Source organism: Tahibacter aquaticus, assembly GCF_004363655.1.
GTDB lineage: Bacteria > Pseudomonadota > Gammaproteobacteria > Xanthomonadales > Rhodanobacteraceae > Tahibacter > Tahibacter aquaticus.
This window is the reverse complement of sequence record NZ_SNZH01000010.1, coordinates 225,912-270,765: the sequence shown is the minus strand read 5'-3', so window position 1 is coordinate 270,765 and position 44,854 is coordinate 225,912. Positions and strand designations below refer to the sequence as shown.

The following is a 44,854-nucleotide window of genomic DNA, read 5'->3' as shown; positions in this document are numbered from 1 at the left end:
CGCCACGGCCAGCAGCCTCACGCCCGATCCGAACCCCGCCAACAACACCGGCACGGATACCACGCCCGTCCTGGTGCCACCGCGTCCGCCGCAGCCGGCACCGGCCTTGACCCCTGCCATGCTGCTGCTGCTCACAGGCCTGATGGCGGGCCTGGCCTTCCTTGAAAACCGCCGCCGACCCCTGCGCCGGCGCTGACGCCCACCCCGGGACAAGGTCCAGGCGCAGGGATGCGCCTGGGTCTTCTCCGCCGGGACAAAGGGACCCGATGTGGTCAAACGCGGTCGCCTGGAAGCCCGCTGTCCGGCTGACGGTGCTATCCCGCAAGCCGTACAACCCGACCGGAAATGGTGGCGGCTGCACTCTGGCGCTTGCAGGTAGCTGGCGGCGTGTGCGGTCCGTCGATGCTTCGGCATGATGGCAGCCGGTCTGGGGACTCATCGCTCTGCGGCCTTTCGCCAACGACGTTGCATTGCCGCCAGCCTCGGCGTGTCAGCTGCCTCTGAGCGGCAACGGGTAGTTTTCGATTTCTATATTTTTGCTCGCTGTGGCGGTTGCTGTGGCGGCTAGTAGCACGTAACGGACAAATCGGTAGAGGGATGGCGAAGGACTGGTCGAGCAGGACGCCGCTGCGGAGCGCGGCCAATAGCCCACGCTAGTGGCCAAGTGAGCAGCAAGTGCTGCGCGGCCAGGACGAGCCAGCTGCTATCGATTTGTCCGTTACAGGCGGCTAGGGCTCTATCGCCACCAGCGGCCGTTCGCCTGCGAGCTGTGCTGCGCGCTGCTCGGCCAGATGCAAGGCCTTGGTCTGGCCCAGGGCCGAGTTGATCTGCACGAACACCGAGGCGGCGCGCAGGTCGCGGTCGGCCCAGGGTGCGATGCGTGCGCTGAGCGCGCGCGCCTGGTCCAGCTGGCCGTTGCGCACCAGCATGTCGGCATAGGGGCGGATCACATCGACCAGGTCGTCGGGAATGGCGCCGGCCGCGTCGACCTGGCGTAGCGCCTGTTCGAACAGCGGCTGGGCGCTGTCCAGGCGCTGTTCGGCGACCTCCTGTTCGGCCCGGGCCAGGCTGGCATAGGTCTGCGACCAGGGCTCGGCACGCTGCTGCACCCAGGCAAACAGGGCCTGGGTCTCGCGCGCGGCCGATACCAGGTCGCCCTGGGCGCGCAGGGCACGCAGACGCAATGTCCAGGTCTGCAGATAGCGGCAACGGTCGCTGGCATCCAGTGCTGGCGTCAGTGCCGCCTGCGCCAGCCGTGCGGCGCGCGCATGCTCGCCGCGGGCCGCTGCAATCTGTGCCTGTACGCCGGCGGTTTTGGCGCGCACGGCCAGATCCAGTTCGGCGTCGGCCTGGGCCAGGATGCCGTCGACCAGTTGCTGCGCCGCATCCAGACGGCCGGTTTCGAACAAGGCCTGGGCGCGCACCAGGCTGAGTTTCCAGCGCAGGCGCCGATTCTGGCTATGGGCCTCGGGCGGCCAATAGCGTTCGGTGGTCGCCAGCGCCGCTTCATGGTCCAGCAGCAGCTGTTGCACCTCGGCGATGCTGGCCAGGGTGAAGACGTATTCCTCCTGCGCGCCGACCCGCTGGAAGCGTGCGGCTGTGTCGATCAACGGAGCGAGTGCCGTAGCCGGACGCAGGCGCAGCACCTCGATCAGGGCCAGGTTCAGATCGACCTGGCCTACGCCCAGGGCGTTGCCGGCAGATTCCATCTCGCTGCGCGCCAAGCCCAGGTCGGACACGGCCTGTTCGTAGCGGCCGCGCAAGGTGGCGACCAGGCCGCGGCCGAGCAGAGCCAGGCCCAGCGCATCCGGTGCCTTGCCCTGCTGCAGCAGGCGGATGGCCTCGTCGTAGTGCACGGCGGCATCGTCGGGGCGCTCGCGCCGGATGTAGCTGGCCGCCAGCGTGACCAGGGCGCGGCCGCGCAATTCTGCATCGCGGCTGGCGGGTACCGTGTCCAGCAGCGCGAGCAGGCGCTGCTCTACGGCGAGGTAGTCGCCGGCGCGCAGTTCGATCTGGGCCAGGCGCAGCACGATTTCCGGGCGTTCGCGCAGCGGTGCTTCGGCGCGCCGGATCAGCTCCAGCGCGGTCTGCAACTGGTCGGCCAGCATGGCTGCGCGGGTGCGCTGCAGTAGCTCGGTCAATGCTTGCGGCGCCTCGTCGCGACGGTCCGGTGGCAGGTGGCCCAGGCGCAGCAGCAAGGTGTCGGCGGCTTCGCGCGCCGCGACGATGGCGTCGTCGTGATGGGTTTCCACCAGCAGTTGGCGCTGCTGGTCCTGTGCACGCAGGCGGACCAGCCACTGGCCCTGGCTGCGCTCGACCTCGGGCTGAATGCGCAAGGTGTCGGCGCCGACGAGACCGCTGGCTTCGAGCAGCGGGCCGGCTTCGGTTTCGCTGCGATCGCGCAGCAGCGCGACGACGGACTCGCTGGCCGCGGTGGCCAGCTCGCCGCGGCGCAGGCGGCTGGCGACCAGGTCCATCAGTCCCAGTCGCAGCCACGCCCACTCCTCGTCGGCGCGCACAAGCGCGGGCAGGACCAGGGCAGGTGCGGCAGGCGCAGCCGTCGGCTGCTGCGTCGTGGCCTGCTGCTTTGTTGCATTGTTCCTTGGTTGAAAATGCAGCATCGCCAGCAGGCCGAGCAGCGCCAGCACGGCTACGGCGCTGGCCCAGTGCTGACGCAGGCGCCGAGGCATGGCATGGGTCTGGAGCAGGGAAGCGGACTCGGGTAGTGCTGTTGCCGCTGCCAGATCTGTTTCGTCCGCTGCGCTGCCTGCCTGCAGCGGTGCCGGTTCTGCCGCTGCATCCGCTGCCGCCGCGCTGTCGCCATCGGGAGCCTGTTCCAGCACCGCTGCCGCGGCTGCGTTCACCGGACCCACCCAGCGATAGCCAAAGCGCGGCACGGTGCGTATCCACTGCTGCGTATCGCCGCTGTCGCCCAGCGCGCGGCGCAGGCGTACCAGGGTTTGACCCAGCAGGCTGTCGGCCACATCGCTGCGGCCCCAGATCGCTGCCATCAGTTCGTCGCGGCCGACGGCGCGTTCGCGATGCAGGATCAGATAGACAAGTCCGTCGAACGCGCTGCTGGGCAGCTCGATCAGCTCGCTGCCGCGGCGCAATTCGCGCGTCGCGGGATTGAGTTCGAATTCGCCTAAGCCTATGGACGTAGATGACATGCGCAGAAAAGACCGGACAAAGACGCGCAGACGCGTGCAACGGCCGCATCGTCGCACTGTTGCGCCACGGCGTCGCGCATGCACTGTGCAGAACGTGACGGATATGGCGAGAGGCGGCGCCGGTGCAGTGTTCGACTGCCCGGCAGAGCAGGCTGACCATGCTGCGGTATTCGCCGTCCTGCGCTCGCCGGTGCGAACGTCGGTTCTGCTGTGCTCAGAAGCTGAGGCGCAGCGCCGCCAGTACGAAACAGGCGCTGGACAAGGCCAGCCCGATCAGCGGAATGCGGAACCAGTAGCGCACGGCCAATGCCAGCCAGGCCAGTGCATTCACCGCGGCCAGCCAGGCGAACAGCGGTGCACTGTGCAGGAAATCCATATGCCAGCCGGCCAGCAACAGCACGAAGGCGGCGAATACCATGGCGCCCAGGCTGTGGCTGGCATTGAAGCCAATCCAGGCACGCCACATCGTCGTGGCGCGGGTCAGGCGCGGATGGGTCGCCTGCATCGCTACGCGTGTTGCGGGATCGCGCGGCGAAAACTTCTCGCCGACAAAGGTGTAAAGCAGATGGATGCCGCCCAGCACGCCGAATATCAGCGCCCCGGCAATCAACAGCACCTGTTCGAGCATCGCCCTCGCTCCTCAGCGCTTGGGCATCCGCAGCATGCGGGTGCCGCTGGCCAGGTCGTGCCAACCGCGGCGGTCGCGCTCGAACAGGCACCAGAAGAATCCCAGACCGCCGACCGCCAGCGACAGCAGCGCGACGAAAAACCGCAGCAGGCAGGCACTCCAACCGGGCGGGCGCTGTGTGTTATCGACCACCTGCAGGCGCCAGGCGCGCATGCCTATGGTCTGCCCGCCAAAACGCCAGGACACGACGTAGTAGGCCACCAGCACGAACAGCAGTAGCAGCCGGTACCACCAGGAGTGATAGTCGAGCTGGCCCAGGGTCAGCGCCATCGCGCCGGCGCCGGTGGCCAGCAGCAGGGCCAGCACGGGAAACAGGTCGTAGAGCATGGCGGCGATGCGCCAGCCCAGGTGGGCTGGCTGGGGCGTTGCTGGGTTCATGCGCAATAGGTGCAGACCGGGAATCGGCGCAAGCATGACGCGTGGCCGCGTCCAAGTCGATGCACTGGCGGCGGCGATCGGCCGCTGCCGCGACGCGACCGGCTACGCTGGCCCGGCTTCTGGGCTAACCTGCGGCGATTCCGCCGAACGCTCGTCATGACCGATATCGAATCACCGCCGCTGCACGAGATCGACCGCAAGGCGATCGAGCAATTCATCGAACAGATCTGGTCCGAATACGGCCTGGCCGAGAACACCCTGTCCAGCTATCGCAGCGACCTGTCCGGTTTCGCGCGCTGGCTGGGCGGGCAGGGTGCGAGCCTTGCGCTGGCAACGCGCGAGCTGCTGTATCGCTATCTGGCGCAGCGGTCGGCGGCACGCTATACCGCGCGCTCGAATGCGCGGCTTTTATCCACTTTGCGGCGTTATTACAAATTGATGCGGCGCATCGGCCGGGTCGAGCAAGACCCAACCCTGCTGTTGGAAGCCCCCAGGCTGCCTCGCTCGCTGCCCAAGGCGCTGAGCGAGGCCGAAGTGGAAAATCTGATTCGCGCACCGGATGTCGCCACGTCCCTGGGCCTGCGCGATCGCGCCATGCTCGAACTGCTGTATGCCACCGGCCTGCGCGTGAGCGAACTGGTCGGCTTGCGCGCCGACCAGATCAACCTGCGCCAGGGCGTGCTACGCGTTACCGGCAAGGGCGGCAAGGACCGGCTGGTGCCGATCGGCGAGGAGGCGCAGCACTGGCTGGAAAAATTCGTCGCCGAGGCGCGGCCGCTGCTGTTGCGTGGCCGGGTCGCCGAGGCGGTCTTCGTTACCGCGCGCGGGCAGGGCATGACACGGCAGATGTTCTGGTTCATGGTGAAGAAGCACGGGCTTGCCGCCGGCATCGCAGGGCAGCGCATTTCGCCGCATGTGCTGCGCCACTCGTTTGCGACGCACCTGCTCAATCACGGCGCCGATCTACGCGCGCTGCAGCTGTTGCTGGGCCATAGCTCGCTGTCGACCACGCAGATCTACACCTACGTGGCCAAGGAAGGCCTCAAGCGGCTGCACGCGCAGCACCATCCGCGCGGATGATGCGCGGGCGACGCGCACTCGCACTGGCTGGCGCAATGCACCGGCTAACGCAGGCGCATCAGCGCCCTTTTTTCGGCGGCCAGGTCGCACCGCGCGATTTGTCCGCCGGCGAGGGCCTGGGCAAAGGGTCCATGTCGGCGGCAAGAAGGCGTATGTCGACGTTGACGAAGGACCCGTCACCGTCCGCATCCAGCTGGGAAGCGCCGCCGATCTTAACCTTGTCGATGTCCAGGAACAGTTCTTCGCCCTGGCGCGGCGGCCGCTGCCGGCTGCAGATGGAAAGCTCGATGCGCAGGCGTGCCTTCGAATTGACCGGGAAGTCTTCCTGTGGCCGCAATTTGCGCAAAGTTGCTAGTTCCACTTTGGCGGTCGCGGTTTCGTTCTCGATTTCCAGACAACGGCCTATGGCAATGTCGTAGCCCAATGTCATCTCCTATGGCAGCCGAACCAGCGAATTCACCGCGCCGACGAGATGGCTGCTGAGCAGCGCCCGGAGCCTGGCCTCGACGGCGACGATGTTGTCCAGATTGGAAGGTGCCGACAGCGAATAAATGAATCCGTCGGCATTGTGTCGCGGCGAGCGGCTGACCTGTACGCGCGTACTGTTGCTGGCCATAGACCAGATTTGCCGCAGCAGTTCGGGGCCTACGCTGGTGCCGGGGGAAAGTACAAACTGAAAATGTTTAATTATTGCCATGTGGCAGCAGGCCCGGCCAGGTGAGAGCGGTTCCGTCTCGGAGACCGTGTTTTCATTCAGCGGCTGTCGCCGCCGCCGGCTTTGTCTTGCGCCGGAGCGACGGCATGCCGGATCTGACGATGCGTATGCGCAGGAAGGTTGTACATGGCGACTCCTGAAACCTGTCGTGGCGCCGAAGCGCCTTCGGTCTCGTGTCGCCTTGTCGGGCACACGATAGCCGCTGGTGCCAGCGCCCGGAAACGCCGGCCAAACCCTGCGGGGCTCATTACTACGCGCTCAACGCGCAAACGCGGTCACAGCATACTCCAACGAAGCGGTATTGCTAGCAAATCAACGGCGTGGCGGCAAAAACGCTGCTATCGGCGCAAATTCCGCCGTAAGCCGCGAACTAGTGGCCTGTAACGGACAAATCGACAGCAGCTGGCCCGGCCTGGCCGCGCAGCACGTGCTGCTCACTTGGCCACTAGCGCGGGCTATTGGCCGTGCTCCGCAGTGGCGTCCTGCACGTCCAACCCTTCGCCATCCCTCTGCCGATTCATCCGTTACAGGCCACTAGCCATTGCGCAGGCGGCGCGGGAAAAACCGGTAAAGCAGTGCTGCGTTGCTGCTCCATCCACTTTGCGCCGGTATCGGCGCCACTGCCGGATCAGGCCAACAGCAGGGAATGCTTTGAATTTCCCCTGTCTCGAGCGTCGAGAAAAATGCAAAAATTTTCGCATTTGCCGAATTTGCAATTCCTGGCCGCTGCGCGGCAGCAGCCTGCCCGGCTGGTCCGTGGGCACACGGCGATGTGCCGTTCTGGCCATCTGGTCGCCGGTTCACCCAACCGCTCACTATGGTCGGATCGATGTTATGCCGGTGTTATACCGTTACCCAGGTAGGCCCTCGACAGGTCGTGCCGCCGCTGCTCCGGCTGGCATCGCGCCGACAAAACGCACGCCAGCAGACAGCATGGCAAGCCCTTGCAGGGGGAAAGCTGTTTCAGGTGCGGGCGGATCGCGCCCGGCGGTTGCCAGCACCAGTTAGCGCCGGGCCGATGCGCGCAGGCGCTTGATCCAGTTGACCAGCAACTGCGAGTCATAGGGTTTGCGCAGATGCGGGCCGTCATCGCACAGCTCGGTCGCCACTTCGGCGGCTTTCTGCAGTGTTCCTGCCAGGACGACATGTATGTCCGGCCAGCGGCTGCGCACTGCTTTGGCGAGGGCGAAGCCGTCCCGCGCGCCCGGTGTGTCGAGCGCGCAGAACACAATGTCGACCAGCGGCTGGCGCCGTTCGAGCAGGGTCCAGGCTTCGTCGGTCGTTGCCGCCTCGATGACGAGGTAGCCGCATTCCCGGAGGTAAGCTGCAATTGGCGTACGTGCCAGTATTTCCGCGTCGACCAACAGAATGGACGGCGTGTCGTCTGCGTTGTCAGCGGGATTCATGCTTGGCCAGAACCGTATCGAGGTGGGACAGCAGCTGCTCCGGGCGATACGGCTTGCGAAAGCACACCACGCCGTCGCCGAGATCCTGCGGGCGTAAATCCAGCCCGGTAACCAATACCACCGGCAGATGCGGCGTTGTGTTGCGCAGATGCCGCAGCAATCCCAGGCCGTTCATCGAACCGGCCATCTCCACATCGGTGATCACGCAATCGACCGGCAGGGACGCGCTCAGCAGGGTCAGGGCCTGGTCCGCATCTGCCGCCTCGTAGACGATGAAGCCGAGCACGCGCAACAGTCCCGCCAGGGAGACGCGCGCTGCTATCGTGTCGTCGACGACCAGGATGTGCCTGGGCTCATCGGCGGCGCTGGTACTGGCGAGTTCTTGCATGCAACAGGCTCCCTCCGCTGCCGGTGCCGAAGGCGTGGCTGCATCGGGCCCGACCATTGCAGGGGAAGTGTGTAGCCGAAGTCAACGGCGCCCGGCGGCGACGGTGTGTGCGGCCGCTTGCCGATCGCCAGGGGCAGCCGTGGCCGCGATGGCCCTGGCGATCGCGGTCAATCCGTCTCGGTCGCGATGACTACCTCGATCAGACGCTCTGCAGCGAATGCGTGCTGCAGGCGATCGAACAGTTCAGTGCGTGTCAGGCTGGTGCTGATGCACAGCTCGCGCCGCAACCGACAGGCAACAGGCGCGTCGGAAGCGTCGTCTACCGCTGTCACGGCAGCTGCGGGGTCGGGCGACCATAGCTGGCCGCGTCCCGGCCACACGCCGCGTATGACGACCGAGCGTACCTGCTCGAAGGCCCAGTCGTCGCCTGACAGTCGTGCGTGAATGGCAAGACTGTCGCCGCTGTCCAGCGGTATACCTTGCAATGCAACGCGATAGTCGCGGTGCATTGCAGATACGGTCGTCTCGGCGTTGCCGATTCGGCCATGCCATCGCAGCACGTCTTGCTCCCTTGCTTGCCGTAACGGCGCATCGGCTACGTTTTCGCCTAGTCCATGCGTTCGCGCATGTGAAGATAGTTGGGGCGCTGGGCCGTGGCAGATGAAGAAGTTTTTACGTTGCAGTGCAGTTGCAGCCATCGCGCCGTTGCGTACAACTGATACCCAGGAATGCTTCATGTATACATTGCCGAAACGCAGCGCCGCCGTGGCAGTGCTCCAGCGTCGCGGTGCACGGTCCTGACGTCGGTTCGACAGCGGCGGACTGTACAGGTGGCGATTTCTGTACAGGCATACCTGTGACGCAGTGATCCAAGCGGCACTTCCCCCCGGGTGATTCCATGGTGTGCGTAGCGGCCTGCCGGTGTCCGTCCCCGCGATGTGGGTTTCGATGCAACGCCGGCCCCTGGCCTTGCCCGCACGTTTTCTCGTGCGCTCATGCCGGCCCCATGCCGTCTGGGGCGCGGCGATGCCGCTGCGGCAAAGAACCGCAGGCCGCTGATTGCCTGGTGCGGAGCCCGGCGCTACGCGTGGCGACGGACGGCGTGTGATCTGGAGACGTGCCGCGGCAGCGGCGCAGGAAACTGTAACCGGCGGCTCCGGCTCTTCCTGTTGCTGTGTCCGCAACACACGAATGGCTGACTTCGCTCGTCATCACACAATGTCTATTGTTGCTTATGGGAAAATGCGTAAGATCGATGACGCCATGAAAACGAGTCGACCTTCATCGCCGCGCGCCGATCGGTCTTGTTGCCGTCGTGGCGAGCTGAACCTGGTGCCTGCCAGGGTGCCGTCGAAACAATGGCATGCCATCGTTCGGCGCTTGGAAACGGGCGCTGCGCGACTGCTGGTCGGCGCGCTACTGTTCTGGCAGGCGCCGGTTTCGCGCGCTGCCGATGTCGCCATTTCGCTGCGACTCGATGCAGATTGGGTAGAGCTGATCCGGGCACAGCGCAGGGCGCAGGGAATCGATGCGCCCGATGCCGCAGCGGACGCGCGCTTCGCTGCGTGGCTGCAGCGTGCGCAACAGCAGAACGGTAAAGCAGCGACACCGGCGCGGCAGAAGGTCCAGCGCGGCGCGGTTGCGGCAGATCCACCGTTCTGGCTGGTTGTCTATTAGGCGGCCTCGAAGACGCAGGAAACCGCTGTCGATTCCTGAGCCACCTTCGCGCACGATGTGCCTGCTACCCAACGATGCGGGCGATGGCGACGACAGCGCCAGCCACCTGCAGAACTTCCCCACGATAAGCACGCTGATATGGGCGTCAGTGGCGGCACGTCCGGCTACCGATGTCAGCGCTACGGTAAACGCAACGCTCGATACTGCACCGGGCATGTTTCGTATGGATGCGTATTGTTCGCCCGGCTGCGACGACGTAGGTCCGGCAGGTGGGCGTCCCCACGCCCAGTCCTTCATCGGTACCGTGCAAGTCACCTTGCCGGCCGCCGCCCGTACGCTGAAGGTCAACGTGGTGCTGCCGAGCATTGCCAATAGTCTGGTGATCGGCCTTGCGGCTACCGCTGCTGCCGGTAATACCTCGCCGATCGGCACCTGCTTCGCGCTGATCAATACCCCGTTCGACACGGTATTCGGCGACAGTTTCGACTGAACCGGTGTGCCACTGCATCGGCGGATGTCGGTGCGGTGTCTTCCGACTGACGGGTATCCTGGCCGCGCAGCCGGGCGGACGTCTTGTGTGCGCGGCTGCCAAAGACTACATAGCCTGCTGCAGCGCGTTTCGCGTCACCCAGCCCTCCGGCGAGAAAAACCCATGCCTACGCCCAAACTGTTCGAACCCTTGACCGTGGGTTCACTCACACTGGCCAATCGCATCGTGATTGCGCCGATGTGCCAGTACTCCGCCCAGGACGGCTGCATGACCGACTGGCATGCCATTCATCTGGGTCAGCTGGCCTTGTCCGGTGCGGCCCTGCTGACGATCGAAGCGACTGCCGTGCTGCCGCAAGGACGCATTTCCTACGCCGACGTCGGTCTCTGGGACGATGCGACCGAGGCAGGCATGGCGGCGACGCTGGCGCGAGTGCGCCATTGTTCGGACATGCCCATCGCCATTCAGCTGGCCCATGCGGGAAGAAAGGCTTCGACCGATCTGCCCTGGCGCGGCGGCGCACAGTTCGCACCGGGTGACGCCAATGGCTGGCAGACTGTCGCGCCTTCTGCGCTGCCGTTTTCTCCCCAGCACAGCCTGCCGCAGGCGCTGGATCGGCAGGGCATGAAGGAGGTGCGCGATGCGTTCGCCGCGGCCGCGCGGCGCGCAGCGCGGCTGGGCCTGGATGCGGTGCAGATCCATGCCGCGCATGGCTATCTTCTGCACCAGTTCCTTTCGCCGCTGGCCAATGCGCGCAGCGACGAATTCGGCGGCAGCCTGGAAAACCGCATGCGTTTCCCGCTGGAAGTATTCGATGCAGTGCGCGCGGCATTTCCGGCGCAGCGCGCGGTCACCGTGCGCGTATCCGGTACCGATTGGATCGACGGCGGCTGGAGCATCGCCGATACCGTCGTCTTCGCCCAGGCGCTGGAACAGCGCGGCTGCCAGGCGATTCATGTATCCAGCGGCGGCGTGCATCCCGCTCAGGTCATTCCGGTCGGGCCCGGCTACCAGGTTCCGCTGGCGCGCGCGGTCAAGGAGAAAGTATCCATTCCCGTCGTCGCTGTCGGCATGATCACCGAGTACGACCATGCCGAGGCGATCGTTGCCACCGGCGACGCCGATCTCGTCGCGCTGGCCAGGGGCATGCTGTACAACCCGCGCTGGCCCTGGCATGCGGCAGCACATCTGGGCGCTACAGTGAAGGCAGCCGACCAGTATCTGCGTTCGCAGCCGCGGCGCTTTCCACACCTGTTTGCGGCGAAATAGTGGCAGAGTGGAAAAGTGGCTGAAAGTGGAGTGCGCCGTCGCTTCGTGCCGGGTTGTGCGAGGCGGCGCCGGCGCATCTGCACCGATGCCAGAGCTTGATGGATTTGACGAGGAAGTAGCCCAGAACCTTCCATCCGCCCTCGTGAAATCGCCATGCTGCGATCCGCTTTACGGTTTTCCCGATGCGGCTGCATCTATGCTGCCGGCCCCCTGACAACACGATGCCGACTCATGATTCGACTCCGTTTGCTTGCCCTGTGTGTTGCCGGCGTCCTCGCCGTGTCTGTCCTGCCGGCCCAGGCCGGTGTGCTCACCGATCCCGCCAGCGGCGCAAGCTGTACCGATGGCCAGGACGTCGTTATCACACGCAGCGATTTCAGCATCGTCCTCGAAGGCAGCTGCGGTGCGGTCACCATTCGCGGTTCGAACGGCTCGCTCAATGTCGAAGAAGCGAAGAGCGTCAGCGTGACCGGCAGCGGCGTGACGCTGCTGAACCAGAAGGTCGGTACGCTGAACGTCGAGGGCTCGCGCAACACGCTGAACATGACCGAAGTCGACGAGGCCGTCGTCGCCGGCGACGGCAATATGCTGCTGGGCACGCAATACGGCCGTGTGCATTTCCGTGGCAAGAACAACACGGTCAATAGTGACAACAAGCCCACGCTCGTCGACGAAGGCAGCGGCAACCGGGTGATGTAGGCACTGCCGGCAGCGGCCCAGGCAATGGGCCGGATACAGGCACTGTTACTGGCGCCGGCATCTGCCGGCGCCAGACGCGATGGATAACCGCATTCAAGTCGACGAGCTTCGACTGCGCGCCTGCGCCCACGACGCCGGCACTGCGCAAGGTCCGGCGATGAAGCACCCGGCACGGGCGACGTGCTCTGCCGAAGCGTCCAATGCCAGGCTTGTGGGCTACTCGGGACGGTACTGCGCCAGCTTTTCGCGCAGGAACTGCGCGGATTCGAGCACGCGGCCATCCTTGAGCCGGATGCGGTATTTCTCCCCTGACATCGATGACTGCGTGCCCAGCTCATCGATGAACTGCCCGGCAGTCTGGATCCTGTCCCCTGCATTGCCCAGTTTTCTGCGCAGGTGCTCGGCTGCTTTGACTGCCGTGTGCTCGCTGCCATTGCGGATGAATGTTGCACCGTCGAGCGCCTGGATCGAGGTAATCAGGTAGTCGATCTTCTTCTGCTCGGTGTCGTGGCGGACCGCGAGCGCGCTGGTTCCGCAGACGAGAAGGAAACCGAGGAGCAATGAGGTAAGGAAGGTTTTCATGGAGGAACGCCCTGCCGGTTGACGGCGAACAGTGGCGGCATCACAGCAGTACAGTCAACGCCAGACCCTGGTTCGCGCCGCTTCCGCTTCCCGCTACGCGCAATTCGTAGCAGGGCCGCAACGCCATATCGCCAAAGCCGTCTTGCGACAGCTTTAGGGGCTTGTCTGACGCGGCGCCAGCCCCGCAACGCAGCGATCAGGTTGCGGTGACGATGTCAGCTGCTGTCGAGAGCGAATCGCGGAGAGCGACTGCAGTGCCGGTTGCGGCGGATCGAACAGCAGGATGTGTTCGACGAAGCGGGGTGGCAGTACTTTGGTCGTCATCACCTTTTGCCGTCGGCCCGCCCGCTCACCGGCGCGCTTTGCTGTACATCCACTGCGGAATGCAGGCTGCCGTCGCCGTTCCATCGCACCAGGCAGACTGTGTGAACTGGCCGCCTGCCACCAGCTTGCCGTCGGGTTGCACGGCTAGCGTGACGACAGGCGCGTTCGCATTCGGCGCAAACCCGTCGCCGGCCCGCGCATAAGCCCGCTGAACAAGGCAGACACCCAGCAACACGCGCACGAAGCGTGCATACGCCAGCATGCGATCACTCATGGTCTATGCCCCAAAGGACGCCGGGCCCGGTCGATCGCGCGGAATGGGTGAAATGCCACCCGCCTTGCTGGCTTGCCGATGTCGAGCAACCTGGACTTTCGATTCGACCTTCGGCCTGGCGCAAAGGCATGCATCAACCACTCACGAATGCGCAAGCGGGTGAAGCGCCTCGGCCTTCAGGTCTCGGACTGGCCGGGCTCCGCCTCTGGGTCTCACCGTGAGATGGCGCAAAAACGCTACCCTCCTTGCGACGGGGCGATGAAAGCCCAGCCCAGCAGCGGCACGGCAATCCCCGTTTCGGCCCGGCCCCGGGCGTGACCGAAGTGTTCGCCCCTCGGCGATCGAGTGCAGAAACAGCACGCCATGGCAGAACTGCCGCGCGTTCGTCGTTTAGTTAATACAAGAGGCGTTCTGCGCCCGACTCGGGTCAGCGAACGGGCCTGCGCGTTCCGTCGACAGCCTTGCACGTGCGCAGGCTGGCCCGCGCACGCTGTGCTTTATCGCAATAATCAATCGAAGGGCGAGACATGAATCTACTGATCAAGCGCGGGCGCCGGTTCGGCATCGCCAGCGCCATCCTCCTGGCCGCCAGTGCAAGCGCGCCAGCCTTGGCGGCCAAGCAGGCGTTCGTCACATCCATCGCCGACAGCGGGATATTGGGCAACTGGGCCGATGCGGGCGGCAACGTGGGGCTGGCCGCGGGCGATGCCATCTGCGTGGCGCGGGCAACTGCCGCGAATCTGCCCAATCCGGGCGATTACGTGGCCTGGCTGTCGGATTCGACGAACGACGCCTACTGCCGCATACACGGCTTCAACGGCACCAAGGCCAACTTGTGCGGGCAGGCCACGTTGCCGGCGGGCGCCGGGCCGTGGCAGCGCGTCGACGGCACGCCGTTCATGGCGGTGATCGAACGCGCGATCGAAGGAGACGTCTACATGCCGTTGAGCCTCGACGAGTTCGGCGCCACGGTAAACAACCAGCGCCTCTATACGGGGACCACGCCCGACGGCACCGTGACCGATCTGCATTGCGGCAACTGGCTCATCGATGACGATGTGAGAGTCGGCAGCACGTCCCAGACGTATCCGGGATGGACCCAAGTTGCCGGCAGGGCCTTCTGCAACAGCGGTCGCCTGGCCTGCATGCAGAAAGGTGCGGGACCTGCACTGTCCTTGCCGCCGAGTGGCGGGAAGCAGGCGTTCATTACCCGGGAGCTATCCACCGGCAACCTGGGGACGTCGCCGCTGGCTGGCGGGAATTCCGGCCTCGCTGCGGCCGATGCGATCTGCCGAAACTCTGCGCAGGCCGCGAATCTGTACGAGCCACAGAGCTACAAGGCGTATATCGCAGCCGGCTCGAATCCCGCGGCGCGCTTCCAGAACGACGGTCCCTGGTTCCGGCTCGACGGCGTCAGGTTCGCCGACGACTTCGCGCAGATCAGCTCGGGCTTCGTACGTGCCCCGCTGAACCTGACTGAGACCGGCCTGTACAGGAATTCATTCGTGAACTACGCATGGACCGGCGTGGACAACAACGGCAGTTTCGGTGTGAATTGCAGCGGCTGGAACGCATCGTCAGGAGCTGGCTGGACGAGTCTGCCGGAAGCCAATGGTCCACGCTGGCCCAGGTCCTATCTCGACTCGGTCGGCTGTAGCTTGCTCCAGGCGTTGTACTGCCTTTCGGATTCCGATCTGCTTTTCCGCTACGGTTTCGACTAGGTCGCCATCGAGCATCGGCCAGGGCCCGCCCTCGGAAAATCCGATGGCAGTGCTGTCGCGGCTTCGTCGTTTGAGTCATCAAGTCCATGCGCGTCCAGCGCCGGGCTGCCTGGACGAACGACGAGGAAATCGCGATGAAACCACTTCTTGGCCGATGCTGCGCCGTAGCGATCAACCTGCTGCTGGCGGGCGGCGCGAGTGCTCCGGCATGGGCGGCCACGATTACGGTCACGACAAACGCGGATAGCGGCCCGGGTTCGTTTCGCCAGGCGGTGTCTTCCGCCGTGGCCGGTGACACGATCAACTTCAATCTCGCCTGGCCGGCCATGATTGCGATTCTCCAGGCGCCGCTCTACATCACGAAGAATCCGGCCATCGACGGGCCGGGCGCCGACAAGCTGACCTTCGACGGCAACAACGCCGGCAGTCCCCTGTTCCAGACCCATTTCTCGGCCTCGCTGACGATCAGCGGCGTGACGATCCGGCGTGGGGGTTCTGGCGCCATCTATGTGCCGAGCAGCACGCAATCCTTGACGCTGAGGCACTGCGCATCGTCGACAATATCGAACGAGCCTTGCTTGTATGGGGCAATCTCACGGTCGAGGACTGCGCGTTCTCCGGCAATCTGACCACCAATCTCTCGACCACTGACTACGGTAGTGCGATCTACGTCGTCAACGGTACGTCGACCATCAGCAACTCCACCTTCGCCGGCAATGAGTCGAGCGATGGCTGCGGCGCGATCTACAACGACGGCAGCATGACGATTCGCAACAGCACGTTCTCCGACAACAGGAGCATCGGCACCAACAGCAGTCAAGGCGGCGCCATCTGCAGCCCAGGCGCGCTGGTCATCGAGAAGTCCACATTCACCGGCAATTACGCGCGCGGCTACGGGGGAACCCTCCTGGCTGGCCACGGGACACTGACCAGCAGCACTTTCCGCGAAAATTTCTCGCAGCTCGGTGGCGACAGTATCAAGGGTGGCCGCGGGTTCGTCGTCAGCCGATCCATCCTGCAGAGTTGTTCCGGCGCGGTGACCTCCAGCGGCGACAACATCGTGAGCGACGGCTCGTGCTTTCCCGCCTCGGCCGAGATTTTCGACCGCATCGGTCTCGATCCGCTACTGGAGGCGTTGGCCAACAACGGTGGGCCGACGAAGACGATGGCGTTGCGGGCCGGCAGCCCCGCGATCGACCAGGTGATCGTCAACGCTGCGAGCTGCACCGGCACCGACCAGCGTGGCTCCGCCCGACCGAGCGGCCCGCGCTGCGACATCGGCGCCTACGAGCGGACGGAAATCTCCTGCTCGACCACGGCTTCGAGTAGCCTGATCCGGCGCTGCGCACGCCGTGACTCATAAATAATTGAGTTCATCATGCGAAAGATGGACTTTGTGTTTCTATTGAAAACCTGTCGAGATGATGCCGGAATCGGGAAGCATGCCGGCGATGCAGGGAATGGCACCTGCCAGCCACGCCGGTCTGCGATCTACCGGGTTTCCGATAGATCGATTCCTCAGATCTGAGGAGCGGCCGACCAAAGCAAGGATTCCGGATATCCCGCCAAAGCGAGCATCCGCAGTTCGCCAGAGCTATTCCACAACACCGTTTCCACTCCGGCTGACAGCAGCACCACCGACACGGCCTCCTCTGTGGTTGCGAGCAGCTGCAGGGCACGGCCCCTGGCATAGGACACTGCCTCATCCTTGCAAGGGTAGTCCCGGCAATACACGGGCGCTTGCCTACCGCTGTCTCGGACGGTGACTCGCCAAAGCGGATCCAACTGACAAACCTGCACAACAAATCGACTGTTCATGACTCACCCCCCTGTGGGCTGAGCCATCATCCTCCCAGGGGCGGCCCAGCGCCAGCGCCTGGCCGGCTGAATTGACAAATCGTGCAAATACCAGATTCCTCCGCATTGGTCGGCCGCTGGAAACTGCCCGGATATCGCGTAGTTCGATACTGGCCCGTCTCGCTGCGCAGAATTGCGTAGTGAGATTGCCGACGGTCCTAGCGCAGCTCGACTGACTAAAGTTTCAAGTGGCAACGTTGCCGCTTGAACGGATGTACCGGTTGAGTGCTCACGTGAGCACTCACGGCCGGAGAAAAGGTGCAACGCTGCACCTTGATCGGGCCGGCGGGCAAATGGTCAACGTTGACCATTTGCGCGACGTTGCGGGATCGGGCGGCGGTTCAGGGGGGCAATCGCCCTGACCAGCTTGCCGAGCGCCTGACTATCCTTGGTCAGCGCGTCGGTGTCGATCGCGCGGCCCGTTACCTCGATCTGGATGCGGGACGAAACACCTGCGCCACCGCCAGAGCCCCCACCGCGGCTGCTCTGTTGCTGCTCGCGCTTCTGCTGCGCTTCTGCTGCGCTTCCTCGCGTCGACGTTGGCCGGTCATCTCTTCAATCGCGTAGCCGAGCCGGCGCAGGGCGGCGTTGATGGTGTTGTCGGACAGCGGCCTGGCGCGGGAGCGAACGCCGGGGAAGACGAAGCGCCCAATGCCGCTGACCTTGTGGGCTGCCCGCAGGATCTCTACAGCCCGGGTCGACAGCGGCACGATGTGCTCGGCCCGCATCTTCATGCGCGCGGCGGGGATGATCCACTCTGCCGCGTCCAGGTCGATCTTGGCCCATTCCGCAGCGCGCAGTTCTCCCGGCCGGGTGAAGACCCGCGGCGCGAGCTTGAGCGCGTAGAGGGTAGGGAAGTGGCCGGTGTAGCCTTCGATGGCACGCAGCAGCCCGCCAATGCTTTCGGGGTCGGTGATGGCCGCCCGCGGCGTGGATACCGCGGGCGCCAACGCGCCGCGCAGATCGGTGCCTGAATCGCCTTCTACTCGGCCGGTGGATATGGCGTAGCGGAACACCCGGCTACACAGCGAGCGGCAGCGATGCGCGGTTTCGTGCACACCCTTGGTTTCAATCAGGCGCAGCATGGCCAGGATCTGCGGCGCGGTGATGTCGCCGATTGCTTCGCGGCCGAATGCCGGCACCAAGTACGAGTCGAGCATCCAGCAGTTCTTGCTGTAGTTCGCCGGCGTAAGTCGCTTCTTCTGCAGGGCCAGCCACTCGTTGGCGATGGCTTCGAAGGTGTTGGCCGTCGCGATGGCCTGGTAGTGCTTCTCTGCGCGGCGCTGCTGGCCTGGATCTAGGCCGGCCTTCATCTGCTTGCGGAGTTCGTCGCGGCGCGCGCGGGCGGCTTTCAGCGTCACCTCGGGATGGACGCCCAGGCTGAGCAGCTTCTCCTTGCCCGCGACGCGGTACTTCAGGCGCCACCAGCGCGAGCCGTTCGGCTTGATCAGCAGGTACAGGCCACCGCCATCGAATAGCTTCAGCGGCCGGCCTTCGGGTGGTGTTTTTCGCGCCTCGGTATCGGTCAGCGGCATTTGGGGGTAACTCCCGGAGGAGTCGCCATGCTGCCCCCAAAGTTACCCCCACAATTTGCCGGTTACCCCCGGTTGGCGGTGGACGCCAGCGGACCATGAGACGGGCGGAGAGTGAGGTCTGATGCGGCTTTCGGGACGTTGCCGGGCAGTGCCGGACTTACTGATGGTGCCGGCTACAGGAGTCGAACCCGTGACCTACTGATTACAAATCAGTTGCTCTACCAACTGAGCTAAGCCGGCGCGGGCGTGATTGTAGGGGCGGGACCGGGCTGGGGCAAATGACGGCAATCGGCGTAACCGTTAGCGCCAGGCGGGGCATGGTCTGCAATGCAATGCAATGCGATGCATTACCTGCGCATGCTTCGCCTGCGCGCGGCGTGGAGCGCATAGCGGGCCGGGTCGAGGTCGAGGTTGTGCGGCGGCGCCGGACTGCGGCGGCGGGTGCAGCCAGCTGTCTACTGGCGACCGGCCGGCTCCTGGAAATTGTTGGGCAGCAGTTCCACATTCACCCGGATGGTGCGGTTGATGGATAGCTGGATGTCCGAGCGGGTATAGGTTTTGTACGCATCCGCTTCGAAGCGCAAGGTATAGCTGCCGGGCGGCATCTGCGGGATGCGGTAGTTGCCCTGGCTGTCGGTGACGACGGTCTGTTCGGCTTGCAGGGCGGGGTTGGCTGCGCTGACGACGACATCGGCGAGCGGGGCCTTGTTGACGGCATCGACGACGCTGCCGACGATCGTGCTGCTCTGGGCCACGGCGGTGCCGGAACCGGCAGCGATGAGCAGAAGCAGTGCGGCGAAAGTGGTTCTGCTTAGCATGCGTAGAATCTCCAGGGAATTGGGGGCGGCTACTGTCGCGGCAATAGTGCCAGTTCTGACGCAGGCGGCAATGCCGATCAACCTGTAGGTGTGGAATTTGCTACGGCCTGCCGGCTGAGTTTCGCCGCTGCGCCGAGGCTCGGTCGACCTTTTTGCCACGAAGGTGTTGTGGCGAAAAGCGGGAACGGTCCAGTCGCAATGGCGAGCCCGGACTTTTCGGGCTCTCTACGCGGGGAGGAAGGCCAGATGGCACAGTCGAAGACCACCAGCCGTATCGTGATTGGCCTGTTTGCCCTCGCGGGTGCGGCTGCCTTGCTCTGGTTCAATGCCGGCGTGCGCCTGTCCTGCCAGCGCCATCCGCCAGGCGAGGCGGCGGTTATTGATTGCCTGCTTGAACGCGATGCGCTGGATGTCATTCCGCTGCGTTCGCGCCCCATCGCCGATGTCATTGTGCTGGAGCGGCGGCGCGGTGTTGCCAGTGGCGGCCGCAGCGGCACTACGACGATTGCGATCTACCGTTATGCGTTCGTGACGGCTTCGGGCGCGGTGGAGCCCGGTTATTTCGCCGATCTGTTTGCCGCCGAACCCAATGCGCTGGATGCATTCTTTGCCGATGCGCAGCAGAGCGAAGCGATGCTGCAGCGTTCTGCCTTGCAGCAGTGGCCAGGCAACGCGGCGGCGGCCTTGCTCGCCCTGCTGGGTGTGTTCGTACTGGCCAGTGCGCTGAGGTCTGTGCGCCGCTGAGTCGATTGTCCGGTGGACTTGCGGCGTCGAACCGGGCCGCTGCGGCCGACGCCGTTGCTGTTGTTCGCGCCAGACTGGCTTTATGCCTTGCGTTTCGATCCGCCTTGGCTCATCTCGCCGCGCGGAGGACAAGCGGAGCGGCGGGGTATTGCATCAATTGCGACAGACAGTTGGAATTATTCGCAAAACGCGCGGGAAAGGCTCAGGCCTTCAGCTGGCGCGACAACGCGCAATGCTGGCGTACGACACGCAGGTTGGTACCGACTTCGGCCATGGCGCGCACCAGCTGGTCGGGCGATACGCCCCATTGGCTGGCCCAGTAGTTCAGCTCCCAGGTCGCCGAGGGATCGATGCGATCCGCATTGCTGTGCGGCGCGCGGCCGATAGCGGGTATCGATTTCAACAAAGCCATGGCTGGTTCTCCGGCCGCGCATTCGCGGCAGACACGATATACGGCCAACACCGTTAAGGAGCCGTAACGGTTCTTCACGGTTGTCCGATGTCGCTACACATTTTCTTGACGCACCTCATGGGGCGTGTCTTCGACAAGCGCGTGACAGTGCGCTGGCGCTCACGAAGCGGCAATCGCCAGGCGCTTGCCGCTGGCGTTGGCACGCGGCTTGCGCTGCCTGTTCGGCGCAATCGCGCATCTCAACCCCAAGGAGAGATAAATGCCCAATTCCATTAATGGCAATAACCCGGACAAGATGCCACCTGCGCGCGAGACCGATCCGGCCAGCGCCGAGAAACTGCGCCAGGCCGACAAGGAGGCCGAGCGCAAGCTGAGCCAGTCGCGCCAGCCGCAGGAGGACGAGCAGAACCGCGTGCAGTCGCGCAATCGTGTATCGGACAAGGACGCGGACAATCGGGACCGGGCCAAGAATCGATAGGCTCGTCGTCGCGCATAGGCGCATTGATTAGGCAGTGCCGGGGCGCGAGCGATCGCGCCTTTTTTGTGGAGATAGTTCCCGTTGCATCGGTTGGGGCCGGTAGTCGTATGCGCACGACGGCGACGGCGTCTCTTGCAATTCGCGGGCTGCGGCCGTTCCGGCCAGCGCCCTGCGCAACGGCGCCGCGCGTCGAAATTCCGCGACGGCGCATCCACTTGCCTCGGCGCGACCCCAGTGCCGACGCCGCAGGAGAGGAAGCGGTGGGCGTGGCACACGCCGTGCTCCTGCTTTTTCTGTCCGAACCTACAGGAAGTCCCGCCATGAGCATGCATCGCCGTCTTCTTCCGTTGACCTTGTCCATTTCGCTGGCGCTGTTCGCTGGCACGGCGCTGGCCCAATCCGGCGGGGCGGCACCGGCGAGCGGCGCGAAAGCGCCACCGGCTGCGGCGCCAGCGGCCACTGTGCCATCTGCACAGCCGGGTGCTGCGCTGGCCACGGCGCCTACTCCTGCCGTTCCCGCGCCCGATACGAATGCGCCGCCGAACGTGCCTACGCCGACACCGATGCCGACAAACACGCCGCCGTCCACGCCGTCGGCATTGAGTACGCCGAATCCGGCGCAGAGCAGCGCACCGGCAACTCCCCGCGCGAACCCGAATCCGACCGATCCGAACAGTCCGCTGAATCCCAACAATCCGGCGAATCCGAACAACCCGATCAATCCGAACAACCCCGCGAATCCGAACAGCCTGGCCAATCCGAACAATCCGGCCAGTCCCAACAGCCCGCTCAATCCGAATAACGTCAACCGTGCCTTGAATCCGAACAACCCGACGAATCCGGCCAGCCGGCCGGACGTGACGGCGCCCACGCCGCCGTCGGGTACGATCGGTAGCGGCGAACTGTTGCCGTCGCGCGCCGACAGCCTGTCGACGCTGGATCGCAATCGCGACGGTTATATCTCGGCCGATGAAATGGCCGGCAATGGCCCGGCCAATCGTGTCGTTGCCACGTGCGACACCGACGGCGATGGCAAGATCATCAGTTCCGAATACGCGGCCTGCAGGCAGCAGCGCTGACGCCACTACGCCAGCGCGCGCCGACACACTCTCGCTCGCGCGGACTGTTGCCGTAGCCGACGCCATCTCCGCCGGAACGCGGCGGTGATGGCGTGCTTGCGTGCCGGTGTCGCTGGCCTGGCAGCACAGGCAGAGATACCCTTGCCGCTTTGCGCATCCAAGGCGAATTCGCCGGAGCAGGCATGAGCGCTGGGCAGACCCTGGTCAACAATATCCGCGCTGTATTGCGTCAGCGCGGCATCACCTACAAGCAGCTGGCGCAGCTGATGGAACTGAGCGAGCCGACGATCAAGCGCGATCTGAGCCGCGGCGATTTTTCCCTGAGCCGGCTGGATCGCATCTGCGAGGTGCTGGAGCTGAGCCTGTCCGACCTGCTCGACGGCATGCCGGCGCAGGCCAGCCTGCAGGAACTCAGCGAAGCGCAGGAACGTGCCCTGGTGCAGGATCCGCAATTGCTGTTGCTGACTTACCTGCTGGTCAACGACTGGAAGCTGGCCGAGATCGAACGCACCTACAGCTTCGATGAATCGCAGATGGTCAGCTTGCTGCTGCGGCTGGACGAATTGCGTATCGTCGACTACCGCCCGCCACGGCGTATCAAGAAACTCACCGCGCGGAATTTTTCCTGGCGCAAGGACGGGCCGGTGCACGCGTTCTTTCTGGCCCGTGTCGCGGGCGAGTTTCTGCGTGCACCGTTCGACGATATTGGCGATGAATTCCGCTTTCTGAGCGGCATGCTGTCGGTTCCTTCGCGCACGCACCTGAAGGCCGTGTTGCAGCGAATTGCACAGGAATTCGACGAGCTGGCACGGCAGGATGCACGTCTGCCGCTGGCGCAACGCGACGGATTCAGCCTGATGCTGGCCTTGCGCAAATGGGAATTCTCCGAATTCACACAGCTTCGACGCGCCCGGCATACATGATCCGCGCCACGATACGGCAATGTATGTGCCGCGTTCGTGTAAAAATCGTGGCTCGCGGCGCTCACGCCGTATGGATAAACGCGTTGTGCGGAGAGTAAGCATGAAAAGCAGAAACACCTTGCGGTATCTGCCGGCAGCAGTGCTGGCGGCGTTTGCAGTCGCGCCAGTGGCGCAGGCCGACAAGCCGATTGCACTGGACCGGATCTATTTTTCGGCAGGTGCCTACCAGGCCGACAGCGATGCGGACGCACGCATCAACGGCGCCAACGGCCTGATCGGCAGCGACGTGAATTTCGAGGACGATTTCGGCCTGACCAAGGACCGCATCGTCGGCCGCGCACGCTTCGGCTTCCTGGTCGGCGATAGTCAGGGCATCGAAGTCGACGGCTATCGTTTTCACCGCGATGCCAGCCGGTCGCTGAACCGTACGATCAACTACGACGGCAGCACTTTCGACATCAATGCGAATGTGAAAGGCGAGCTGGATCTGGATTTCGCCAGCGTGGCCTGGCGCTGGTGGATTCCCGCCGGCGACAACGATGTCTGGGGAATAGGCCTGGGTGGCGCCTACTACCGCGCCGCGGGCAAGCTCAGTGGCGATGCCAGGCTCAACGACAATGAAACCCAGTATGTCACGCTGAGCGACAGCGCTTCGGCCTGGGCGCCGCTGCTGGAGCTGGGCTGGCGTCATGCCTTCAGCGAGAACTCGCGCCTGTACGCCGATATTTCCGGTGTATATAAAAGCAATGGTTCCATCAGTGGACATATTTACAACGCGTCGCTGGGCTTCGAGTATTACCCGTGGCGCAATATCGGCTTTGGTGTGGAATACGGCGCACAGCGCATCAAGATCGAGGCCGACAAGAGCAGTTTCGACGGCGAATTGAACGTGCGCCTGTCGGGACCGTCGGTTTTCCTCAAGGCGCGTTACTGAGCCTGAGCAGAGTGAGCCAATAAAAGCGCCGGCACTTCAGCGAAGTGCCGGCGCTTTTTCGCCGGTGCAGTTCTCGCCCAGGTCTTCGGTGACCTGCAGCCGCGCCGGCGGTGTGGCGAACTGCAGGCGGCGCTGCATGGCAGGGCTTATCCAGACCGTGCCGTCATCGGTAACGAGCAGCACGCAGCGTAGGTCCATCGCTCGCGCCAGCCGGCCCAGTGCGCTGCTGCCGGCGATCATCAGGCTGGTGGAAGCCACGTCGGCGATTACCGCGTCGTCGTGAATCACGCTGACGGCAGCAACGCCCTGGGCCGGCTGGCCGCTGCGTGGATCGAGTACATGCCCCCAGCGGTGGCCTTCCACCTCGCGGAATTTGTTGTAGCTGCCCGACGAAAACAGGGCTTCGTGTCCCTGCAGTTCGGCCCCGGCCAGGGTGGCGTGCTGCGGCGAGCTGATGCCGACGCGCCAGGGGCGGCCACCGGCGTTGCCCAGGGCCAGTACATCGCCGCCGACATTGATCAATGCGTCGGCGATTCCCTGCTGTTTCAGCAGTCCGGCGATCTGCTCGGCGGCATAGCCTTCGGCCAGGCCATTCAAGTCCAGCTGCACCTCGCGGTTGCGCGAGACGATGCTGCCTTCTGCACTGACCGTGAGGTCGTCCATGCGCGGTCGCGCGGCCAGTAGCGCATCGATGTTCGCCTGTGGTGGCGGCGGGGATTTGATCGGGTAGTTGCTGGTGTGGAAGCCCCACAGTCCGACCAGCTTGCCGATGGCCGCGTTGAACAGCCCGTCGCTGAGCGCGAAACCCTGCTGGGCGCGGCGCACCAGGCCGCTGAGTTCGGGTGTGGCCTGGTAGGCCGCGCCCTGGGCGATCGCGGCGTTCAGACGCATCAGGTCGCTGGTTTCCCAGGGATGCCAGGCGCGCTGGTCGCGCTGCAGCTGTTCGCCGATCGCACCGAAGGCGCGGCTGGCTACGGCTTCGGATACGCCACGCACTTCGATTTCGGTCAGGCCGCCGAAGATGACGAAACTGGCCTTGTGCGGTCGCGATTCGTGCCCACTCTGCCATTGCCGCCAGGCGATCACTGCCGCCACCGCGACGAGTACGGCGACGGCCATCCATTGCGGCCGGCGCAGCGCTAGATCCAATTGTGCTTGCCGCGTTCGAGCCAGCCCTGCAGCTGCAGCATGTCGTCCGGCGCAATGTCGATGAAGCGCAGGCCCACCCAATGCTGGCCCGGCACATTGGCCTGCTCGGTCCATTGTTCGTGCATGCCGATCTCGTAGCGATATGGCTGGCCGTTTTCGTCCGGCAACTCGAAGCTGAACTGGTACAGCGCGTCTTCGCGTGCGGGCTGCTCGCAGACCAGCATCATGCCGTCGATGGACAGATTGGCGATATGGCCGGCCACTTCGCCGGTGATGCTGTTGACGACCGGGATTGCTTCTTCGGCTCTTCGACGCGGTGCGCGACGGTGCTCGACCATGGGCCACTCCCTCATCGTCAGGCAGCCGGCTGGGGCGCAGGTGCCGCACCGGTGAATTGCTTCAGGGTTCCGACGATCGCACCCCAGGCGCGATCGATCAACGATTCCTTTTCTTGCGTGACGATGCGTACTTGCTTGCGCACCAGGTCTCGGGCGAGTTGTTGCAAGGTGCGTTCCTCGGTACGTGCGCCGCGCTGATTGACGAACAGGCAGCGGCCGGTAAGCGTGGAGAACCAGGACAGCTTGCGCCGCACTGTCTCGCCCTGCTGGTTGGTGACGAATTCGAACCAGGTGCCGAACGGTACGGTCTTCAGGCGTTCCAGGGTCTGGCGTTCTTCCGCATTGAGCGCCTGCGGCGCATTCGGCCTGGCCGCTTCCGTCATGGCGCCGGCGCTGGATGCCGCGGACGCGCTGGCCGGCGCGCTGGCCGCGGGTTCCTCGCCCAGGCGAGTCTTGGCCTTGAGCTTGAGGGCCAGTTCGGTACGCGTGGACGCGCTGTCGTCCTTGGCCTGCTCGCCGCTGCCGAGCAGCTGCTGCGCCATGCCCTGGGCATCGTCCGCATGGAAGCCGACCTGGGCCAGGCCCTGCTCGATGTCATTGCGCAGGTTGCCGTCGTCGGCGTCGGCGGTGCCGGCAATGAGCTGGTCGGCCACGGCGATATGGCGCCGGTAGGCGTCGGATTCCTCGCCCTGGCGCAGGATGGTCAGCGCGAGTACGTCGGTCCAGGCCTGTTCCAGCATGGTGCGGATCAGGCGGTTGATCTTCTTGTCCTGCAGCCGTTCGGCGATGGCCTGGGAGGCGCGTTCGCGCGCCATGTCCAGGCGCTCGCGGCCTTTGGCCGCGTCCACATGGCGGCGTTCGGCCACTTCGGCCTTGCGCGCCAGCGTGCCCATATGCCGGCTCAGATCGTTGAGCAGTTCGTCGAACAGCTCGTCGCGGCCGTCGAACTCGTTGCTGACCCGGTCCACCACCAGCTGCATCTTTTCTACCAGCAGGCGATCGGACTCGCCTTCGGATTCGTCGATCCAGTACTGGCCTGTCTCGGCGATCGCATTGAGCAGCTGGCGTGCCGGATGTGCGCGGCGGGTGAAGAAACTCTTGTCGCGCAGAGCCACGCGCAGCACCGGCACCTGCAGCTTGGTCAGCAGCGACTGGGTCGAGCTGGACGCGCGTACGTCCTTAGCGATGAAGTCGAACAGCATGCCGACCAGGTCCAGCGTATCGCCGTCGATATCGCTCAGCTGCGGTGGCTTGCCGTCCGGAGTGAACTGGCGCAGCTGCTGCAACAGGTCTTGCTTGACGTGGCCGATGGTGCGCTGGACTGCGCGGCCGCCGAGAACCATCGGTGCCGCAGGACGGTGCTGCAGGCTGCCCAGTACGGACTGGATGTCTTCGCCAGTGGCGACGTAGTCCGAGCTGACTCCGCTGCTCCTGCCGCTCGGCGCCGCTGCTGCTGCCTGTCCCTGCGCCTGGCGCCGGCCCGACAGCAGTTCGCGCAAGGTGTGGAAAAGTTCGGAGTCGCGCGCGTCCTCGTGGCTGGCGGCGGTGCGCGCAGCCGGATGGGCAGAGCCGGGCTGCGTGCCGGCTGTGGCGGCGTTTGCTGCCGGGGCGTTTGTTTCGGCCGCGGCCGCGGCTGGTGTCGACGGCGTCGCCGGTTTGGCGGACATTGCTGCGCTGCTGCCGTAGCGCTGCGACAGCTGCAGGTGCGGCAGGATGCGGTTCTCGATCAGATAGTCGTTGATCGAGGCGTAGAGATTGCCGATATCGGCCATCGTGCGGCGGTCGAACTGGCGGTACAGCAGCAGGCGATGTTCCAGCGCAATGCCCAGGCAGGCCGTGGAATAGCGCAGTGCGGCGCAGATCTGCTGCGGGCCTATCGGCAGGTGTTCCGTATCCAGCGCCGGTGCGCCGGCCATGACGCCGAAGCGGTGGCCCAGGGTATACAGCACCTGGCTGTGGCGGATTTCGGCCTTGGTGGCGATTTCCTGCAGGGAAATGTTTTCCTCCAGGTCGCGCGTCTCGACCAGGGCGAGTTCCTGGAAGCGCCGCGGCGGCGTGGCCGTTGCGGCCGGCTTGCCGTCGAACTGGGCGAGGGACGACTCCAGGAACAGCAGAAAACGCGGCGCCACATCGGCGCGGCCGCGCTTGACCTCGCGCAGCGATTCGAACACCGCATGCTGTTCGTTGCTGCTGCGTGCTTTCTCGGCCTGCTTGAACAGCTGCTGTTCGTAGTCGTTGAGGCTGTCGGCCAGGGAGCGCTCGATCAGGTTGCCGACCAGGCCCAGCACGCCTTCGAGCAGGCCGCGTACGCGTACCGGCAGCACCGACTGGCGCGAGCCCAGCGTGACCAGTCGCGGTTCCGCCCCTGCTCTGGGCGCCGCCGGATCCACGGAATACATAGCGAACCCCTGAGTTCCCTGTTTGCCTGATTCTATGCTGCGACGCCTGGCCCGGCCACTAGCCAAAAAGCCTATGCAGCAAAGGATTTAGCCTTGTTTTCAATCCTGGTCGCGACGTGCTTCCAGCGCTTCCAGCTCGCCCTGCGCGTCCACCCGCAGGCGTAGCGAGATCGGCCGGCAGCAGACGGCGCAGTCTTCGACATAGACCTGCTCACCGGCGGAAAGATCGACGCTGGTTTCGAACGACTCCCCGCAGTAGGGGCAGTGCAGCTGGACGAATTCGAGCATGGCGGTTTCCCTGGGAGCGTCGGATGGGCGTGTGAAGATCGTGGATGCAGCCGCTAGGGCAGGAACAGTCCGATCACGTCATTGAGGAATCGTTTGCCCAGTTCGGTCGGCTGGATGCGCTGGGGCTCCTGCTGCAGCCAGCCGCGCGCCTGTGCCTGCTGCAGTGCCGCGGCGATCTGCGTTTCCGCCAGGCCGGTGCGCTCGGCGAACAGCGCGCGGTCATAGCCGTGTTCCAGGCGCAGCGCGTTGAGCATGAACTCGAATGGCAACTGTGCGGCGGCGATCGCGGCATCGTCGCCGATGCCGCGTGCGCTGCCGGCATGGGCCAGGTAGGCCTTGGGAGCACGGATCTTCCAGCGCCGACGGATCTGGCCGCTCCCCGCGTCGCTGAGCTTGGCGTGGGCGCCGGCACCGATGCCGAGATAGTCGCCAAATTGCCAATAGTTCACATTGTGCGTGCTGAGGCTGCCGGGCCGGGCGTAGGCTGAGGTTTCGTAGTGGTCGAAGCCGGCGGCGGCCAGGCGCTGCTGACAGGCTTCCTGCATGTCCCAGGCCAGATCGTCGTCGGGCAGCGGCGGCGGGTTGCTGGCAAACGCGGTGTTCGGCTCCAGCGTGAGCTGGTAGTGCGAAATATGCCGCGGCTGCAGCGCGAGGGCCTGTTCGACGTCGTGCAGCGCCTGGGCCAGGTTCTGCTCGGGCAGGGCGTACATCAGGTCGAGATTGAAGTTGTCGTAGCCGGCGCTGCGGGCAAGTTTCACCGCCTGCACCACCTCGGCCGAGGAATGGATGCGGCCCAGGCGCTTGAGCTTGGCGTCGTCGAAGCTCTGTACGCCGAAGCTCAGGCGATTGACGCCGGCGCGCCGGTAGTCCTCGAAGCGGCCGTGTTCGACCGTGCCCGGATTGGTTTCCAGGGTGATCTCGGCACCGTCGGCAAAGGCCAGGCGTGCCTGCGCGCCATCGAGGATGGCGGCGATCGACGCCGGCGCGAACAGGCTGGGCGTGCCGCCGCCGAAGAACACGCTGACCACGGGGCGGCCGGCCAGCGCTGCGGCGTAGTCGCGCAGATCCTGGTCGAGGTCGGCCATCAGCCCCTGCACATAGTCGGCTTCGGGCAGCCCGCTGGGCGCCGTATGCGAATTGAAATCGCAGTAGGGGCATTTGCGCACGCACCAGGGAATGTGCACGTACAGCGCGAGCGGCGGCGCGATCATTGCTTGGCGCGCGTGCGCGCCGGCTCCCGTTGGATGATATCGCGCCGGTGCGCCAGTTCCCCTTGATCGGCCTCGCGCTGGCGCGCCCGTTCTTGTTGCAATAGCTGCAGCAGCTGCGCCGTGGCCAGGCCGCGGTGGCTCAGGCGGTTTTTTTCTGCCGGTGCGAATTCCGCGCCGGAAATGGCGAAGCCGTGCGGCAGGAACAGCGGGTCGTAGCCGAAGCCGCCGTCGCCGCGCGGGGCCTGCAGTACACGGCCGAACCAGCGGCCTTCTGCGATCAGCGGCGCCGGGTCCAGCGCATGGCGCAGCAAGACCAGGCTGCAGTGGAAATGTGCGCCGCGCTGCGCCTCGGCAATGCCGCTCAGTTGCTGCAGCAGGCGTGCGTTGTTGGCGGCGTCGTTGCCGTGCTGGCCGGCATAGCGCGCCGAGTACAGGCCGGGCGCGCCGTCCAGCGCATTCACGCACAGGCCGGAGTCGTCGGCCAGGGCGGGCAGGCCGCTGATGCGGCTGGCATGGCGCGCCTTGATCAGCGCATTTTCCACAAAGGTGAGCCCGGTTTCCTCGGCGTCGTCGACGCCCAGTTCGGTCTGGGCCACGACGTCGAGATCCAGTCCGGCCAGCAGCTGGCGCAGCTCGGCCAGCTTGCCGCGATTGCCGCTGGCCAGGACGATGGTTTTCATCGGGTTGCTCAGGCTGCCAGCGCGGCGCGCTGCAGCGCGACCAGCTCGCTCACGCCCTTGTTGGCCAATGCCAGCAGGGCCTGCAACTCGTCGTTGCGGAAGGCGTGACCTTCAGCGGTGCCCTGCAGTTCGATGAAGCCGCCACCGTCGTTCATCACGACGTTCATGTCGGTATCGCAGTTGGCGTCTTCGGCGTAGTCCAGGTCCAGCACTGGCTGGCCCTTGTAGATGCCGACCGAGACCGCGGCGATGGCGCCAAAGATCGGATCTTTCTTGATCAGGCGCTTGGCCTGCAGCTGGCGTACCGCGTCGACCAGGGCGACATAGGCGCCGGTAATGGCTGCGCAGCGTGTGCCGCCGTCGGCCTGCAGCACGTCGCAGTCCAGGGTGATGGTGCGTTCGCCCAGGGCGCCGCGGTCGACGCAGGCGCGCAGGCTGCGCCCGATCAGGCGCTGGATTTCCATGGTGCGGCCGCCCTGGCCGCCGCGGGCGGCTTCGCGCTGGGTGCGTTCCTTGGTGGCGCGCGGCAGCATGCCGTATTCCGCCGTGATCCAACCTTCGCCCTTGCCGCGCAGGAAGGGCGGCACTTTTTCCTCCACGCTGGCCGTGCAGAGAACGCGGGTATCGCCGCAGCTGATCAGCACCGAACCCTCCGCATGGCAGGTGTAGTGGCGTTGCAGGACGATGGGGCGCAGTTGGTCGGGCGCGCGGCCGGAGGGGCGCTGAGCAGAGGTCATGGATTGGAAACTTGGGGAAAGCGGGCGGCGAGTTTACCATTGCGACCCTTTTCCCGACCGGGACCGCCATGATCCGTAGCATGACCGCGTATGCCAGCGCCGAAAGCGTGACCCCGCTGGGGTTGTTGTCGTGCGAACTGCGCTCGGTCAATCACCGCTACCTGGAGCTCAGTCCGCGCCTGCCCGAGGAATTGCGCGCGCTGGAGTCGCAGTTGCGCGAACGTGTCGGCGCCCGCCTGACCCGCGGCAAAGTCGACCTGGGCATGCGCCTGCGCAGCAATGGCGGCGTCGCGACGGCGCTGGAATTGAACGAAGTGCTGCTGTCGCAGCTACAGGGCGCCGCGGCCCAGCTGGCCGGCCGTTTTCCCAACCTGCAGACCGATTTTGTCGGCCTGCTTGGCATCGACGGCGTGATGGTAAAACCCGAAGTCGATCAGACCGAGCTGCATGCCCAGGCCCTGGCACTGCTCGACCAGGCGCTGGACGACATGGTTGCCACGCGCGGCCGCGAAGGCGAACGTCTGGCGGGATTCATCGCCGAGCGCCTCGACGGCATCGCCAAAGTCGTCGTGCAGGTGCGCGAATGGCTGCCGGAAATCCGCGCCGCGCTGCGGCTGAAGCTGGAAACCAAGCTGGCCGATTTCCGCCAGGGCGCCGATCCGGGCCGGCTGGAGCAGGAACTGGTGCTGCAGCTGTCGCGCATCGACGTGGACGAGGAGCTGGACCGGCTCAGCGCCCACCTGGCCGAGGCGCGGCGTATTCTCAAGCTCGCCGACGCGAACGGCCGGCGCCTGGATTTCCTCATGCAGGAATTCAATCGCGAAGCCAATACGCTGGGCTCCAAGTCGGTGGACCAGCGCACTACCCAGGCCGCGGTCGAGCTCAAGGTGCTGATCGAGCAGATGCGCGAACAAGTGCAGAACATCGAGTAGTGCCTATGCCCGGAACCTTGTTTATCGTCGCGGCGCCTTCGGGGGCAGGCAAATCCAGCCTGGTCAACGCCCTGCTCGAGCGCGAACCCGGCATCGTGCTGTCGATCTCGCACACGACGCGGCCGCCGCGGCCGCGGGACAAGGACGGCGTGCATTACCACTTCGTCAAGCGCGCCGAGTTCGAGCTGCTGATCGGCAAGGACGCGTTTCTCGAACATGCTGAAGTATTCGGCAATCTGTATGGCACCTCGCGCGCGACCGTGGCCGAGCGTTTCGCCGCCGGTCATGACGTGCTGCTGGAGATCGACTGGCAGGGGGCGCAGCAGGTACGCGCCAAACTGCCCTGCGTCACTATCTTCATCCTGCCGCCGTCGCGCGAGGAACTGCTGCGCCGGCTGCGTTCACGCGGTTCCGACAGCGAAGCGGCGATCGTGCGCCGCACCGCCGAGGCGCGGGCGGAAATGGTCCACTGCAAGGAATTCGACTACATCATCGTCAACGACGATTTCGCCACCGCGCTGGGCGAGCTGCAGGCCATCGTGACCAGTCAGCGCCTGCGCAGCGGCAATCAGCTGGTGCGTCACCAGATGCAGATCGAAGACCTGCTCAAGGGCGAGTGAAGCGGTGCCTGTGTGCCCGCATGAAACCGACCTGAATGCGCGAGCTTTCGCCCTGTCCGGCCTTTCGCTAAGGTAGGCCGGCTATCCGTACGTCCATCGACCCGCACGGCGCCCCGATGACAGCAGTTTCCACAACGTCAACAGATGCACTAGTCAGCATTCGCGGCCTGCGCACCAAGCTGGGCGACAAGGTCATTTTCGACGGCGTCGAGCTGGATATCCCGCGCGGCAGCGTAACCGCCGTGATGGGCCCCAGCGGTACCGGCAAGACCACCTTGCTGCGTCACATCACCGGCCAGCTGCGGCCGGATGCGGGCAGCATCGTAGTGGACGGGCGCGAGCTGGCCACGCTGGACCGCGACGGCCTGTTCGACCTGCGCGAGCGCATCGGCTACCTGTTCCAGAACTCGGCCCTGCTGACCGATTTCACCGTCTTCGAGAACGTTGCCTTCCCGCTGCGCCAGCATGCGCGCCTGCCGGAAGAGCTGATCCGCAATATCGTGCTGCCCAAACTGCAGGCAGTAGGCCTGCGCGGTGCAGCCGAGCTGATGCCGGCGGAACTGTCGGGCGGCATGGCGCGCCGCGTCGCCCTGGCCCGCGCGATCGTGCGCGATCCGATGCTGCTGATCTACGACGAACCCTTCGTCGGCCTCGATCCGATTGCACTGAACCAGGTGCTGAAACTGATCCGTACCTTGAACCACACCCTGGGCCTGACCAGCATCGTCGTGGCCCACGAGCTTGCCGCGGTCAGCCGGGTTGCCGACCATATCTATCTTCTGGCCGCCGGCAAGGTTGCCGCACACGGGGCGCCGGACCAGATCAGCCGCGGCGAGACCGAGTGGACGCGCCAGTTCTTCGGCGGCGAGGCCGATGGTCCCGTGCCGTTCCACTATCCGGCGCGCGACTACGCCGCCGACCTTGGATTCACGCAGGAGCGCGCATGAGCGAACCGCAACCTCGCCCCAGCCTGATCGGCGACAGCCTGGCCCAGGTTGGCGCGCTGGGCCTGTTCCTGCTGTCCGTGCTGGCGGCCGTGCCGCGCAGCCTGCGTTATTTCGCCGAGACCGTGCGGCAGGTCTTCTTCGTCGGCGCGATGAGCCTGGTCATCATCATGACCTGCGGCCTGTTCATCGGCCTGGTGCTTGGCCTGCAGCTCTACGAGGTGCTGTCGCGCTTCGGCAGTACGGCTTCCGTCGGCACCGTGGTCGCCATCGCGCTGTACCGCGAACTCGGACCGGTGGTCACTGCGCTGCTGTTCGCCGGCCGGGCCGGTACGTCCATCACCGCCGAGATCGGCCTGATGCGCGCGACCGACCAGCTTGCCGCGATGGAAATGATGGCGGTAGACCCCATGGCTTATGTGGTCGCGCCCCGCTTTCTCGCCGGCATCGTCGCCATGCCGCTGCTGGCGTCCATCTTCAATGCGCTGGCGATCTTCGGCGCACATACCGTCGCCGTTACCTGGCTGGGCCTGGACAACGGCACGTTCTGGTCGAACATGACTGGTGCGGTCGATGTCTGGACCGACGTCATGAACGGCGTCTGGAAAAGCACCGTATTCGGCGGCGTAGTCACCCTGGTGGCGACCTACCAGGGCTATACCACCGCGCCGACCAGCGAAGGCGTGGCCTATGCGACGACGCGCACGGTGGTCTCTTCTTCCATCCTTACCCTCGCCATCGATTTCCTGATGACGGCCTTCCTGATGTGATGCGGCGGAAACGATGCCATGACTCAACGACGTAACCACCAGATCGGCACCGGCCTGTTCATCGTGCTGGGCTTTGCCGCCCTGGGCTATCTGGCCACGCAGACCACCAGTCTGGCCAACTACCGCCAGGGCCCGACCTACGCGCTGAAGGCGCGTTTCACCAACATCGGCCAGCTCAAGCTGCGTGCGCCGGTGAAGATTGCCGGTGTGCGCATCGGCAGCGTCAGCGACATCCAGCTCGAGCCTGACCGGCTGGAAGCGTTGGTGACCCTGGCGATCGACAATCGTTACAACCAGTTGCCGGACGATTCGGCGGCGTCGGTGTTCACCAGTGGTTTATTGGGCGATCAGTACGTTGCGCTGAAGCCGGGCGGCTCGCCGGAACTGTTCAAGGACGGCGATGAGATCATCCTGACCCAGAGCTCCGTGCAGTTGGAAGAATTGATCGGCAAGTACCTGGTCGGTAGCGGCGATACGCCGGCGAAGAAGCCTGCCGAACCCGAATCTGCGTCCAAACAAGGCGAAAAACCATGAGTGTATTGCGCAAACTGCTTCCGCTGCTGGCCGTTCTGCTGTTTGCGGCCATGCCGTCGGCGCAGGCCGCGGCGAACGACCCGAATGGCGTCGTGCAAGGTATTGCCGACGACCTGGGCAAGGCACTGGAAGGGCGCAAGGACGAATTGCGCAACGACCGCGACAAGCTGATCAAGCTGATCGACGGCATTGTGCTTCCGCATTTCGATATCGACTACGCGTCCATCCTGGTGCTGGGCCAGAATGCCAAGTCGGCCAGCCCGGAGCAGCGCACCCGCTTCGCCAAGGCGTTCTACAACTCCATTGCCCACCGCTACGCCGAGGGTCTGCTCAACTACACCCGCGGCCGCATCAATATTTCGCCGTACAAGGGCGAGCTCAACGACAAGCGTTCGCTGGTGCGCACCGAAGTCGTGCTCGACGACGGCAAGCGCGTACCGGTCGACTACGCCTTCCGTAAGACCAAGGACGGCGAATGGAAAGCCTATGACGTGATCATCGAAGGCATTTCCTACGTGACCAATTATCGTAACCAGGTGTCGGCGGAAATCGCCAAGTCCAGCCTGGAAGAGCTCATCACGCGCCTGGAAACCCAGGGCGACAAGGCGCTGGAAAGCCTGGAAAAGAACGCCAAGTAATGGCCACTGCCGCTGCGCCAGTGCAGGTATCCACCCCAGCGCCGGGCATCCTCGCGATGTCCGGCGACCTGGTTTTCGCCACCGCCGCGACGGCGCTGGCGCAGGCGCGGGCTTATCTCGCCCGCGGCGATGTGACGACGCTGGATCTTTCCGGCGTCAGCGCCAGCGACAGCGCAGGACTGGGCGTGCTGCTGGCTTTATGCCGTGCTGCCCGCGTCCGTGGCGCGGCGCTGCAGATCACGGCCATGCCGGCGACCTTGCAGGCACTGGCACAGCTGGGCGAAGTGGAAGTGTTGCTCGGTATGCCGGGCAAAAAACCAGCGTAACGAAGCCACAAGCCGAGGCGGGCAGGGGTAGGTCGCCAGGCGCATCCCGGGACATCGAACATCGAAAAGCCCGAGCCGAAGCAATGGCCTTGCAAACCAAGACATTGCTTCGGCTCGGGCTTTTTCGTTGCGGCGACACCGTGATTCAGGGTGCGCCTGGCGGCTCACCCGGCCTGCGATTCGCCGCGTCAACTGCCGTCGCTGGTTTTCTGCGGGGCCGCGTTGATGCTGCGCTGTTCTTCCAGCAGCTCTTCCGGATCGAAATCCTCGCCGACACCTTGCAGCAGTTCGATCACTTCCACCGGCGGGTTGCCGTCGTAGATGCGGTAGACACGCTGCTGGCGATAGGCATCGCGATAGAACACGTAGGGATCGTAGACCCCTTCCAGCAGGCCTTCTGCCTCGATGCCGCGCGAACGCAAGGTGATCAGGAACAGCCAGGTCGGCATGTACTGAGCCTGCAGGCGCAGGTCACGATGGGAGGCATACCAGGACAGCGGGTCGGCCAGGCGGTCGACCGGAAAACGGAACACATCGCGCGCCGTGGTCGAGCCCAGCAGCGGCAGCACGAGGTACGGGCCGTCAGGCACGCCCCATTTGGCCAGGGTGGTGCCGAAATCCTGCTCCTGCAGTTTCAGGCCCATCTGGCTGGCAGGGTCGAAGAATCCGACCAGGCCCAGGGTGGTGTTCACCAGGAAACGGCCGGTGCTACGCGTGAAATCCTTGGGCCGGCCCTGCAGCAGGTTGTTCACCATGGTGATGGGCATGCGCAAGTTGCTGAAAAAATTGCTCAGCACGCGCCGCATGTTCGGTGTTGTGATCTTGCGATAGCCGACGGCGACGGGGCGGATTACGGCCCGGTCGGCAGCATCGTTGAAGGCGTAGGCCTTGCGGTTCCAGCGCTCCCAGGGATCGTCGGTACGAGGCTTGGCGATGGTGCAGCCCGCCATGACCAGACTGAAAGTGACCAGGGCCAGCACTTTCAGCGGCTTCCAGCGCGAAGGGAATTGCATGCGTACGGCTTCCTGCAGCAGCGGGGGCGCAGCGCTCAGTGGGACTGATCCTCTGCGGATTCAAGCCCCGGACCGGGCACGAATCCGGAAGTGTACACCTGCTATGCCCCGCCCCGCTAAGCCGGTTTGCGCCGAGACCGTTGCCACGGCTACAATGCGGGCATACAAGCGTCTGATTTTTCTGATTTTGAGGTTCACATGGCCCGAGTCACCGTAGAAGATTGCCTGCAGGTAGTCGATAACCGTTTCGAACTGGTCCTGATGGCGACCAAGCGTGCACGCCAGTTAGCCAAGGGTGCTGACTCCCTGGTCGTCTCGGAGAACGACAAGCCCACCGTACTGGCACTGCGCGAAATTGCCGAAGGCAAGGTCGACAATGCACTGATCGAGCAGGTAGAAAAGCTCGAACGCGAGCGCGCCGAGCGCGAAGCACTGGAATGGGCTGCCGCCGAAGTCGACGACGATCTCAAGGGCGGCGGCGACGATCTGTAAACCCTTGCAACCGGGCTGGCGTTTCGCGCCGGCCTGCACTCCGGCGGAGTAACCCGTGGATACGGCCCTGGTCTCGCAGCAGGCGCCGGCGTTGAGCGACCCTCCCGCCTACGTTCGCGCGCTGGAAGACAAGCTTGTGCAGTACCTGCCGTTGGCGCAGGTGGCACGGGTGCGCCGCGCCTACGAGGTCGGTGCGCACGCGCATCGCGAGCAGAAGCGCAAGAGCGGCGAACCGTACATCACTCATCCGGTGGCGGTTGCCTCGATCATGGCCGACCTGGGTCTCGATCACGAGACCATCATCGCTGCGATCCTGCACGACACGCTCGAAGATACCGAACTGACCCGCGCCGAACTCGCCGCCGAATTCGGCGAGCCCGTGGCCGAGCTGGTCGACGGCGTGACCAAGCTCGACAAGCTGCAATTCAAGAGCCGCCAGGAAGCCGCCGCGGAAAGCTTCCGCAAGATGCTGCTGGCGATGGCGCGCGATCTGCGCGTCATCCTGATCAAGCTGGCCGATCGCCTGCACAACATGCGCACGCTGGGGGCGATGGAAGCCTCGGCGCGCCGACGCATCGCGCGCGAGACGCTGGAAATCTACGCGCCCATTGCCCAGCGCCTGGGCATGAACAAGTTCAAGGGCGAGCTGCAGGAGCTGGGCTTCCGTGGCATGTACCCGGACCGGCATCGGGTCATAGAAACCCGCATCAAGAACACCTTGGGCAACCGGCGCGAAGCCATGGCCAAGATCGAGACGGCATTGATAGCGCGGCTCGCCTCCGAAGGCATCGTCGCGCGCGTGGTCAGCCGGATCAAATCGCCGTTCAGCATCTACACCAAGATGAAGAACGAGCACAAATCCTTTACCCAGGTGATGGACGTCTACGGTTTCCGCGTCGTCACCGACAGCGTGATGCGTTGCTATCACTCGCTGGGTGCCGTGCACGGCCTGTACAAGCCGATGGACACGCGTTTCCGCGATTTCATCGCGATTCCCAAGGTCAACGGCTACCAGTCGCTGCATACGGTTGTCGTTGGTCCGTTTGCCGCGCCGATCGAAATCCAGATCCGCACCGAAGAGATGGATTCGGTGGCCGAGCGCGGTGTCGCAGCGCACTGGGCTTACAAGTCCGGCGGGGCCCAGGGCAATGCGGCGCAGTCGCGTGCGCGCGAATGGGTGGAAGGACTGATCGACAGCCAGGCGCGCACGTCCTCCTCGCTGGAGTTCATCGAGAACGTCAAGGTCGATCTGTTCCCCGATGACGTGTACCTGTTCACGCCCAAGGGCCGCATCCTGGCGCTGCCGCGCAATGCCACGGCGCTGGATTTCGCCTATGCCGTGCATACCGACGTAGGCAGTCATGCAGTGGCAGCGCGCGTGGATCGCAAGCTGGCGCCGCTGCGCACCAAGCTGGTCAGCGGGCAGACTGTGGAAATCATCACCGCGCCGTCGGCCCAGCCGCATCCGCAATGGCTGGAATGGGTGGTTTCGGCCAAGGCGCGCACGGCCATACGCCATCACCTTAAGCGGCTGCAGCACGAAGATGCGGTGGAACTCGGCCATCGCATGCTCGATCGCGCGCTGGACCAGGTCGGCATTTCGCTGGAAGGCATATCGAGCGAAATGCTCGACCGCTACCTCGCGGAAAACAAATTCCGCCGACTGGAAGAGCTGCTCGCCGATATTGCGCTGGGCAATCGCGTGGCCGAGCACGTGGCCACGCAGCTGCTGCGCCTCAAGGGCGGCAAGACACGCCTGCGCGTCTCGCGCACCGCCGAAAGCATCCGTATCACGGGTGCCGAGCGCGGCGTACTGACGTTCGCCAATTGCTGCCATCCGCTTCCCGGCGACGAGATCATGGGCTTCATGACGGCTGGCAAGGGTGTGGTCGTACACCGCCTCGAATGCCCGAACGTGCCAGAGTTCCGCAAGACGCCGGAACGCTGCATCGCGATGGAGTGGGACCGCGACGTCAGCGGCGACTACAAATGCGAGCTGCGCGTCGACATCCAGAACAAGCCCGGCGTGCTCGCCTCGGTTGCCGCGGCGATTGCCGAGAGCAATTCCAACATTGAAAATGTGGAATACCAGGACCGCGGGCTGATGTCGGCGATCATCGTTTTCACGATCGAGGTACGTAACCGCAAGCACCTGGCCGACGTGATGCGCAGGGTGCGCAGGTTGGGGGTGGTGCATGGGGTTTATCGGCATCCGGTTTGAATTCTGGATTTTGGGTAGCTGAGCTGACTCTTTGCTCCCTCTCCCCCAAGCTCGCTTGGGGGAGGGTTGGGGTGAGGGGGCGGTGCCGGACTCTGCTTCGTTTCTCGGTTTTCGCTAAGGAGTCCGCCGGTGGCGGACGTGTTTGTCTAGCGCCGTGCGGCGCGTTTCGCGCGCCTGTTGCGCGCGAACAGAGGACATTTGCTTGTCCAAATGCCCTCTGGATTCCCAAAGGACACCCCGGATGCCGCGGCATCCGGGGCCCGGTAAGAAGCGCGCTTCCTGCGCGCAGAAGCCACAGCCACAGCAAAATCCCAGGCAACGGCAGTGAGCGCCTTGTGCTGGAATTCACGAGTGGACGCAACGTCGAAACCGCTCGCGCCTATGGTCCTCGCCGTCGCTGCTAGTACGCTTCCCCGGCGCTGCTGGCTAGAATCCAGCGCTTGCCCTGACTCCCCAAGGATTGCCATGTCCCGCTCCATCATTGCCAGCGACAATGCACCCAAGGCCATCGGCCCTTACTCCCAGGCCGTGCAGGTCGGTAACACGATCTATACCTCGGGACAGATTCCGCTGGATCCGGTGACGGGCGAACTGGTCGGTGGCGATATCGCCGCACAGGCACGCCAGGTGTTCGAGAATCTGCGGGCGGTGGTGGAGGCGGGCGGTGCCAGCTTCGCCGACGTGGCACGTGTCGGCATCTATCTCACCGACCTGGGGAATTTCGCTGCGGTCAATGCGGTGATGGCCGACTATTTCCAGCAGCCGTATCCGGCGCGCTCGACCATCGGCGTGGCGTCCTTGCCGCGCGGTGCTCAGGTCGAGGTAGACCTGGTGCTGGTGCGCAGCTGAAGCGTTAGCCAGACGCTCTCATGCCGCAGGATGCGGGGCTGCAGCCGCTGACCAGTCTGCCCGGTGTCGGGCCGGCGCTGCGCGAATGCCTGGCCCGGCTAGGTGCAACAACGCTGCAGGATCTCTGGTTTCATCTGCCGCTGCGCTACGAGGATCGTACTCGCCTGGTGCCGATCGCCGACCTGCGGCCGGGCGAATCTGCCCAGGTCGAGGGCGTGGTCGATGCGGTGCAGAAGGGTTTTCGCGGCCGGCCGCAGCTGCGCGTGGCGATCAGCGACGGTTCGCAGGCTACGCTGGTTTTGCGCTTTTTCCACTTTCGCGGTGCGCAGGCCGACCAGCTCAAGCCGGGTACGCGCCTGCGTTGCTTCGGCGAGGCGCGTTACGGCGCGAACAGCCTGGAAATGGTGCATCCGCAGTACCAGCGCATCGCCGACGACGAACCCACTTCCGTCGAAGAGACGCTGACGCCGGTCTATCCGACGACTGAAGGCCTCGGCCAGAAGCGCTTGGGCAGTCTGATCCAGCACGCTCTGCAGCGCCTGCCCGACGACGAGGAACTGGAGCTGATCCCACGTGAATTGCGCGCCGGGCTCAAGCTCGCTTCGCTGCGCCGTGCACTGCTGTTCGTACACCGGCCACCACCGGAAGCCGATGTGTCGCAGCTGCTGCTGGGCGTGCATCCGGCGCAGCGGCGCCTCGCCTTCGAGGAGTTGCTCAGTCATCACCTGAGCCTGAAACAGCTGCGCAATGCCGTGCGGCGCCAGGCCGCACCGCGTCTCAAGGGAGCCGGCGCGCTGCGCAAGCGCCTGCTGCAGTCGTTGCCGTTTGCGCTGACGGCGGCGCAGCGTCGCGTCGCCAAAGAAGTGTCGCGGGATCTGGATTCAGACGAGCCCATGCTGCGTCTGGTGCAGGGCGATGTGGGTTCGGGCAAGACCGTAGTGGCCGCGCTGGCGGCGCTGACTGCGATCGAGGCGGGCCGCCAGGCCGCGTTGATGGCACCGACCGAGCTGCTGGCCGAGCAGCATCTGCGCAATCTGCGTGCCTGGTTCGAGCCGCTGGGCATCGACGTGGTCTGGCTGGCCGGCAAGGTGCAGGGCAAGGCACGCAAGGCGGCACTGGATGCCGTTGCCGCCGACGCATCGATGGTGGTGGGGACGCATGCCCTGATGCAGGAAGGTGTGGTGTTTCGTGAGCTGGGCCTGGCCATCGTTGACGAACAGCACCGCTTCGGCGTGCACCAGCGCCTGGCCCTGCGCGACAAGGGCCGCGAAGGCGAGCGCATTCCGCACCAGCTGGTACTGACGGCGACGCCGATTCCACGCACCCTGGCGATGACAGCCTACGCCGACCTGGATGTCTCGGTCATCGATGAACTGCCGCCCGGACGCACACCGGTCACCACCGTGGCCGTGTCGAATGCGCGCCGGCACGAAATGGTCGCGCGCATTCGCGCTGCCTGTCTGGAGGGGCGCCAGGCGTACTGGGTCTGTACCTTGATCGAGGAGACCGAACTGCTGGAAGCGCAGGCGGCCGAAGTCACCCATGCGGAACTATCGGCAATCCTGCCGGAGCTGAAGGTTGGCCTGGTGCACGGGCGGCTCAAGCCCAAGGACAAGAGCGCGATCATGGACGCGTTCAAGGCCGGCGACATTGCCGTGCTGGTGGCGACTACGGTGATCGAGGTTGGCGTGGACGTACCCAATGCCAGCCTGATGGTGATCGAAAACGCCGAGCGTCTGGGCCTGGCCCAGCTGCACCAGCTGCGCGGGCGGGTAGGGCGCGGCAGTATCGCATCCAGTTGTGCATTGTTGTATCAGTCGCCATTGTCGCAATTGGCGCGGGCCCGGCTGCAGGTGATGCGCGAAACCAACGACGGGTTTCGCATCGCCGAAAAGGATCTGGAATTGCGCGGCCCGGGCGAGATGCTGGGGACGCGCCAGACCGGCCGGCTGGAGTTCCGCATCGCCGACATCCAGCGCGATGCGGAGCTGCTGCCGTCGGTGCAAAGCGTCGGCGAAACCCTGCTGACCCGGTATCCAGCCCTGGCCGAACGCATCGTCGTGCGCTGGATCGGTGCTTCAGCCCGCTACGCCGGTGCCTGAGCCGACGCACGGCCGCAGGCCGGCGACCAGCGTCGTTCCGTGCTCTGGCGTCTGTGCCCTGCCGCGCTATAGTGCGGCTGCCTCACCGCGGGAGTGATCGTCATGCAGGCCATTGCCAGTCTTCTGCTCGCTGCCGCATGGACGCAGCCCCTGCCGGCGCCGGAAACCTTCCTGCGCAATCCGGAATTCGACACCGACCCAGTCAGCGCCAGCGCACCGATCAACTGGCGCTGGTACCTCGACAGCGGCACCGGCGGCGATGTGTCCTGGGACGCCGCAGTCGGTTCCCCCGCCGCGGGCAGCGGCCGCGTACGCAACCTGCGTTCCGGCCCGCGCCGCGACTTCTGGGGGCAATGCGTGAAACTGGCACCGGGCGCGTTCACCCTGCGCGCGGCAGTGCAGCCGCAGCTCAAGCCGAATGCATCCTGCGAGCTGCGTATCGATGTGCTGAACACGGCCGACTGCCCCGATGGCGCCGGTGTGCTGCTCACGCGCAAAGTGGCCAATGCCACCAACAATGCCGGTTTCGAGACGCTGGAAATCGCCGCTGTCGCGCCGTTGCACAGCGGTGCCGCCTGGGTCAGCCTGGCCCATACACAGACAGCGGCCGCGGCGATCGACTACAGCTACTGCCATTTCGATCATGTGGAGTGGCAAAGTCCGCTGCACCTATTCCGCGGTGGTTTCGACGCCCGCTGAGCGACTTGCCCCGATTGCATCAGGCGTTATGCTGAGCAGTCCTGCGGTGGCCGGATTGCCGGCTGCGGCGCAAGCGAGAAGAGACACTATGCAGAATTTGCTACTGATCGACACCGATCCCGGTGTCGACGATGCGCTGGCGTTGTTGATGGCCTACCAGCATGCGGCCGTGGTTGGCCTGAGCATCGCCGCCGGCAATGTCGGCCTGGCCCACACGGTCACCAATGCGCTGCGCCTGGTCGAGTTGGTCGGTGCCGAGACGCCGGTATTTGCCGGTTGCGACACGCCGCTGGTACTGCCGGCGGCAGACGCCGCGTTTGTCCATGGCGTTGACGGTTTCGGCGATGCGGGCCTGCCATTGCCAGAGCGCAAGGCCGAGGCGGAGCACGCGGCACTGGCCTTGATCCGCCTGACACAGGAACAGCCGGGCGAACTGACCCTGGTCGCGCTGGGCCCGCTGACCAATCTGGCCCTGGCCCTGCGCCTGGACCCGACCTTGCCGCAGCGCGTGCCGCGCCTGGTGGTGATGGGTGGCGCAGTGACCGGCCGCGGCAACACCTCGGTGCCGGCGGAATTCAATATTGGCTTCGACCCCGAATCTGCACATATCGTTTTTTCTACCTGGCCGCAATTTGAACTGGTGGACTGGGAGGCAACGATGCGCCACGGCATCGCACTGCAGCGGTTCGAGTCCTGGCTCGCTGCGGACGACGACCGCGCGCGTTGCTACGAGCGCATCTCGCAAAAAATCCGCGGCTTCATGCAGGAGCGCCGCCGCCCGGGCCTGGTCCTGGCCGATGCGCTGGCCATGGCCGTCGCGCTGCAGCCCGACTGCGTGATTCGGGCCGAACATCGCCACGTGGCGGTGGAACTCAACGGCTCGCTCACGCGCGGCGCCACCATCGTCGACTGGGACGGCCGCAACGGCCTGCCTGCGAATGCGCGCATCGTGCTGGAAGTGGACCAGCAGCGTTTCGAGGCGATGATCGTGGCGGCGCTCGGCGCCGCCTGATGCATGACCGCCGGATACCCCGGCGGTATTCGCAGGGCGCGATGAGTACAGCGAATTGCGCTGCGAGGTTTTGTTCGTGGCGGCTTACGCGAAGATTGCGCCGGTGCAATTCGCGTTCGCTCCTCGAACCCTATCAATGTAATTTCACATTTCCGTAGGGCGCGATCAGCGCAGCGAATTGCGTCGCTAGGTTTCGACGGCCGCTGCGGCTCGCCTGGAAGGCTCGCCGGTGTAGTTCGCGTTCCCTCAATTGCATCCTACGGATTGGGTGCGTCCTTCGGCACGAGAGCGGCCGGCTTGTCCGCGTCGCGCACCCAGACATCCATCTGCGGGAAACAGATTTCGATGCCCCGGGCGCGGAATTCGCGCAGCACGCTGCCGTGCAGGTCGTTGCGCACGGCACTGCGTTCCATGATGGCGCCGACGAAGATGCGCAGCTCGAAGTCCAGTGTGCTGGCGCCCAGGGCTACGCACCAGCAGCTGGGCACGGGTTCCTTCAGTACCTTGGGATGTGCCCGCGCCAGTTCCAGCAGCAGCGCGCGCACCAGGTCCGGGTCGCTGTCGTAGGCGACGCCGACTTTGATCACTACACGCGTGATGTTGTCGGACAAGGTCCAGTTGGTCAGCTGGTCGGTGATGAAGGTCTTGTTCGGGATCACGATTTCCTTGTTGTCCCAGTCGATCACGGTGGTTGCGCGCGTGCGGATGCGCATGACCGTGCCTTCGACGCCGCGGATGGTGATCACGTCGCCGACGCGGATCGGCCGTTCGAACAGGACAATCAGGCCAGAAACGAAATTGGCGAAGATTTCCTGCAGTCCGAAACCCAGGCCGACGGTCAGCGCCGCGGCCATCCATTGCAGCTGGCCCCAGCGCAGGCCAAGCAGTGACAGGCCCATCACCGTGCCGACGATGGCAAGGGCATAGCGCGAAACGGCGGTGATCGCGTAGCGTGTAGGTGCGTCCACGTCGAGCCGGCGCAGCACGCCGATTTCCAGCAGGCCGGGAATATTGCGCGTGGCGATCCAGGTCAGCATCAGGCAGACCGCGGCAAACAGCAGCGAACGCAGCGTCACCTGCACGGTGACGCTTTTGCCATCGGCCGTATAGCTGGTCTTCCAGGCGCCGATGTCGCCGAGGTAGGCCAGCGCCGGCGTCACATCGGACCAGACCCAGAGCAGTACGCCGGCCAGCGCTACGACGGTGAGCGCACGCAGCAGGCGCCGGGTCTGCTGATTGATGCTTGCCAGGCTGATCTG

At 64.9% G+C, this 44,854-nt stretch carries 49 protein-coding genes and 1 tRNA gene (1 of these 50 running past the window's edge); 27 read left to right on the top strand and 23 right to left on the bottom strand.

Annotation, left to right across the window (positions count from 1 at the left end):
- The coding region (locus DFR29_RS29250) for a hypothetical protein (RefSeq protein WP_166654158.1) at positions 1–196 on the top strand (196 nt) is incomplete at its 5' end.
- A 532-nt stretch (positions 197–728) separates the two neighbouring features.
- Here DFR29_RS29250 and DFR29_RS17130 read toward each other — a convergent pair.
- The 3 genes from DFR29_RS17130 to DFR29_RS17120 form a co-directional block, all read right to left on the bottom strand.
- Positions 729–3,170, bottom strand: a complete 2,442-nt coding sequence (locus tag DFR29_RS17130) for a winged helix-turn-helix domain-containing protein (RefSeq protein ID WP_133819831.1) — start codon at positions 3,168–3,170, stop codon at positions 729–731.
- A 214-nt stretch (positions 3,171–3,384) separates the two neighbouring features.
- The gene (locus tag DFR29_RS17125) at positions 3,385–3,798 is read right to left on the bottom strand and encodes an LIC_13387 family protein (RefSeq protein ID WP_133819830.1); all 414 of its coding nucleotides are present in this window, start codon (positions 3,796–3,798) and stop codon (positions 3,385–3,387) included.
- Positions 3,799–3,810: 12 nt separating this feature from the next.
- The gene (locus DFR29_RS17120) at positions 3,811–4,236 is read right to left on the bottom strand and encodes an RDD family protein (RefSeq protein ID WP_133819829.1); all 426 of its coding nucleotides are present in this window, start codon (positions 4,234–4,236) and stop codon (positions 3,811–3,813) included.
- Positions 4,237–4,392: 156 nt separating this feature from the next.
- Between DFR29_RS17120 and xerD the strand changes: the two genes are divergently transcribed.
- Positions 4,393–5,316 (top strand): site-specific tyrosine recombinase XerD, encoded by a 924-nt coding sequence (gene xerD, locus DFR29_RS17115; protein WP_133819828.1) that lies wholly within the window; start codon positions 4,393–4,395, stop codon positions 5,314–5,316.
- A 58-nt stretch (positions 5,317–5,374) separates the two neighbouring features.
- Here xerD and DFR29_RS17110 read toward each other — a convergent pair whose 3' ends face one another.
- The 5 genes from DFR29_RS17110 to DFR29_RS17090 all read right to left on the bottom strand — a co-directional run bounded on the left by DFR29_RS17110 (position 5,375) and on the right by DFR29_RS17090 (position 8,562).
- Complete coding sequence (locus DFR29_RS17110; protein WP_133819827.1) at positions 5,375–5,740, bottom strand: hypothetical protein; 366 nt, start codon at positions 5,738–5,740, stop codon at positions 5,375–5,377.
- 9 nt (positions 5,741–5,749) lie between these two features.
- Complete coding sequence (locus DFR29_RS17105; protein WP_133819826.1) at positions 5,750–5,932, bottom strand: hypothetical protein; 183 nt, start codon at positions 5,930–5,932, stop codon at positions 5,750–5,752.
- 1,103 nt (positions 5,933–7,035) lie between these two features.
- On the bottom strand, positions 7,036–7,437 hold the full coding sequence (locus DFR29_RS17100; protein WP_133819825.1) for a response regulator: 402 nt from the start codon (positions 7,435–7,437) through the stop codon (positions 7,036–7,038).
- Positions 7,424–7,825: a response regulator gene (locus DFR29_RS17095; RefSeq protein ID WP_166654157.1), complete on the bottom strand. Its 402-nt coding sequence runs from the start codon at positions 7,823–7,825 to the stop codon at positions 7,424–7,426. The genes DFR29_RS17100 and DFR29_RS17095 overlap by 14 nt, the downstream gene beginning before the upstream one ends.
- 167 nt (positions 7,826–7,992) lie before the next feature.
- On the bottom strand, positions 7,993–8,562 hold the full coding sequence (locus tag DFR29_RS17090) for a hypothetical protein (protein ID WP_133819823.1): 570 nt from the start codon (positions 8,560–8,562) through the stop codon (positions 7,993–7,995).
- Positions 8,563–9,016: 454 nt separating this feature from the next.
- Between DFR29_RS17090 and DFR29_RS17085 the strand changes: the two genes are divergently transcribed.
- The 4 genes from DFR29_RS17085 (at position 9,017) to DFR29_RS17070 (ending at position 11,960) form a co-directional block, all read left to right on the top strand.
- Positions 9,017–9,502: a hypothetical protein gene (locus DFR29_RS17085; RefSeq protein ID WP_133819822.1), complete on the top strand. Its 486-nt coding sequence runs from the start codon at positions 9,017–9,019 to the stop codon at positions 9,500–9,502.
- Between the two features lie 55 nt (positions 9,503–9,557).
- Positions 9,558–9,992 (top strand): hypothetical protein, encoded by a 435-nt coding sequence (locus tag DFR29_RS17080; RefSeq protein ID WP_133819821.1) that lies wholly within the window; start codon positions 9,558–9,560, stop codon positions 9,990–9,992.
- 162 nt (positions 9,993–10,154) lie between these two features.
- Positions 10,155–11,261, top strand: coding sequence for an NADH:flavin oxidoreductase/NADH oxidase (locus tag DFR29_RS17075; protein ID WP_133819820.1), 1,107 nt, complete (start codon positions 10,155–10,157; stop codon positions 11,259–11,261).
- 231 nt (positions 11,262–11,492) lie between these two features.
- Entirely contained in the window at positions 11,493–11,960 is a 468-nt protein-coding gene (locus DFR29_RS17070; protein WP_166654156.1) for a CD15/CS22/SEF14 family fimbrial major subunit, read from the top strand.
- A 216-nt stretch (positions 11,961–12,176) separates the two neighbouring features.
- Here the strand turns inward: DFR29_RS17070 and DFR29_RS17065 are convergent, their stop codons facing one another.
- Complete coding sequence (locus DFR29_RS17065; protein WP_133819818.1) at positions 12,177–12,542, bottom strand: DUF5329 family protein; 366 nt, start codon at positions 12,540–12,542, stop codon at positions 12,177–12,179.
- A 349-nt stretch (positions 12,543–12,891) separates the two neighbouring features.
- Positions 12,892–13,140, bottom strand: a complete 249-nt coding sequence (locus DFR29_RS17060) for a hypothetical protein (RefSeq protein ID WP_133819817.1) — start codon at positions 13,138–13,140, stop codon at positions 12,892–12,894.
- 527 nt (positions 13,141–13,667) lie between these two features.
- Between DFR29_RS17060 and DFR29_RS17055 the strand changes: the two genes are divergently transcribed.
- From DFR29_RS17055 to DFR29_RS17045, 3 genes are all read left to right on the top strand, one after another.
- The gene (locus DFR29_RS17055) at positions 13,668–14,861 is read left to right on the top strand and encodes a hypothetical protein (protein ID WP_166654155.1); all 1,194 of its coding nucleotides are present in this window, start codon (positions 13,668–13,670) and stop codon (positions 14,859–14,861) included.
- A 134-nt stretch (positions 14,862–14,995) separates the two neighbouring features.
- On the top strand, positions 14,996–15,490 hold the full coding sequence (locus DFR29_RS17050; RefSeq protein WP_133819815.1) for a right-handed parallel beta-helix repeat-containing protein: 495 nt from the start codon (positions 14,996–14,998) through the stop codon (positions 15,488–15,490).
- Positions 15,436–16,224, top strand: coding sequence for a choice-of-anchor Q domain-containing protein (locus DFR29_RS17045; protein WP_133819814.1), 789 nt, complete (start codon positions 15,436–15,438; stop codon positions 16,222–16,224). The genes DFR29_RS17050 and DFR29_RS17045 overlap by 55 nt, the downstream gene beginning before the upstream one ends.
- Before the next feature lie 916 nt (positions 16,225–17,140).
- On the opposite strand, the gene DFR29_RS17040 is transcribed toward DFR29_RS17045, so the two are convergent.
- From DFR29_RS17040 to DFR29_RS17030, 3 genes are all read right to left on the bottom strand, one after another.
- Complete coding sequence (locus DFR29_RS17040; RefSeq protein WP_133819813.1) at positions 17,141–18,253, bottom strand: tyrosine-type recombinase/integrase; 1,113 nt, start codon at positions 18,251–18,253, stop codon at positions 17,141–17,143.
- 164 nt (positions 18,254–18,417) lie between these two features.
- Positions 18,418–18,493 (bottom strand) — tRNA-Thr (locus DFR29_RS17035).
- A 215-nt stretch (positions 18,494–18,708) separates the two neighbouring features.
- A complete protein-coding gene (locus DFR29_RS17030; protein WP_133819812.1) occupies positions 18,709–19,071 on the bottom strand; it encodes a carboxypeptidase-like regulatory domain-containing protein in 363 nt (120 codons plus the stop codon).
- 246 nt (positions 19,072–19,317) lie between these two features.
- On the opposite strand from DFR29_RS17030, the gene DFR29_RS17025 reads away from it, so the two are divergent.
- A complete protein-coding gene (locus DFR29_RS17025; protein WP_133819811.1) occupies positions 19,318–19,815 on the top strand; it encodes a hypothetical protein in 498 nt (165 codons plus the stop codon).
- Positions 19,816–20,017: 202 nt separating this feature from the next.
- Here DFR29_RS17025 and DFR29_RS17020 read toward each other — a convergent pair whose 3' ends face one another.
- On the bottom strand, positions 20,018–20,227 hold the full coding sequence (locus DFR29_RS17020) for a DUF3606 domain-containing protein (RefSeq protein WP_133819810.1): 210 nt from the start codon (positions 20,225–20,227) through the stop codon (positions 20,018–20,020).
- A 259-nt stretch (positions 20,228–20,486) separates the two neighbouring features.
- Between DFR29_RS17020 and DFR29_RS17015 the strand changes: the two genes are divergently transcribed.
- The 4 genes from DFR29_RS17015 to DFR29_RS17000 all read left to right on the top strand — a co-directional run bounded on the left by DFR29_RS17015 (position 20,487) and on the right by DFR29_RS17000 (position 23,641).
- Positions 20,487–20,705 (top strand): hypothetical protein, encoded by a 219-nt coding sequence (locus tag DFR29_RS17015; RefSeq protein WP_133819809.1) that lies wholly within the window; start codon positions 20,487–20,489, stop codon positions 20,703–20,705.
- Between the two features lie 320 nt (positions 20,706–21,025).
- The gene (locus DFR29_RS29685) at positions 21,026–21,784 is read left to right on the top strand and encodes an EF-hand domain-containing protein (protein ID WP_208113624.1); all 759 of its coding nucleotides are present in this window, start codon (positions 21,026–21,028) and stop codon (positions 21,782–21,784) included.
- 182 nt (positions 21,785–21,966) lie between these two features.
- Complete coding sequence (locus DFR29_RS17005) at positions 21,967–22,707, top strand: helix-turn-helix domain-containing protein (RefSeq protein ID WP_133819808.1); 741 nt, start codon at positions 21,967–21,969, stop codon at positions 22,705–22,707.
- A 100-nt stretch (positions 22,708–22,807) separates the two neighbouring features.
- Positions 22,808–23,641: a hypothetical protein gene (locus tag DFR29_RS17000; RefSeq protein ID WP_133819807.1), complete on the top strand. Its 834-nt coding sequence runs from the start codon at positions 22,808–22,810 to the stop codon at positions 23,639–23,641.
- 36 nt (positions 23,642–23,677) lie between these two features.
- On the opposite strand, the gene DFR29_RS16995 is transcribed toward DFR29_RS17000, so the two are convergent.
- From DFR29_RS16995 to rph, 7 genes are all read right to left on the bottom strand, one after another.
- A complete protein-coding gene (locus tag DFR29_RS16995; RefSeq protein ID WP_166654154.1) occupies positions 23,678–24,790 on the bottom strand; it encodes an FAD:protein FMN transferase in 1,113 nt (370 codons plus the stop codon).
- Positions 24,781–25,128, bottom strand: coding sequence for a PilZ domain-containing protein (locus DFR29_RS16990; RefSeq protein ID WP_166654153.1), 348 nt, complete (start codon positions 25,126–25,128; stop codon positions 24,781–24,783). Before DFR29_RS16990 ends, DFR29_RS16995 begins: the two co-directional genes overlap by 10 nt.
- A gap of 17 nt (positions 25,129–25,145) precedes the next feature.
- Entirely contained in the window at positions 25,146–27,527 is a 2,382-nt protein-coding gene (locus DFR29_RS16985) for a DUF1631 domain-containing protein (protein ID WP_133819804.1), read from the bottom strand.
- Between the two features lie 99 nt (positions 27,528–27,626).
- On the bottom strand, positions 27,627–27,815 hold the full coding sequence (locus DFR29_RS16980; protein ID WP_133819803.1) for a CPXCG motif-containing cysteine-rich protein: 189 nt from the start codon (positions 27,813–27,815) through the stop codon (positions 27,627–27,629).
- Between the two features lie 53 nt (positions 27,816–27,868).
- The gene (hemW, locus tag DFR29_RS16975) at positions 27,869–29,026 is read right to left on the bottom strand and encodes a radical SAM family heme chaperone HemW (protein ID WP_133819802.1); all 1,158 of its coding nucleotides are present in this window, start codon (positions 29,024–29,026) and stop codon (positions 27,869–27,871) included.
- Positions 29,023–29,706 (bottom strand): RdgB/HAM1 family non-canonical purine NTP pyrophosphatase, encoded by a 684-nt coding sequence (gene rdgB / locus DFR29_RS16970; RefSeq protein ID WP_133819801.1) that lies wholly within the window; start codon positions 29,704–29,706, stop codon positions 29,023–29,025. The genes hemW and rdgB overlap by 4 nt, the downstream gene beginning before the upstream one ends.
- Before the next feature lie 8 nt (positions 29,707–29,714).
- Positions 29,715–30,443 (bottom strand): ribonuclease PH, encoded by a 729-nt coding sequence (gene rph, locus DFR29_RS16965; RefSeq protein ID WP_133819800.1) that lies wholly within the window; start codon positions 30,441–30,443, stop codon positions 29,715–29,717.
- 68 nt (positions 30,444–30,511) lie between these two features.
- Here rph and DFR29_RS16960 point away from each other — a divergent pair, with 68 nt between their 5' ends.
- The 7 genes from DFR29_RS16960 to DFR29_RS16930 all read left to right on the top strand — a co-directional run bounded on the left by DFR29_RS16960 (position 30,512) and on the right by DFR29_RS16930 (position 35,207).
- On the top strand, positions 30,512–31,375 hold the full coding sequence (locus tag DFR29_RS16960; protein WP_133819799.1) for a YicC/YloC family endoribonuclease: 864 nt from the start codon (positions 30,512–30,514) through the stop codon (positions 31,373–31,375).
- A 5-nt stretch (positions 31,376–31,380) separates the two neighbouring features.
- On the top strand, positions 31,381–31,995 hold the full coding sequence (gene gmk, locus DFR29_RS16955; protein WP_133819798.1) for a guanylate kinase: 615 nt from the start codon (positions 31,381–31,383) through the stop codon (positions 31,993–31,995).
- A gap of 116 nt (positions 31,996–32,111) precedes the next feature.
- Positions 32,112–32,942: an ABC transporter ATP-binding protein gene (locus DFR29_RS16950; RefSeq protein WP_133819797.1), complete on the top strand. Its 831-nt coding sequence runs from the start codon at positions 32,112–32,114 to the stop codon at positions 32,940–32,942.
- Positions 32,939–33,709, top strand: coding sequence for a lipid asymmetry maintenance ABC transporter permease subunit MlaE (gene mlaE / locus DFR29_RS16945; RefSeq protein ID WP_133819796.1), 771 nt, complete (start codon positions 32,939–32,941; stop codon positions 33,707–33,709). The genes DFR29_RS16950 and mlaE overlap by 4 nt, the downstream gene beginning before the upstream one ends.
- 18 nt (positions 33,710–33,727) lie before the next feature.
- Complete coding sequence (gene mlaD, locus DFR29_RS16940) at positions 33,728–34,243, top strand: outer membrane lipid asymmetry maintenance protein MlaD (RefSeq protein ID WP_133819795.1); 516 nt, start codon at positions 33,728–33,730, stop codon at positions 34,241–34,243.
- Positions 34,240–34,881: an MlaC/ttg2D family ABC transporter substrate-binding protein gene (locus DFR29_RS16935; protein WP_133819794.1), complete on the top strand. Its 642-nt coding sequence runs from the start codon at positions 34,240–34,242 to the stop codon at positions 34,879–34,881. Before mlaD ends, DFR29_RS16935 begins: the two co-directional genes overlap by 4 nt.
- Positions 34,881–35,207 (top strand): STAS domain-containing protein, encoded by a 327-nt coding sequence (locus DFR29_RS16930; protein WP_133819793.1) that lies wholly within the window; start codon positions 34,881–34,883, stop codon positions 35,205–35,207. Before DFR29_RS16935 ends, DFR29_RS16930 begins: the two co-directional genes overlap by 1 nt.
- A gap of 188 nt (positions 35,208–35,395) precedes the next feature.
- Here DFR29_RS16930 and DFR29_RS16925 read toward each other — a convergent pair whose 3' ends face one another.
- On the bottom strand, positions 35,396–36,220 hold the full coding sequence (locus DFR29_RS16925; protein WP_133819792.1) for an MlaA family lipoprotein: 825 nt from the start codon (positions 36,218–36,220) through the stop codon (positions 35,396–35,398).
- 198 nt (positions 36,221–36,418) lie between these two features.
- On the opposite strand from DFR29_RS16925, the gene rpoZ reads away from it, so the two are divergent.
- From rpoZ to DFR29_RS16895, 6 genes are all read left to right on the top strand, one after another.
- Positions 36,419–36,712, top strand: coding sequence for a DNA-directed RNA polymerase subunit omega (gene rpoZ / locus DFR29_RS16920; protein ID WP_133819791.1), 294 nt, complete (start codon positions 36,419–36,421; stop codon positions 36,710–36,712).
- A 55-nt stretch (positions 36,713–36,767) separates the two neighbouring features.
- Positions 36,768–38,933: a RelA/SpoT family protein gene (locus tag DFR29_RS16915; protein ID WP_166654152.1), complete on the top strand. Its 2,166-nt coding sequence runs from the start codon at positions 36,768–36,770 to the stop codon at positions 38,931–38,933.
- Positions 38,934–39,398: 465 nt separating this feature from the next.
- Entirely contained in the window at positions 39,399–39,782 is a 384-nt protein-coding gene (locus DFR29_RS16910; RefSeq protein WP_133819790.1) for a RidA family protein, read from the top strand.
- 20 nt (positions 39,783–39,802) lie between these two features.
- Entirely contained in the window at positions 39,803–41,884 is a 2,082-nt protein-coding gene (gene recG, locus DFR29_RS16905; RefSeq protein ID WP_133819789.1) for an ATP-dependent DNA helicase RecG, read from the top strand.
- Between the two features lie 102 nt (positions 41,885–41,986).
- Positions 41,987–42,583: a hypothetical protein gene (locus DFR29_RS16900; protein ID WP_133819788.1), complete on the top strand. Its 597-nt coding sequence runs from the start codon at positions 41,987–41,989 to the stop codon at positions 42,581–42,583.
- 88 nt (positions 42,584–42,671) lie between these two features.
- Positions 42,672–43,595: a nucleoside hydrolase gene (locus tag DFR29_RS16895; protein ID WP_133819787.1), complete on the top strand. Its 924-nt coding sequence runs from the start codon at positions 42,672–42,674 to the stop codon at positions 43,593–43,595.
- A 257-nt stretch (positions 43,596–43,852) separates the two neighbouring features.
- Here the strand turns inward: DFR29_RS16895 and DFR29_RS16890 are convergent, their stop codons facing one another.
- Positions 43,853–44,854, bottom strand: partial view of a mechanosensitive ion channel domain-containing protein gene (locus DFR29_RS16890; protein ID WP_133819786.1) — the end only. 3,108 nt of this gene lie beyond the right edge of the window; the window shows 1,002 of its 4,110 coding nt (coding positions 3,109–4,110); its start codon lies off the right edge, out of view — the gene reads right to left on this strand; its stop codon occupies positions 43,853–43,855.

Coding starts and splice junctions, on each gene's coding strand:
- DFR29_RS17090 (WP_133819823.1), bottom strand. CDS start 8,562: ATGAAGCATTCCTGGGTATCAGTTGTACGCAACGGCGCGATGGCTGCA.
- DFR29_RS17060 (WP_133819817.1), bottom strand. CDS start 13,140: ATGAGTGATCGCATGCTGGCGTATGCACGCTTCGTGCGCGTGTTGCTG.
- DFR29_RS17000 (WP_133819807.1), top strand. CDS start 22,808: ATGAAAAGCAGAAACACCTTGCGGTATCTGCCGGCAGCAGTGCTGGCG.
- DFR29_RS16895 (WP_133819787.1), top strand. CDS start 42,672: ATGCAGAATTTGCTACTGATCGACACCGATCCCGGTGTCGACGATGCG.
- DFR29_RS17070 (WP_166654156.1), top strand. CDS start 11,493: ATGATTCGACTCCGTTTGCTTGCCCTGTGTGTTGCCGGCGTCCTCGCC.
- DFR29_RS16930 (WP_133819793.1), top strand. CDS start 34,881: ATGGCCACTGCCGCTGCGCCAGTGCAGGTATCCACCCCAGCGCCGGGC.
- DFR29_RS17050 (WP_133819815.1), top strand. CDS start 14,996: ATGAAACCACTTCTTGGCCGATGCTGCGCCGTAGCGATCAACCTGCTG.
- DFR29_RS17030 (WP_133819812.1), bottom strand. CDS start 19,071: ATGCTAAGCAGAACCACTTTCGCCGCACTGCTTCTGCTCATCGCTGCC.
- xerD (WP_133819828.1), top strand. CDS start 4,393: ATGACCGATATCGAATCACCGCCGCTGCACGAGATCGACCGCAAGGCG.
- DFR29_RS16935 (WP_133819794.1), top strand. CDS start 34,240: ATGAGTGTATTGCGCAAACTGCTTCCGCTGCTGGCCGTTCTGCTGTTT.
- DFR29_RS16960 (WP_133819799.1), top strand. CDS start 30,512: ATGATCCGTAGCATGACCGCGTATGCCAGCGCCGAAAGCGTGACCCCG.
- DFR29_RS16990 (WP_166654153.1), bottom strand. CDS start 25,128: ATGGTCGAGCACCGTCGCGCACCGCGTCGAAGAGCCGAAGAAGCAATC.
- recG (WP_133819789.1), top strand. CDS start 39,803: ATGCCGCAGGATGCGGGGCTGCAGCCGCTGACCAGTCTGCCCGGTGTC.
- DFR29_RS17120 (WP_133819829.1), bottom strand. CDS start 4,236: ATGAACCCAGCAACGCCCCAGCCAGCCCACCTGGGCTGGCGCATCGCC.
- DFR29_RS16910 (WP_133819790.1), top strand. CDS start 39,399: ATGTCCCGCTCCATCATTGCCAGCGACAATGCACCCAAGGCCATCGGC.
- DFR29_RS17040 (WP_133819813.1), bottom strand. CDS start 18,253: ATGCCGCTGACCGATACCGAGGCGCGAAAAACACCACCCGAAGGCCGG.
- hemW (WP_133819802.1), bottom strand. CDS start 29,026: ATGATCGCGCCGCCGCTCGCGCTGTACGTGCACATTCCCTGGTGCGTG.
- DFR29_RS17095 (WP_166654157.1), bottom strand. CDS start 7,825: ATGCAAGAACTCGCCAGTACCAGCGCCGCCGATGAGCCCAGGCACATC.
- DFR29_RS17080 (WP_133819821.1), top strand. CDS start 9,558: ATGTGCCTGCTACCCAACGATGCGGGCGATGGCGACGACAGCGCCAGC.
- DFR29_RS17005 (WP_133819808.1), top strand. CDS start 21,967: ATGAGCGCTGGGCAGACCCTGGTCAACAATATCCGCGCTGTATTGCGT.
- DFR29_RS17020 (WP_133819810.1), bottom strand. CDS start 20,227: ATGGCTTTGTTGAAATCGATACCCGCTATCGGCCGCGCGCCGCACAGC.
- DFR29_RS17085 (WP_133819822.1), top strand. CDS start 9,017: ATGGCTGACTTCGCTCGTCATCACACAATGTCTATTGTTGCTTATGGG.
- DFR29_RS17100 (WP_133819825.1), bottom strand. CDS start 7,437: ATGAATCCCGCTGACAACGCAGACGACACGCCGTCCATTCTGTTGGTC.
- DFR29_RS17105 (WP_133819826.1), bottom strand. CDS start 5,932: ATGGCCAGCAACAGTACGCGCGTACAGGTCAGCCGCTCGCCGCGACAC.
- DFR29_RS17055 (WP_166654155.1), top strand. CDS start 13,668: ATGAATCTACTGATCAAGCGCGGGCGCCGGTTCGGCATCGCCAGCGCC.
- DFR29_RS16980 (WP_133819803.1), bottom strand. CDS start 27,815: ATGCTCGAATTCGTCCAGCTGCACTGCCCCTACTGCGGGGAGTCGTTC.
- DFR29_RS16985 (WP_133819804.1), bottom strand. CDS start 27,527: ATGTATTCCGTGGATCCGGCGGCGCCCAGAGCAGGGGCGGAACCGCGA.
- DFR29_RS16950 (WP_133819797.1), top strand. CDS start 32,112: ATGACAGCAGTTTCCACAACGTCAACAGATGCACTAGTCAGCATTCGC.
- DFR29_RS29685 (WP_208113624.1), top strand. CDS start 21,026: ATGAGCATGCATCGCCGTCTTCTTCCGTTGACCTTGTCCATTTCGCTG.
- DFR29_RS17075 (WP_133819820.1), top strand. CDS start 10,155: ATGCCTACGCCCAAACTGTTCGAACCCTTGACCGTGGGTTCACTCACA.
- DFR29_RS17015 (WP_133819809.1), top strand. CDS start 20,487: ATGCCCAATTCCATTAATGGCAATAACCCGGACAAGATGCCACCTGCG.
- DFR29_RS17065 (WP_133819818.1), bottom strand. CDS start 12,542: ATGAAAACCTTCCTTACCTCATTGCTCCTCGGTTTCCTTCTCGTCTGC.
- DFR29_RS16925 (WP_133819792.1), bottom strand. CDS start 36,220: ATGCAATTCCCTTCGCGCTGGAAGCCGCTGAAAGTGCTGGCCCTGGTC.
- DFR29_RS17125 (WP_133819830.1), bottom strand. CDS start 3,798: ATGCTCGAACAGGTGCTGTTGATTGCCGGGGCGCTGATATTCGGCGTG.
- rpoZ (WP_133819791.1), top strand. CDS start 36,419: ATGGCCCGAGTCACCGTAGAAGATTGCCTGCAGGTAGTCGATAACCGT.
- gmk (WP_133819798.1), top strand. CDS start 31,381: ATGCCCGGAACCTTGTTTATCGTCGCGGCGCCTTCGGGGGCAGGCAAA.
- DFR29_RS17025 (WP_133819811.1), top strand. CDS start 19,318: ATGGCACAGTCGAAGACCACCAGCCGTATCGTGATTGGCCTGTTTGCC.
- rdgB (WP_133819801.1), bottom strand. CDS start 29,706: ATGAAAACCATCGTCCTGGCCAGCGGCAATCGCGGCAAGCTGGCCGAG.
- DFR29_RS16900 (WP_133819788.1), top strand. CDS start 41,987: ATGCAGGCCATTGCCAGTCTTCTGCTCGCTGCCGCATGGACGCAGCCC.
- mlaE (WP_133819796.1), top strand. CDS start 32,939: ATGAGCGAACCGCAACCTCGCCCCAGCCTGATCGGCGACAGCCTGGCC.
- DFR29_RS17130 (WP_133819831.1), bottom strand. CDS start 3,170: ATGTCATCTACGTCCATAGGCTTAGGCGAATTCGAACTCAATCCCGCG.
- rph (WP_133819800.1), bottom strand. CDS start 30,443: ATGACCTCTGCTCAGCGCCCCTCCGGCCGCGCGCCCGACCAACTGCGC.
- mlaD (WP_133819795.1), top strand. CDS start 33,728: ATGACTCAACGACGTAACCACCAGATCGGCACCGGCCTGTTCATCGTG.